Below are 57671 nucleotides of genomic sequence, written 5' to 3'. Positions count from 1 at the left end.
TGTCCGGCAGTGTAAAAGTCCCTTATCAACTTATTGTCAAAGTCAATGGCAAAGACGTATTATCCAGGCCAATAATGACTGACTTAAATCAACCGTTGTTGAATTTAGCAGGAACAGTTTTTAGTGATCCCTGGAAGTAAATAGGACCCTGTTAATGATGGGCTTGTACGGACTTTATTGTAGCTCCTTAACTTAATCGCTTTACATAAAGTTAGTGGCTGTTGCAAAAGTCGGGGGACTTTTACTGGCAACCATAACCTGTTGTTTGTGAATGGATGTAGCATAAACTTGGCGCATCTGCCACACGCTATAACGCACTGTTCAAGTTTTGCAACAGCCACCACACTTATATAACACGTCGCAATACGTAAAAGCCAGGGTAGACATGGGACTAAAAGTGACTATTTTGCTGTTATTGGTCAGCTTCGTTCCCCAGCGAGCGGATGCTCAACTCGACTGGCTGTTAAAGCAAGTCGAATTTAAGCCAATCCTAAAGGCGCACTTGAAGGAAGTCAAACGAAAAGGTGGCCCTCCACTCGTTTCGACCCTTACTTTCAGCTATAAAAACGATACGCTAGCCGTTAATCTTTCGTCTATCTCGCTCTTATCAGAACTCGAAAAAGACCTGCCAGTTAGTTTCACCAGGATCAAAAATCAGCCATTCCTGATTTTTGATGGATCCGAAAAACTGATTCACGATAAACCAGAGCGGTTTGAAACGGCGAAAGCGTTTGTAGGAGGAAATCTATGCGATGACCTGACATATCGAAAGTTGTTAGCACAACCTGGGTCCAAGGAAGTTCCTGTACCTTGTGGCTGGCTCTATCATCCCTCAATTGATCGGTCCTTATTCTGGAAAGGTCGTTTAGTCAAGCATAAATATATACCCAGTAGTTAACAATCGCTCTTTGGTTTATCCATTGACGTTTTACAATCTGCTGATCAACTTGTGTTATCTTTAGAAATACTAACAATTACTCCTCCGACCTGACCTCAGGAGATTTCCGTAACGTAATCATCGCATACAACCAGATTTTAAGTCGTTTGAAAGTATATTCTTCACGCTTACATAGTCAACAGTATGGAGCAAATCTTCAATTGGTTACGGCGTTGCTGGGTCAAGTTCATTCATTTACGTTCTACTGACCGCGCACAGGAACAACCAACAGACAATCAGTCCGGCAACTTCTTCGAAGGTGTGGTAGAACCACCTGTACAGAAGGTTTATTACAGCACTCCTCTCAGGACCTACTCGGGCTATATCGTAAAAGGCTCTATCGTAAAAGCTAAGGATAGACGGTCCTGATTAGGACCGTCTATCCTTGGTTACCTTTTTTTGAAATGTATCAGCTATAGAACTGGTCTTTGAAAAATACAAATTCATTATAGAACCGTGAATACAATAAATCAAGCAGAATTAAGCTGAAGAGCATTTTGTCATTCCGAGGAACGAGGAATCTTCGGATAAGTGTGGTTTTACAGGCCATCTCCGAAGATTCCTCGTTCCTCGGAATGACAAATCACCAATCGAAACATAATTAAGGTTAATACTGCGCGATTGCTTAACATTAGGCGATTTTTTAAATTTATGCTCTTCAAGGCCTGATCTACTGTACGAGTAAGCGTTATGCAAAGCTGTATGCCTATTACGATACTATTTTTGGATGAAATCAATAGTGAAGGCAACCGCTAATCATCGTCCTTAGCCATAACGCGGACAAAGGCACTACGCCGGGGGGCGGGTAGTTGGGCATCTTCGCCCTTTAGCCCTTTCCAGAGGATGTCGTTAAATAATTTATCATCAATTCGGTCGACGTCGCTGAAGTCGAGTCCTTCGGAACGCTTCGCTGACGGGGTAGCGGCTGTGTTGATCGCATTCAGATCGATGTTAGCTGGAACGGACTGGTAAGGGGTTACCGAAGGCGTAGCCGTAAAACTCCTGAACATGGGGGTAGCCCCCGCATCGTACTGGCTCATAGGCGGAAGGCCAAGTATCAACTCGATCGTACGCAACATGCCCGAGGTTGAATACATGGTATGATCGACAGCATTTCGTCTGATGTAAGGACTAACTACCAGCGCATTCGAGCGATGGGCATCTACGTGATCAGGGCCATTTTGGGCATCGTCTTCCAGAATAAAAATAGCGGATTGGCTCCAGATCGGGCTTTTCGATATGTGCTCTACCAACATGCCAACAGCCAGATCGTTGTCGGCTACGCAGGCATAGGGCGTAGGCCGGTTCACCGCCAGCCCCTGCGTATGGTCGGCACCCAGCCGGATCGAACTGAAAGCGGGTACAGCTTTGGCAACGACGAGCGAATCGAAATCGCGCTTCCACTGGTTCACGCGGGTTGTGTCTTTCACTCGCTGCTGGTAGTAGGTCGCAAAATACGAGCATACATGGTCCTTGTCCAGGGCGGGAATGTTGCCTTTGTCCGTATCCACGAACACGCCATAACTGCGATAACTGACACCCTTCCGTTTGCAGAAGTCCCAAAGGTATCCGTCTTTGTTATTCGCGATTTCTTTCCGCCCCATGCCTTCCGTTGCCCCTCCGCGACGACCGTAACCCGTTGGCCACGTTTTCTCCAGGTAATCGTTGGCATGAGCGCCCATGCTCCAGTTATGCCCATCGGCGCTTACTTCGGCGTCTACATAAAAATTGTCCAGCAAGACGAACTCGCGGGCTAACTTGTGCTGGTTGGGGGTGTATTTTTCGCCGAACAGGCACAGGGTCGAGTCGCCGTTTCCTTCCTTAATGTCGCCAAATACCTGATCGTAGGTGCGGTTCTCTTTAAGAATGTAGAAGACGTATTTGATCGGTGAGGGGTCGCCCACTTTCATGGGGATTGGGTTATTCACTTCGCCCTCCACCACCAGCTCCCGCTCTTTTTTGTACGGCGTGTTGGCATACACATTCTTCGAGTATACCACCAGCGTGCCCTCGTTGGGTTCGTCGATGATACTCATTGTACCCTGCATCAAACTACCAATGTACTGAAGCCGGCTGTTGACCTGCTTGACTTCGCCTAGATGCGACTCCGAACGCACCGCGCGGCTGACGGGCTGCGGCCCCTGCGGGTTGGCAAATGAGGTAAATCCTTTGCCGTTGGCTACGAAAATGCGCTTGCCAACCAGCCGGACGTTGGTCGGGTACCAACCCACCGGAATGAATCCCTTCGACGTGCTTTTGCCTGGGGTACTCACATCGAATACGGCCAGCGAATTGTTATCTGCGTTAGCGATATACAGGGTTTTCTCTTCCTTCGACAAGGCCAGGCCATTCGTAACTGACCCTGCGGGCGAATTTGGGTATAAGGCGGCATCCAGTACCTCAACTACCTTCCTGGTTTTGGTATCGATGACCGACACGCTGTTGTCGCCCGCGTTGGCTACGTAGAGAATCGTTCCTTTCCGGTTCAGGATCAGCTCGTTGGGATTGTAGGTGACGGCGATGGTATGCGTCAGCGTGCGCCTGTCCGTGTCGAATACGGCTACTTTTTTGCCACCCCACAAGGAGATATACAACTCGTTATGGTTGGGAGAAAGCACGCAGGTGTATGCTTCGTAGCCTAACTTCTCCTGGTGGATAATAGCTTTGCTCTTGAGATCGACGACGTAAAGGGAGTTGTCTTCTTTGGTTACTACGTAAAGCAAGTTGCGCGCGTCGTCGATCTCGATGCCGACCGGCGAAATCTTCTCCGTCATCTTCTTGCCGAGCTTCAGGCTGTCGTTCAGGACGAGCTTATTGCCGGCAATCGCGTATTTCAGTATCCAGTTGTCGTTACCACCGGAGGCATACAGGAACTGGCCGTTTTTGCTGAACTTAAGCCCGTAAAACGATTTGGGTATCTCGATGCTGTGCAGTACTTTTTCCTGCTGCGCGTCAATCAACTGGATAGTCTGGATACCCTGCCCATTATTCGTTACCGCCAGGTGGCTTCCGTCGGCCGAAACGGCAATATTCAGGGGTAGGTCACCCAGTTCAAGGGAGCGGCCTGCCGGGGTCAGGCTCCACCCATTGGGTAGCATCACCCGCCGGGCTTCGAGGTCGGCGTTCAGACGTGTAAGGTCAGTTTTTTTTTGTGCCCACGCACTAACGATACACAGCAGATAAAGGCAAAGGGTCAGCAATAGCTTCATAAATTCGATGAGTTAGGCGTTCAGGCCCGGCATATGGGCAGTAGTAGTACGAATGGTTGCGTTAAAACACGGGCCGGACCGGCTTAACACCGAGCTTCTTCGCCTGGGGTATAAATTGTTCCAGATTATTGACCAAGACGAAATCGACACCCGCGTCGAACAGGGCGGGTAGTTCGTTGGGGTCTTTGGCATAAAAGTAGTTTACCCGAACCTGATTTTTCGCCAATCTCGCCATAACCTCCTGACGGTCTTCGCCTTCATTGCGCAACAGTTGGATAAAATTGGCCTTCATAGCAATGGTGGCCTCAACATACTGACGCGTATCTTTTCGATACCGATTTTCGGCATTGCATATCAGGATTGTAGCATTCACCTGCCGGGCACCAGCCGCAGCGGCTTCTTCACAGGCCAGGAAAGCCTGATGCATCCTCCCGGACTTAACAACCGCCATGGCTGCGGCTTTGCCAACCTCCGCGCCCCCTTTCAAATGACAGTTGAGCCACACATTCTGGGGCATGATGGCGAGTACTTCGTCAAAGGTCGGGATGGCAGTACCCGCAAATACCTGCCCTTTCTTGATACCCGCATCCAGTTGGCGGATCTGGGCGAGGGTCAGGTCAGCGACCTTGCCTGTGCCGTTCGTTGTGCGGTCGACGGTTTCGTCGTGCATAATGACCAGGGCATTGTCTTTGGTCAGCTGGATATCAAATTCAATCATTTGAGCCCCCAATCGAATGGCTTCTTTAAACGCAGGCAGGGTATTTTCCGGATGCGTATCCAGACAACCCCGATGGGCGCATAACCCGCGTTTAGGGAGGGCCACCTGAGCCAATGTAACGCTGATACTCAGGGCCGTTACCAGCAGTAGTGCGATGATTTTTTTCATGTTGTTTTCGTCCAGTTACCGATCACTTATCCCACCAAACGTTAATGTTGCTGTTATCGCCACCCATCGACGCCACGGCTGCGGCCAGTCCTTCGGGGTTGAGTGATTGCAAATACGTTGGATAAGGTACACGAACGGGAAATTTGTTTTCAGCAGGAATGCCCGCCCCCCGTGGCAAAACCGGGTAGCCGGTCCGGCGCTTTTCAAACCAGGCCTGATAGTCCACGAAAAAGTAAGCATAATACTTCTGTACCATGATCTGTTCCAGTTGCTTTTCCGGTGTTACCGTTGCGTCGTAGGCTACGCCCGCCTGTTGCAGGTAACCAGCGGGCATAGCGGCTCCCCACTGGGCCATCGATGCAGTGATGCCGGCTTCGTAATGCGCTTTGGGTGTTTTGCCCGTTGCCAACCCTTTCAGCGCCAGCTCGGCTTTGATAAACTCAACTTCGGCATAGGTCATCATAACACCTAATTGCGGCAGCGTTTTCAAGGCATCGGTATAGCTTGAGTTCCGCCCAACGGCATACTCGACGGTTGTGGGGTAGCCACTGTCTATGCCCTGGTAAACCGACGCTCCACTAACCGCAACCGGCGTAATCCACACGGCCCGGCGGGGGTCGTTGTCGGCGTTCATCTTGTTGAGGAAAAACTTGGTGAAGTAGTTGCCATCCCGCCAGTCGACCTGACGAGCGTTGTAGAAAGGATTATAGTAGGGAAACGTGCCGGGGTATCTGAAAATAGCATCGTCAGCCGTACTGGTAAATACCGGATTATTGATCGGATCGGCCAGCATGGCGGCTAGCTGCTGGTTAACATTTACCTCCCCTTCGCGCTTCGAGATGCGTAGCAGCAGCCGCATCCGCAGTGAGTTGGCAAACTTTCTCCACTTCTGAACACCCACATTTTTACCGCCGGTCAGCGCGTTGGCGTTGTACAGCATATCGCCCGCGTAGGTCAGCGCCTTCGTATCGTCGAAGAGGCTGTTGGCCGTTTCGAGGTCTTTCAGAAGCTGAATGTAAATATCTTTCTGCTTGTCGAAACCGGGCTTAACCACACCCTGCGTTGCTTTAGTAGCCTGTGAGTACGGCACGTCGCCGTAGAGATCGGTCAGGATTGAGTACGCCCAACTTTTGTAGACGAGCGCAATGGCTTTGTAATTGTTCTCCTTCAACCGATCGGCAATGGTGTAGATGTCCTGAATATCGGCCAGGTTCGTATAAAAGTTGCTCCACACGCCAGCACCCGGTGTAACGTCGTAGCGATGTAAACCACCCCCGCCCGCACTGGACCGGGGCGCATCGACCTGCATCAGTTCATGGGTGAAGGAGCGGGCTGCGTTGATGGAACTGTTGACAATCCGGTACTGAACCTGCCCCAGCATTACCCCCGGCGTAATTTCTTTCGGGCGGTTGGGGTCGGTGTTGAGTTCTTCGAATCCTTCCGAACAGGAGAACAGAAGGCCCACCAGTAACAGCAGTGGCGTATATATTTTTTTGAACATGGTCATGCGTGTTTAGTCGGTAGTCCGGTTCCCGGCTGCATGGCTGGCGCAGAAGGAACCGAAAAAACGGAAAAGCTTAGAACTTGACTGTAAGGTTGGCACCCATGCTACGGGTAGACGGGAACTGCGCCAGCTCAACGCCCGGCGTCAGTGTACCACTGTTGAGGTTACCGCCCTCCGGATCGAAGCCGGGAAAGCGGGTAAAGTTGACCAGATCCCGACCGAACAGAGCGATGCTGGTTTGGCGTACACCCATTCGGCTCAGCAGGCCCTGAGGCAGGTTGAACTCGATCCTAGCTTCCCGGATTTTGAGGTACGACGCGTCGAAAACATTGGTTTCGGCGTTCGTAATCTGGTAGTAGTTATCATAGTAGGCGCTGGCCGCTACATTGACCGTATTCGGCCGGAACGTACCATCAGGTTGTTTCACGACACCAACGCCCACAATGCCTTCGTCACGGCCCGGCAGAGTGACCCTGGTTTTACCGAGGGTATTGTTTTTGTGGTTAGTCTGCGAGAACATGCTGCCGCCTTTCTGCCCGTCGAGCAACACGCTGATGCGGACATTTCGAACGGTAAACTCATTGGACAAACTGGCTTTCCAGTCGGCAAAGGCATTCCCCCATTTCTTCACCGTGGGATCGAGCGGAGCGGGCAGGCCCACAGACGAGTAGATGATCTGCCCGTCGGGCGAACGCTGGAATCCCCGCCCGTACATATCGCCCATCAGCCCACCCACGCGCGCTTCAATGGATATGTTGGTGTTGTGTGCATAGATGACCTGGTTGGTAATCCCATCGGCCAGCTCCCGGACGTAGCTGCGATTGCGTGACCACAGGACGGTCGTATTCCAGCTGAAATTCGATTTAACAACGGGTTTGCCCGTTATCTTCACCTCGACACCCCGGCTGTTGATCAGCCCTGCGTTGATAACCGCGTTCGAGAAACCCGAAACCGGATCGAGCGGAATGGCCAGAATCTGGTTGCGGCTATTGTTGTTGTAATAAGCCACATCAAAGCCCAGGCGATTGCCGAATAGCCGCCAGTCCAGCCCGAACTCGTAACTAGACGTAATTTCCGGTTTCAGATCCGCATTGAACAGGGTCGAAGAATTGGTGAAGCTGTTGCCGTAAATCTTGTCGTAGTATTTGGCGGTCTGATAAGGGCGGGTGTCGTTACCCACCTGAGCCCACGATGCCCGCAGTTTGGCGAACGAAACGGCTTGCGGCAGTGTGAAGAGTTCATTCAGCAAAAAGCTGCCGCTGACCGACGGATAAAAGAACGAATTGTTGCGGTAAGGCAGCGTACTCGACCAGTCATTGCGGCCAGTTACGTCCAGAAATATCTTCTCGTCGTACGAAAACTGCGTAGCTGCATACAGGCTGTTAATGGCTTTCCTGGTTTTTTGGGGATCGGCAACGGCCTGATCCAGACTGTTGGAGATCTGATAAATACCCGGCTGCGCCAACTGGTCGGCGTATAAACCCGCGAAGTCGTATGTCTGCCGCATGGCATTACCTCCCACCGACGCACTCATATTGATCAACGAACTCAGGTTACGTTTATACGTCAACAGAAAGTCCGTGTTCGATTCGTAGCTGAATACATTCTGCTCCCGAAACATCCCGCGCGGGTAGCGGGTCATGCTGAAAGGCCGCTGCTGCGAACGGTATTCAAAAGACATATCCAGGCCCGTACGAACCAGTAAAGCCAGGTCGTTGCTGATGTCGTAGGTTGCCGACAGGTTGCCAATTACCCCATGCTTGTTCATCTTGTTCAGCATCTCGTACATGTCCAGATACGGATTGTCGGGCGTCGGGTTGAAAGGATTCCGCTGCTGAACATTTTCCAGACCCGGTTGCCAGTACGGTTTGAACCACTCAGGCCGGATGTTGGGCGCTGTACCGAGGATGGCAAAATACATCAGCGACTGGTTGTTGTAGCCCGCTGCGGGGAGGTTATCGCTCTTCTTGTTGCTGTAGTTCACCTTACCGGTAATGCGGAGCCGGTCGGCTACCTTCTGATTGACGGATAAGGCCGCGTTGATCCGTTCAAAACCCGTATTGGGAATGATCCATTCGTTTTTCAGGTGCGTCAGGGACAAGCGCGCAGAGCCGTTTTCACCCCCGCCTTCTATCGATACGCTGTTCGAATAGGTAATGCCCGTCCGGAAAAAACCAGAGATATAGTCCTTGTACGGCACCCAGGGTGTGCGCTCGGTGGGCTTACCGTCTGGCGCATTGGGATTATACTGATAATACGATTGGCCGTTGAACTTTGGCCCCCACGCCCGTCCGGCCGCAACCGTTGTGGCCGTATTGGCCCCATCGGGACTGTCGAGGTACGAGAAGTAGGCACTGGTTCGACCTTCGCCGTATTCAAACTGATAATCGGGCCAGCGGTTGACCTGATCGACGCTAAAAGTTGAGTTGACCGTTATTCCGATGCCTCTGTCCTTACGAACGCCCGATTTGGTTGTAATAATCAGGGCACCACCAGCCGCCCGGCTTCCGTAGAGCGCCGTTGCTCCCGGCCCTTTGAGCACCGTCACTTTTTCAATATCGTCCGGATTTAAATCCGACACACTCGATCCATAGTCGACAGGACTATCGGCAGAGAGGTGTGAGTTATACCCCGTACCCGTAATCCGGCTGCTGACCGGAACGCCATCGACAACAATTAACGCCTGATTATTGTCCAGGTTGAGCGACGATTCTCCGCGCAGCGTAATGCGCGACGAACCCATAGGGCCGGCACCCGTTCCCTGAATGTTCAGGCCCGCTACCTTACCCGATAGTGTGTTTACCCAGTTGTTGGACTTGGCATCTTTCACCGCATTCTCATTGATCGTCTGGGCCGCAAAGCCCAGTGACTTTTCTTCACGCTTGATACCCAGCGCCGTCACAACGACCTCGCTCAACACCTGGTTGTTCGCTTTTAACTGAATAGCTATGGTCTTTTGGCCGGTGAACGGCACTTCCTCATTGATGTAGCCGATAAAGCTGAATACCAGCACATCAACGGCCGTAAATGCCCTGGCAGGCGTCAGGCTAAAGGTGCCGTCGGCATTGGTGAGCGTGCCCGTTGTGGTTCCTTTAACGACCACATTAACCCCTGGCAGCGGCTGATTCTGGTCGTCGCGGACAGTTCCTTTAATCGTAAGCGATTGGCCCAAAATAGTCTGGGTGGTTATCGCCAGTATGAACACTAATTGGGTAAAAAAACGGAAGCTTACTGTAGATGTCCAATATTTCATAGCCATTGGGTTCGTGAAAGACAACCCAAAAGTAAGCTGGCATCATGCACCGCGTTGGCAAACCAATATTGTTAAATAGTTAATTATCTGCCAGTTAAGCGGATCTGTGTATTGGTAATAGTACATTAACATATACTTTACTTTCACATAAAACGTAAACCGATTTTCGTCTTAGGAAACACAAACCTCGCTGGGAACGCTGGAGCTGCCGAGAGGCCAACGAGTAAACGTACTTCCACTCGGTCAGTCGCCATCCGAAACCCGGGATCAACTATTCACTCGACTATCCGTCACCTACGTTTCCCGGCAAGCAACTTTAGGGTCACAGAATCTAACCTTACCCTTGCAGCATTCGTTAGCTGATATAGTCTACAGATAAACTATAGACTGTGTCAATTACCCTACTCAACGATAGAATACAACAGCATGAACGACAATCAATTGAGCAGACGCCAGGTCATTGGCGGTATCGGAAGTGGTTTAGCCGCTTCTATGATAGCCACCCCCGTCCTAGCTACTCCTACCTCCGACAATACCCCGTCAGCGGCTCCGCCTGCACTGGTAGATCCCACCACTAAGTACCCCAAACCGCCCTTTAACTCACCCATGCAACCCTGGCCGGGGCTGGCAAGTAAAATGAACCCCCGCCCCGATCATGGTGAGACCAGCTATAAAGGGTCAGGCCGTCTGGCAGGTCGGAAAGCGTTAATCACGGGGGGCGATTCGGGAATGGGTCGGGCGGCAGCCATTGCCTATGCCCGTGAAGGAGCCGACGTAGCGATTAATTACCTGCCGGCCGAGGAACCCGACGCCAAAGAGGTAATTGAGCTTATCAAAAAAGAAGGCAGAAAAGCGATTGCCATTCCCGGTGATATCCGAAATGAAGCCTTCTGCAAGCGGCTGGTCGAGGAAGCCGTCAAAGGCCTGGGTGGTCTGGACATTCTGGTCAGCAACGCAGCCCGTCAGCAAGCGCGGGAGTCTATTCTGGATATCACGTCGGAAGATTTTGACGCCACCATAAAAACCAATATTTACGCGCCGTTCTGGATTATCAAGGCGGCCCTGCCCCATATGCCAGCCGGATCAGCCATCATTGGTACAACATCCGAACAAGCGTATGATCCCTCGGCTAACCTGTACGATTACGCGCAGACCAAGGCGGCTACGATGAATTTCGTCAAGTCGCTGGCCAAGCAGCTGGGCCCCAAAGGCATTCGGGTAAACGGCGTCGCGCCGGGTCCCATCTGGACGCCTTTACAACCCAGCGGTGGAGCTACCCCGGAAAAGCTAAAAACCTTTGGCGGTGATACCCCGCTGGGCCGTCCTGGACAACCCGCCGAACTAGCCTCGATTTACGTACAACTAGCGGCTAGCGACGCCAGTTACGCGACGGGGCAAGTATACGGAGCTGCCGGTGGCAAAGGCCAGCCTTAAGCCTGGATCAGGTGGTGTCATTGGATTGTCATTATTGCTGAAGAGACGACGGCTTCATAGTTGATCAACTCACCCAGGAGCCACTATCAGTATGGGCTGAAGTGGCTCTTGGATTGGCAATCATAGCTTGCTACGCCAGTCCATGTTCAATGGCAAATTTTACCAAATCGGCGGGTTTATTGATGCCCAATTTGAGGTTGATGTTGTTACGGTGCGTTTTTACCGTTGCCACGCTCAAAAACAGTTTCTCCGCTATTTCTTCGCTGGTGAGACTCTGCCCCACCAAGCCAATAATCTCGATTTCGCGTTTGGTCAGTTGAAACTGCTTCATGAAAAAATCGTCGGCGTGCAGGTTCACCTTGTGGGTTTGGGTGAGTTTAGGGTCATAGTATTTTTTATCGGCCCGCACCGTTTCGATGGCGTTAATGACCTCGTCCACGCCGGAGTTTTTCAGGATGTAGCCGTGTACGCCCATCTTTTTGCAGTCGTCCACAAACTTGCGGTCGTTGTACATCGTTAGCACAATTATTTTCAGGCCAGGTACCTGTTTCAGCAGGTGCGCGGCAACATCCAGGCCGTTGGTATGGGGCATATTGATGTCTAGCAACAGCACATCGGGCATTAGCCGGTTTACGGCATCCGGTACGTCTTTACCGCTGAATACCTGCCCCACTACCTGTAGGTTGTCCTCGGGCGAAAGCATCATCTTCATGCCGTCATTGAACAGTTGATGGTCGTCGGCAATCAGGATTTTTGTTAGCGTTTTCATAGTCAAAGAATGAGCGAGCACTGTAATGGACAGTGAAGGGGTGTATTCGAGAGTCGTTAAGCTATCCGCGAATCAGAATTATTGGTACGGGATTTCGATAATGGTCGTTACACCGGTAGGCGAGGCATCCACATCGAGGGTTCCCTGAATGAAATTAACTTTGGATGTCAGGTTGTTATAAATCGGGGTGCGGGGGCCGTTGTCTTCGGCAATCAGATTCAGGGTCTGGTGATTAAAAATAAGTTGCAGCGTAGCCTGCGTAGCCGTCGAATTTTTCACAATGTCGTTGATAAGTTCGGACGCAATCCGAAATAATTGCACTTCGGTGGCGGCATCGAATCGACGTTCCTGACCCACTACCACGTAATCGAACTGTACGGTGCTATTTTGACTTACTTTATCGACCGTTTCGGCCAGCGATTTGGTCAGTCCCAACTGCGCGAAGTTTTTGGGCATCAGATTGTGCGAAACCGTGCGCAGGTTCTCCACAGCCCGGTCCAGCAGGCTGCGAGCCTCACCCAGCATCGGAAATCGCTCCCGAATTTCGGGCTTTCGTAGCGTACTCGACACGTAGCCGATGGCGGTGGAGAGCATGGCCCCCACGTCGTCATACAGGTCTTCGGCAATACGGTTACGTTCCATTTCAAGGGCGTCGATGATTCGCTGCGATTGTTCCTGCTCACTCCGATGCAAGGCAGTCAGGAGCGTTTCGTTTTGTCGGCGGTAGTTGGCAAAGCCGAAATAAAGAACCCCCAGCGACAGTACCAGCAAATCCACCAGAAAGCTGATGACAACCAGTGCTTCGTTGGTGAACGTAAGCAGCGGATGCCCGGCCCGCGTGAAGACGATGTTGGTAAAGAATACGGTCAGTGTCAAAAAATGCACCGCTGTAATGGCTCCGTAGAACCGGATAATCGGCTCGGCCCGGTGCCTGCGCTCGTAGAGACTCACGATGGCCAACGGAATAACCAGTAGCGAGAATAATAGCGTTAGTCCAACCAGCCAGCGAAAATAAAACGACGGTACGGCACGAAAGACCAGTAGCAACACCGTGAACAAAGTTGCCCCGATGATGAGATACTTGAAGCCGTTGACCCACCGAAACACCCGGCTGTTTTGGCCCGTTTGGCCAATAAACCGCTGCATAAACTGCACCTGCGCCAGCACGATGAACCAGGCCGAGAGCGTTTGCGGATACCAGTCATTAATGATGGGGTGGGTGGGCCACAGGTACTGAAAGCTCAGGCCCGATGCCGCCCCAAGGTGAAACGTGTGGAGCGCGATGACGGCCATGAACCAGCCATAGAGCGGGTCGGCAGTGGCAGCCCAGACCACACCGTTCAGCAACAGGATAATGAGCGTAATACCGGCCAGAACACCCCAGCGTAAGTACCGCTGATGGCTGTACTGCTCAAACGCATCGGGCAACCACACGCGCACCGGCGCATTCAGAATTTCGCCGTGCTTGGCCAGTTGGACAAACACATCGCTGGGCAACTGCGCATCGGGCAGGAGCGGAAATACCCAGTTGTAATGAGAAAACCGGCGCGACCCAAACGGCAGCGAGTCGCCAGTGCTGACCTGACGAACAATCTCTGTACCAACAAGCTGGAAGAAGTTCACCTGATTGATGCGTGGGTTGTCGATTTCCAGATACAGCCCTCGGCCTCGGGTTGCCGGTAGGCTCAGGTGCAGCCAATAGCTGGCCGTCGTGTAATTGGCGAGCAGCCGACCACCAGGCAGCGGACGAAAGCGGTGCCGGTTATAGAGCACCTTAATTTGGCTCACGGTCAACTGCCGCGTGGAATCGGTAAATATTTCAAGCTGAACTATATTTTCTGGCAAAGCATCCACGCTCAGCCGGGCTACCGACTGAGCACTGGCCGCTGACGACAGCATCAGACTGAGGTACAGCAGCAGCAGTATGTAAACATTTCGTTTCAAAGGCGTTGCAAATTGGGCAAAGCTAACCGAACCCGCCCCGCTAAAACATACTAACTTGTTTGTATTTTTCATTATCCGGCTACGTGCACTACCGTACCGTTTTTGTCGGATGTCAGGGTAAGGGTTGCGCCCAGGGTTTGAGCACGGGCCTGTAGATTTTTCAAACCGATCCCTCCCTGATTTGGCGCAGAATTGGTGTCGAACCCCTGTCCATTGTCCGATATGGTCAGTTGCCAGTGGCCGGAGTCCTGCCGAAAAACTACCCGGCACTCGGTGGCGTAGGCATGTTTGAGTGCGTTATTGATCAGCTCATTGGCAATCCGATAAAGCTGTTGGGTTTGGGTAATGGTCAACTCCGGGGCGTGGCTGTCGTTTTCGTAGGCGAAGGACAGCTGCACCGTACCGACCTGACTGCGTTGCCGGACCAGTTCGGCGAGGGCCATCGGAAGGCCCTGCTGCCTAAGGTCAGCGGGCAGGCTGTCGCGGAGAATCTGCTCCAGGCAGGCATCAGTTTTGTCAATCAGGCCAAGCGCTTCGGTGAGCAGGGGCGCGGGGGCGAGCGTGCTCAGCAGCGAGCGGGTTTGGGTCAGCCGCCCCCCCACATCGGTCAGGATAAGGGCACCTACCTGTTGTCGTTCCGATTCCAGCACATCGATAATTGCTTCGTTCGTGTGTTGACGGGTTTGGGCCAGACCAATCTGCAACCGTCGCTGTTCGTCCAGCGATTTGCGATAGCGATAGGCCAGCAGGTATAAAAACACAACGAGATCGATAAAAAAGACGACCATCGAAATTAGGTAAGGCTCCACCAGAAATACACTTCCGCGCTGATGGCTCATCATGTTCTGGCCCAGTACAACCAGTTGTCCGGCAATTTGAATACCAAACCCAATGCCGTAGAGCCGCTTTACCGTGTCGACACTTCTTAGCCCGACTACGGTATTACCAATAATCACAAAAAGGCAGCCGATGGCCATAACGGTGTGTATCTGCCGGATAAGTTGGTTCGCGCCGGCGTACGATTCGGCAACACCCGTTAGCTGGCCGATCACCAGCCCGATGAAGAGGGTAAAGAAGGCGTATTTAAATACCTGAGTGGCCCAGAATGCCCGCTTGGATTCGGTACGGAGTTCCAGAAAATGTTGTTGAAACAAGAGCGTAGCGGGCAGGTATAACCAGAGTGCCTCAATAACGGGGTCGGGCTGATTAATGGCTGGAACGCCGGGCCACAAAAACTGAAAACCGAGCCCGCTATCGGCAAACTGCCGCAGGGCCAGCCCAAGAATGTACAGGCCAAAATACCCATACAGCGGGTCTTTCGTGGTGAGGTAAAACAGAAACGACAACCCGACGACTAAACCGATTACGCCACAAAAAAGACCCCATAAAAAATACGCCCGCTGTTCCCGGTCCTCAAAATCGCTGGTGCGCCACAGGGTCAGTTCAGTGGCCAGGTTCTCGTAGCGTTTATCGAGCCGGAGAAAGTAGTCTGCCTGCTGGCCAGTCTCTACGTTCAGCAGGTAGGCAAACGTTTTAGTGGGCGAAGGCCGCTGCGCGAAGGGCAGGCGGCTGCCAGTTTTTCCCAGCGAGGTAATTTGTCCGTTTCTCAGCTCGAACAATTCGAGCCGGTCGATGGTGTGGTCCCGGATTTCAAAGGTCAGCTCTTCGGTCGCCCGGTCGGCCACCAGGCGAAACCGAAACCAGTGAATCGACTCTGTATAACCAAAATTGATCCGGCGTTCTCGAATCGGCATAAATGCAGCCGGTGTGGTGGATTCGCTGATTCGCACCACATCCTGTACCGTAGCATGACCGCCCGTGTCTTCCCAATGGCTATATATCGTAGCCTGTTCCGGCAGGGCGCTTATGGAACGCAGATGGTACGTTGCCAACCCCAGAAAGGCGGCTACTACCCCCACAAACAGCAGGCTGAGGTTTCTAATCATACCCGAACCGGATTAGCGATGAGTACGCTTACCATTACCGAATTCCCCTCGTCGTTGGTATCGATGAGCAGTTCGGCGCGGAGCAACTCCGCCTTGGCCCGCAGGTGCGCTACGTCGGCATCGGGCGCGTGGACTGGCTGGCCGTCGTCCTCCACGGAGAGGGTCAGGTGATGCTCGTGGTAAAGTAACTGAACGGTTACTTCGGTAGCCTGTGGGTGCTGCCGACCGTTGCGAATCAGTTGGGTGGCTAAGCTGAACAGCAGTTGCCCGCGCTGTTCGCCCAGGGGCCGGGCCTCGCCCAGCGTCACGAACTGTACCGGCACCCCCCGGCTACCCAGTTTGTGGCTTACTTCGGCAATGGCATCGGCTACGGATTGCTCCGCCAGTTGCCGGGGCATCAATTGATGCGCCAGGGTCCGCAGTTCGTCGGCAGCTTCGTCGATCAGCATTTGTGCCTGTTGCAGCGGGTCTGACGGCTTCGTTCGAAACAAACGGGAGAGGAATCCTTTAGCCGTAGAGAGCAGCGGTCCAATGTCGTCGTGCAGGTCCTGGGCCAGTCGTTGCCGTTCGGTTTCGAGTGATGTAATAACTTGCCGCTGGGCCATCTGCTGATTGTGCAGTAAATCCAGTTCCAGCTGTTGATTCTGTGCGCTGGACTGCGAATAGCGATAGGTTAGTCCATACGTAAAAAACACGATATCAATCAACACGCTCAGGCCCATAATGGCGTAACTCTCCACATCGAAGGGCAGGGACCAGCCCCGCACCTGGCAAAAATTCATGAACGCGACCAGGGCGTAGCCGCTGAACTGAACGGTAAGGGCGTAGCTATAATACCGTACTACCCGATCGTCGGGGTGTTTTTTGCGGCTTTTCTCGTACAGGCTCAGAATCATTAGTAAGGCCATCATGGGCACAAAGCAGGTGGTAGCCAGCGACTCCAGTTTGTACATATACGTTTCGCGGCCCGGCACTTTGATCCAGTGTACAGCGATGGACACAGCCAGGGCTGCGGTTACGCTGATTTTAAAGGCACTGACCCACCCAAATAACCGGCTGTTCTGGCGGTTCTGACGGATGAAATACTGCATGAAGGCAAGCTGCGTCACCATCGTTGCCCAGACGTAGAGGTACACCGGCGAAAACTCGTTCAGGTACGGAACCGTTGGCCACAGGTATTGAAAGCCCAGCCCCGAATCGGAGAAAATATGCATCGTTACGAAGTGCAGATACAGGCTGTACCACGCGTAAATCCAGTCACGCAGGGCCAGCAGCATGACTAAGTTCAGCACCAGTAGTATGAGGATGATACCCACGTAGATGCCCCACAGGAAGTATTCGCCCCGGTCGGCGGCCACAAATGCCGGACGGTGCCAGAGCTGCATGGTAAACGACAGGATGGCGTGGGGTTGTTTCATGCGCAGATAATACCCGGCCTGCTGCCCCGCCCGCAAGCTGATGGGAAACACATAATTATTGTTCTGATAGGGTCGCTGCGCGTACCGAAACCGGTCGCCGGTTGGTCCGGCGGTGTGAATACCGGTCTCGTCTACGGCATACAGTTGCAGTTCGTCCAGGTTGGCGTACTCAATTTCGAGCATCAGCCGGATTGACTGCGGGGCATTAGCGGGATTTTTCAGGGCAAAATACAGCCAGTGGGTGGCCGTGGTGCTGTACCCGAAATCCTGCCGGCTGGTCAGGCTCGCCGAAGTCTGAAACTGCCCCGTTCGCTGGCGTTCCATAACCTGTTGAATGCTCAGTTGACCCGTCGAATCAATCAAATACGCCAGATGCCCCCGGAGCGACACCTCACCGCCGATATCGAACCGGACAGGCACCACCCCCGCCGGCTGCCGGATTGACTGTGCATTACCGAAACCGGTCAAAAGCAGAAAGATCCACAGGAAATAGGCGCGTTCCATGCTGATACTCAAGAGGAAGTGTCAAAAGAACGCCTTTTGGAATGAAAATACAAACATGTTGGTATGGATTCGCCCCTGGCTCATCCGCCACCTTTGTATCACCCAAACGGGACAAAATCTTTCTCTTTTTTAGCCAGATCAATTAAAACCATGAAAAAAGTAAACTTAGTAATCGCCCTCGTTTTCGGCTTCGCTGCCACATCATTCGCCCAGCTCGGCGCGGCAAAATGCGCCTGGGGTCAGGAACAGTCTCACGGGGACTATCCGGTAGTGTTATTCAATAACATTGTTACACACGGGATTTTGGACAGCGAGGGAGAGCCTGCCTATTCCGTTTCGTTGAGGGCAGATTACACCACCAATACAGCAAATAATGTGTACCTGATCGAAAACAAAACCGGCAAAAAATGGTGGATGAACCAGGTTACTCCCGTTGGTAATACTCTGCCAGGAATTTGTAGCGGCAATAAGGGGGCAGACCTGAGCAATGCAAGGGCGTACCGCTCACCCATGACTAAGGTTGTGGTGTATGTTTCCGTACGGGCTGAAGACAACAAGTTTGTGTTTGTGTTCGTCCACAAATCAACGGACGTCGTATTCAAACTATAGGTGGTCTGACTGCGACAATCAAGAAAAAGGCTGGCCTTACAGGTCAGCCTTTTTTGCTGGTGTACATCCTGTAAAATACAAACAAGTTGGTATGGATTCACCCCTGGCTCAACCACCACCTTTGTACTACAAACCAAACAACCAAAATCGGCATGAAAACGCTAAACCTCAACCAGTTAATCGGCACACAAACGGCTTCGACAGGAGCCACCAAAACAATCGGTATCATCGGGGCCGGAGTCAGTGGCTTAGTCACGGCCAAAACCATGCGCGAACACGGTTTTGAAGTGGTTTTATTCGAGAAAGAAGCCGAACTGGGCGGGGTCTGGACCAGCACCCGCCGGTACCCGAACGTAACGACGCAGAACACCCGGGACACGTATACCTTTTCGGACTTCCCAATGCCCAAACATTATCCCGAATGGCCCACCGGCGAGCACGTGCAGGAATACCTGACCAACTACGCCCGCCATTTCGACCTGCTGCCCTACATTCAGTTCAGCACCACCGTGAACCATGCCGAACCCATCAACGACGGACATGGCGGCTGGCTACTGCACACGGCGCAAAACGGGGTTACGGGCCAAATTGACGTTGATTTTCTGGTGGTTTGCAACGGCGTGTTCAGCGAACCCAACATGCCCACGGTTCAAGGGCGGGAATTGTTCGAGGGGCAGGTTATGCACAGCACCGCCTTCCGGCAGGAACATCTCGACGCGGCTAAAACGCGGAAAGTAGCCGTAGTAGGCTTTGCCAAATCGGCCCACGATATTCTGTCGCAGGTGAGTTCAGTTTCCCATAAGCCGGTGTGTATCTACCGGGAAGCGAAATGGAAAATGCCGCGTATTTTCTGGGGTCTCAACTTCAAATACCTGCTGCTGCACCGCTTCGGCGAGTCGCTGTTTCCCTACCGGGTTCTGTATGGTATTCATAAGTTCCTGCACGGACCGATGGGTAAACCCGTTACCACGTTCCTGGTCAAAAGCATTGGCAATCTGGTAGCAGCCCAGCTCAAACTAAAACAAAGCGGTCTGCTTCCCGATAAGCCTTTCGACAGCATTGCCAACTGCTCTATTGGCCTGACTTCCGACAACTTCTACGAGCGGGCTGCTACGGGCGACATCCAACTCGAAAAGGGCGAAATAAGCCGGTTTGAAACCGACGGCGTTCGGCTGACTAATGGCAAAAAAATAGAGGCCGATGTGGTTGTGTTTGCTACCGGCTTCCGACAAACGGTACCGTTTTTCGATGCCCGTATCAGTCAACGGCTGCGCAACGCCAAAGGCTGGTTTCAACTGTACCGAAACGTACTCCCCGCCGATGTGCCAAACCTGTCCTTCGTAGGTTATAACCCCTCGCTGTTTACACCCTTTACGTCCGAACTGGCCGCACACTATTCGGCGCAGTACGTGAAAGGGCAACTCGACTTACCGGATGCCGAGGGGATGAAAGCCGAGATTGCCCGGCATCAGGCATGGCTTACGCAGCGGGTGCCCCACGGGCATTCGTCAGGTACGTGCATCATCCCCTTCTCGTTCCATCACGCCGACGAACTCATGCGCGACATGGGTCTGAAAACGCGCCGGACCGGCAACCCGGTGAAGGAGTTTATGGCCCCATTTAATCCGGGTATGTACAAGGGATTGACGCAGGAATTGCAGGCACTGAGTTTAGCAAGAAAGCCAGCGAAAACGACTGATTATCTGGTCGAAGTTTAAAAAAGCAAACTGGTTGGTATGGCTCCATTGTCCACCATTTTTGCGTACCCAACAAGCTGGACTGTCCGCTTCGCTCCCGGTTACTACGCACAAAATCCCGTCTCAATGCAGCTACTCCCGATTGATATTGACGACACAAAAAACAACCGTTTTCGTGGCAATCCAGCTTGTATGAACGTGCTGGATGTGTACCCGGACTATTACCTGCCGCGTCACCATCCAGGATGACGAAGATAGTGAGGTATTGGAATGGACCTTGACAGCTATAACCCACTTTCCGGCACAGTGAGCGCCCAAAGCGGGTCAATGGAAGACGCTACCGAATCAATTGTCTGCACGGCTTTTTAGATAAGCACCTAACCATGAGTCCCTTTACCAACTTCCTCGACCGAATAACCAACTGGAAAACCTTGCTGTTCCTGTTGGTACTTTACGTGAGTTTTCCGGCCTACTGGCTTAAAAACGCCGAAGCCACCATGAATCAGTTAGCGGGTAAAGCCATTGGCCCCATCGACCTGACGGTTGGGTTTGATCCCACCCGGACGCTGACGATGGTCGCCGATTACGGCCCGGCAGCCCGTGCGTATTATACCAGAGTGGAACTGACAACTGACCTTATTTACCCGATTGTGTACAGTATGCTGTTCGGGGTAATCCTGACCATGCTGCTTCGTCACCTCCCTGGCAGGTGGGTTACGCTGCTACCGTTCGTCTGTCTGCTGTTCGACTACCTCGAAAATGCAATCATCGTAACGATGCTTACCAGCTACCCTTCCCAATCAATACCTGTGGCGGTGATAGGTGAGGTAGTCAAGTTAGTGAAGTGGCTTTTGGTTAGCACAAGTATCGGGCTAATTCTTTATGGTCTGATGTTGAACGTGTCAGGCCGGATTACACCAATAAAATCCTGAATCTGAAACCAGATAAATCTGATAACGCCGGTCAATTACCGGTCAGTCTCTCGTCCGTCCCCACTAGTTAGGGACGGACTTTTTTATGAACAATCTGCTCATTACCAGAAAAATACAAACAAGTTGGTATGGATTCACCCCTCCTGCATGTACCACCTTTGTATCACCCAAACGGGACAAACAATACTCATTTTAACCAACGGCCAATTGCCACAACAAACCAATATCATGAAAAAAGTACTCAGTATCCTCGCCCTTTTCCTGATTGCCTTATCCGGTTTCGCCCAGCCCGCCAAATACTCCTTCGAGGAAGTATCGTACAGCCCCGGTGAGCAGGAGAAATACGTAACCGTTTATTCGTCCGATATTGTGGATGTGAATGGTACACCGAAATACACATTGAAAGTTATCATCGACGTTAAGAATAACAAACTCAAGGAACATTCGGGCTTATACCTAGAGGAGACGGGGAAGACTGGTTCGAAGTGTATGAGCACTGTCAAGCACATCAGCCATCTTTACTTAGGTTCGCCCAACACCGGTGGCGTAGAGGCTTACGCCCACAGCAGCTTCGGCACCAACGTTGTTGTTTATTTTCTGGCTGGTGCTACCACGTCCGATACGTTCAAGTTCCTAATTTACGCGCCATCGGGTCCGACAAATATCAAGCTGTAATCAGGTTCGGAATTATGGACCGAGCCCGGCACAAACTATCCTCTTTTTAACCCCCTCAAACGCCAGCGAATGACCCCGGTCTGCTCGCTGGCGTTTACGTTTTCATACCAGTCCATAGTCGCCACAATACAGGCTTTTGTGTTGATAATGAGTAAAATACAAACTTGTTTGTATGGATTGACGGACGGTAAAGAGGCCACCTTTGTCAGGTAACTCAGGCACGACAAATACGGTGAAAACGCTCTTCCTTTTTCTCATTTTCTCAATCTTGCCAAGCGCTTTGCTAATGGCCAGGAAGGGGATAGTTTATCTGGATACAAATTCGCTGTCGCAGCCCGACTCCACCCGCCCGGCCCAACCCGCCCTGCTACTCACCGGCGATATTGAGTTGACAAAAAGCTTCTCTGTAATGCGGGTTCAGGAAGGGACTTTTGTGCAGAGTACCCCCTGGTATTTAACCGGCAACTTGGTTCTGGCAACGCGTGGTGGCTGGACCATTCCCATTCAGGGCATGTGGAGTTCGCCCATCAACGGCTACGGGCAGGCGTATAATGCCATTGGCGTCAGCCCGCGCTACAGGAACTGGCTGACACTGCACGGCGGCTACCGTAACCTGGAGTTCTCGCCGTTTACGCTGGCGGGCTACACTGTGCGGGGCGCGGGCTTCGAGCTGAATCCGGGCCTGTTACGGGTTGGCCTGATGGTGGGGCGGTTTAGCAAAGCCGTTGAGCCAAGCGCAACCGACCCCGACCGGCCGGCCACCTTTCGGCGAATGGGTTACTGCGCCAGAATTGGTGTTGGTACTGATCGTACCTACCTCGACGTGATTTTGCTCAACGCTGCCGACGACGCCAGTTCTATCCTGCCCGACAGTACGGGCTACCTCACTCCCGCCCAAAACGTAGTGCTGGGACTAAGTGGCCGGATTCGGGCCAATAAAAAATTAACAGTCGAGTTAGACGCAGCTGGCAGTTCCTACACCAGCGACACCCACGCGGAGCCGCAGCCTACAGCACCGGTCGATCGTCGGTCTAAGTACGTAAATTACCTGAATGGCTACAGGCACTTAATGCCTGTTAATTCGTCAACCAGCATCCGTACGGCCTTGCAGGCATCGCTGAACTACCGCCTGAAGTGGGCCGACCTACGCCTGCGCTATACACGTGTTGAACCCGGCTATCAATCGATGGGTGTCAATTATTTGCAGACCGATATTGAACGGGTTACGGTAGCCCCCACTGTTCGATTGTTTAAGAACCGGCTCCAGTTCCGGAGTAGCGTGGGCTGGCAACACGATAACCTGACCGCTCAGAAGCGCACCCGTACAGACCGGCTAATTGGCTCGGTAAGTACCTCATACACATCGGACGACAACCTGACGCTCGACTTGTCGGTGTCAAACTATGGCCTGACGCAGCAGGCGGGCTACCGACCTCTCAATGATACGACCCGCATCGCGCAGAACAACCGAACCCTGTCGGGCAGTGTGTTCAAATCCTGGACCGGGCAAGGTCAACTGCACACCCTGAATGGCTCGGTAATGTACCAGGCATTACAGGACCTCAATCCGTTTACCGCCGACAACAACCACCGTCAGAACTGGACTTATACGGTCAGCTACACCAGGCAAAATCCGGCGACCGGGCTGGACCTGAACTTCGGCTATACCTACACGCTCAGCCAGGCTACAGCGATGAGTTTTCTCTTTCATGGCCCTACCGTGAGCATAGAGAAAAAACTATTTACCAATAAGTTAAGAGCTTTCATACTAGGCAGTTACCTTAAAAATAATCAAATCCTTGCTGGTGAAAGGCAGCAGGGGTTTACCATAGACTATACGCTCACCTTCGATTACCAGTTAACGCCGGTGCATCGGTTATCGATAAGCGGTACAACCGGTATCAATCGGGGGGCGCAGTCCTATCGTCAGCAGCAGGGTATCGTTCAGTATACCGTTTCGTTCTGAAAACGATAACTGGGGTAATAAGCAGGCAAGGGATATAGGATGTTGGCCGTACTTATAAATTGTAGTGAGCTTCCGGGGACATAAATCAGTAGCTTGTCTCAAGATTAAACATCAGTCGAAGTCGTCCACGAAATCATCCGAATAATTGCAAGACAAAACAGTCAATACGTTTAATATCTGTCAAATACGATCAGCGAGCAGAGCACACACATAAGTTACCGCAGCCTAAATGATTTGAGATTGAGACTATAACGTTTTGTTTATTACTGCAAAACAACAAATAAGCTCAGCGGCCAAACCCTGAAACCTCCATTTCTTCTCCAATTAAGGTTCGGGTCACCGTCACACAGCTAAAACGAAAATAGAATAGCCGTCACCTGATAAATTCTTGATGTATGAGCAACGCTACTAGTACAAGGCGAAAGTTTCTTGGACAACTTTCACTGTTTACCACCATGCCCTCAATTTTATATAGCAATAGCCCTCTAAAGAAGAATAAGCTTCACCGTATCGGTTTTTTGAGCGGGGCAGGTGTGCTGGAACTGGAGAAATATTTCACGGAGGAGCTCCAAAAACTCGGGTTTACAGAAGGAAAAAACATCCATATTGAAAAAAGATTGGCACAGCCTAATAGTACCGATGGAAGTATTATGGCGGCCGAACTGGCACAAATGGATCTGTCTTTAATTGTGGTCGGTTCACTTCCTTTTGCGCTTGAAGTTCGAAAGAACAATCCACAAATGCCCATGGTTCTTGCCACCTGTCCCGGTATGGTCAGCAACGGATTTGCTAAAAGTTTGCCCCATCCGGGCAGTATATACACCGGCATAGACGAATTGCCCGATGGCATTACCGCAAAGCGCCTTCAACTCTTGACAGCCGCTGCTCCCTCGATAACCCGTATTGCCTTGATTTCCGCAACGCCCGGAATCGGTGGTCATGAAATCCAGCTTTTAGAAGCCGAAAAGAGAGCCGCAACATTGGGTGTAGCCGTTAAGTCTTATCGGGTCGCTTCCTTACCCCAGCTTGAAAAAGCATTGGACGATTTACTCCGTGATGGCATGAATGGAATGCTCACCTTTCAGGGCGCCCTCACCTTGGCCAACCGTAAGCGAATGGTAGAGTTCGCGGCCCAAAACCGTATTCCGGCTATTTATCAACAGGCCGTTTTTGCCGAAGATGGCGGATTAATGGCCTGGGCACCGGACCTTGCCCAACAATTTCGGCAAGCCGCCCATTATGTTGACAAGATATTGAATGGGGCAAAGCCAGGCGATCTGCCTGTAAAGCACCCAGAAAAATACTATCTCACGTTGAATAATACCGCAGCTAGCAAAATAGGCGTACGATTTTCTCAGCAACTGCTGGCAGAGGCAACAAAGGTCGTTGAATAAACTTCCTCCTATAGTTATTCAAACTGATCAATAGCGACAATACCTTTCTCCTGCTCAGCTACCGTCCAGAAAAATCTCACACGCTATCCTACCAGAACGCGTTAAGACTGGCTTTTTAACGCATGAGGCAAATAGCCAAACCGCTTTGCCCTAACTGGTTTCATACAAGATCGATTCTTCGGTTTGTCCCGCAAGCTTAATGATCGCTTTATAGCGCAAACCTAATCTCTCGAGCAGGCTGATGGAGCGCTGGTTACCAGGAGCCGTGATCGCCACAATACGCTTCAGGTCTAGTGTCGCTCGCGCGTAGGTCAGCACTGCCGATGCGGCTTCATAGGCATACCCCTGCCGGGTGTACTCAGGCATGAAGGCAAAGCCAATATCGACGTCGGCTAAGGATTCCCGCTTCAGAAGTCCGCACAAGCCAATCGGCAGACGACTCTCGGTCAATGTCACCAAATACAGGCCAAAACCACGCTGGTTATAACTAGCCACCGGGCCGTTGAGGATGTAATTACGGGCATCGGCGAGATTCCTCACTCCGCGATCACCGATAAACTCTAACCAGCCAGGCGTATTCAGCAACGCAAGTATGAACGGGGCATCTTTCGTTGAAAGCTGGTGCAGGCATAGCCGATCCGTTTGGAGAACACACATGCAAAAGTTGATAACGTATTGAGTTGTAACTAGTATAGCGAGTCTGATCCGGTTTTGGTACCAGCTCATTTATAATCTGCGACAAAAGGACTTTTTCTCCCGACCATAACCTGTCTGGCGGTTACGGCTTGAGCCTGGAACGGTACCGGGCTAAGGTAGCCGAACGCGGCCCGGCCCAACGGTAGCGCTCTCGGTTGTTTCCCCCCGACTCAGACAGGTAGCGACAACCAGGAGTAGCGTAACGACACAGGTTATGGTTCGAATGGCGTGCAGCCGGTTCCAGGGTTGCTCAAAGGCCAGGCGGCAGGCCTTTAGTTCGTCCGGCGAGGCCTTCCCAAGAGACACCGCATCCAGCCCTTCGTTCAGGGGAACGTTACCGGCGACCGTTACGCCAACGACCCCAATGGCGTAGAGAACCGAAGCCAGCAATAACAACCAGAAGCGAACCGAAATCGGTTGACTGTAGTGCATCCAGGTACAGATCGGCAGCAGCACGAGCGTACCTATAAAGCTGAGGAAAAAAGTCGGATTCAGGATCGCCCGGTTGATCGACTGCATGGCGGCCAGGTAAGCCCAATCAGGCAGTTGGTGAAGCCCCGGATTCACGGAGCACGAATAGGCGTAGAATAACCCGGTGATTAACGCGGTCGTCATCGCCGTAGCTGTCAAAACCAGGATTTGCATGAGATACGGTTGTGTTTATGCCGATGCGTTCAGGGCTTGACCGGACACCATTCCAATCTACAAAAAAAACCACGCTTTGCAGTAAACACCCGGATATGGGCCGCGCTCTTCCGCCTGGCTCACCAACATGACGTTAAACCACAGCCTGGCGAATTGGCCCATGTTACAGATGGCTCCAGCTACTACTTTAGCTGCGCTGGCATCAGCCAAACAAGCAGTTAACTATCTCAGCCAAGCCGCTTGCTCAGTCCATAGAGGGTAAAGAGCACCACCAGCATCAGGAAGGGCGGGGCCAGCGTACCTGGTTGCGGGTTTACAAATGCCCACGAGGCAAAGGCCCCGACGAAGTTAATAGTAAAGCCAGCGTAGGCCCACTCAGTCAGGGTCCGAAAACGGGGTTGCCATAGAGCAGCCACACCCAGGAGTTTGGCCGTACCAACGATGACCAGCACGTAAACGGGATATCCCAGTTGCCGCATCACCTCCTGACCAGTCGCTTCGCGTAGAACACCGGCTACACCGTCCATAAGCATGGCTAACGAGAACACAATAAATAATGACCAGTACGTCATCCGGCGTAACCGGCCAGGTCGGGATGGGGTTGGGTTAGAAACGGGTTGGGTAATGGCTTCCATAGTCTGATTTGATTTAGAGTGAACATTTTCCATAGATACTACGCAAAAGTACGGCTGTCTAACCCCGCGCCGGGGGGAGAATTCCGACCAATAACGGGTTGAATGCGACAGCGCATTGGTGTATCTTCACCGTATGAAACACATCTCTATTTTAGTACCGGAGGGCGCGATTCTGGGTAGCATCGAGGGGCCGCGGCAGGTACTGACCGAAGCCAACAAGTACGGGCTGGCTCAGGGCGGACCTGCTCTGTTCGAGGTGCAGCTGGTGGGTCTGAGCGAAACGGTCCGAGTGGCAGGAGGTAAATACACCGTGCGTACGGATGCCCACCCAAACGATATTGACCGCACTGATCTGATTCTCATCCCGGCCCTGGACGGTGATCTACGCCAGACGGTAGCAGCCAATCAGGGTTTTGTCCCCTGGATCGTGGACCAGCACCGGCGGGGGGCCGAAGTGGGCAGTCTGTGCGTAGGTGCCTTTCTACTGGCTTCAACCGGACTGCTGGACGGACGACCATGTGCCACCCACTGGATGGCCGCCCGTGAGTTCCGGCAGTCGTTTCCGCAAGTGAAACTGATTGAAGATCGTATCATCACGGACGAAGCCGGTCTTTATTCGAGCGGGGGAGCCTTCTCCTACCTGAACCTGATTCTATACCTGATCGAGAAATACGCAGGCCGGCCCACGGCGGTGTTTATGGCCAAGGCGTTTCAGATCGAGATAGACCGCCACAGTCAGTCGCCATTCATCATCTTTCAGGGCCAGAAGGAGCACGCCGACGAAACGATCAGGGCGGTGCAGCAGCATATTGAGTCCAACGTCATGGAACGGCATACGGTGGATGAACTGGCTTTGCAATTCGGTATCGGGCGACGTAACCTGGAACGGCGCTTCAAACGGGCCACGGCCAATTCGGTGGTCGAGTATATTCAGCGGGTGAAGATCGAAGCGGCTAAGCTGCAACTGGAATCCTCGCGCGACAATATCAACGAAGTGATGTATGGGGTGGGCTACGCGGATCCCAAAGCGTTCCGTCAGACGTTCAGAAAGATTACCGGTCTCTCCCCCACTGACTACCGCCAGAAGTTTAACCGCGCCACGGTCGTTTCAGGGTAACGGAAAACAAGGTATCCACGGTAATCGCGCCGACCAGTACTCCTCCAGCGGTATAGGATCGTAGGCTATACTGGAAACGAGGGGGTTATGTCGAGTTTAACCGTCAGTTAAATCGTTCACAAAAACCTCCGCGTTGAACTGAACTGGCGGCCACGATTTTTATAATCGCTGTCAACTACGACCCATGGCATACTATGCCTATGTGAGTGGTAATAATTGACAGAAACAAGGTAGATTGTCCTTGTATTGACATCCGGCATGGAGTCAGTATTCATCCCCTAAACCAAGACCAATCATGACAAAATCATTTCTTATCCTATTACCTGCTCTATGGCTGAGCTCAACTTCGTTCAGCCAGGCCCAAAACGTTAATTTAAAACCTGTATGGGAAAGCGATACGACACTTCGTACGCCCGAAAGCGTTTTGTTTGAACCGGGTCAAAAAATCCTGTACGTAGCCTGTATCAATGGTAGCCCTACGCTGGAAAACAAAAGCAGCTACATTGCCAAATTAGGGCTGGATGGCAAAGTGATTCAGTTGAAATTCACGGACAACCTCAATTCGACCAAAGGCATGGGTATCTTGGGAGACAAGCTGTATGTGACCGAAATGACACAGGTCGCCGAAATAGCGCTGGCCACCGGAAAGATCCTGAACCGGTACCCGATCGAAGGCGCTAAATTCCTCAATGACATTGCCATTGATACCAAAAAAGGCGTGGTGTATGTCACGGACTCGAACGACAGTAAAGTGTGGGCCATAACCAACGGAAAAGCCAGCCTTGTTTTAGCCGGCGAGCCGCTTAAAGGCACCAATGGGCTTTTGTTTGAAACCGATCAATTACTGATTGGCAACGGGGAAGGCTCCCTGCTAAGTCTGAATCCGGTAACCAAACAACTCCGTACAATTGCCAAGGTAACCGGCGGTATCGATGGCATTGTGGCCTTAGGCAATAAGACATACATGGTCACCGAGTGGGCCGGAAAAGTTTGGCACATTCAGGCCGATGGGACGACTGAGCTAAAAATGGACACTTCTACGCAGAAGATCAGCTCGGCTGACATTGGCTACAATCCAGCGGCAAAAATGCTGTTCGTACCTACTTTTTTCCATAATACGGTAAAAGCCTTTTCTCTCAACTAAGCCCGCTGAAGTCTGTATGGAATTTCAAATTCCATACAGACTTCCACTTTCTTCTATTTCTTTCCCGCCCACGAGCTACAAATTCAAGGTCACCATTCAGCGATGTTCGTAAGACTGGCGACTTACCTTCCCGGAGCCTGTTATTCCGTCCCTGCCGGCAAGCATATGGTGAAGGTGGTCCCTTTATTCTCTTCGCTCGCCACGCCCAAGTGGCCCCGGTGCAGCTCGACAAACTGACGGGCAATGACCAGACCTAAGCCTGTACCCTGAATGCCCGCTGTATTGCTGGCCCGAAAGAAAGGCTGAAACAGGGCCGCTACTTCCCCCGCCGGTATACCAATACCCGTATCGGTTACGGTCAGCACTATACGCGTCTCCTCAAAGCCGATATGCAGGCAGGGCGAAGCACCGTTGGAAAACTTAAACGCATTCGAGAGCAGGTTGACCAGCACATGACTCATCAGCTTCCCATCGACATAAACGGGACGGGGCGTCCCCTCGATGCGCAACGCAACGCTGCGCTCATCGAAGAGTCGTCCCTTAAAATGAAGGTCGATCAGCTCGTCAATCAGCGCGACCAGGTCTACCCACTGGGGAGTAAACGCTATTTTCCCCGCGTCAATTTTACCGATCGTCAGCAAGTCCGAGAGCAGCGTACTAAACTTTTTGATCTCTTTTTGAATAACCCCCAGATGATGCCGAACGGGGGAACCGGCCTTGACCGGGGGTAAATCCAGGTACATACTGATGAGGTCGACACTGGACTGAATGGTAGTCAGGGGGGTTCTGAATTCGTGGGAAGCCGTGGAAACGAACTGGGACTTGAGCTGATTGAGTTCCTGCTCCCGGTATAGGGATTGCTGGAGGACAAACTCTTTTTCTTTCTGGCTGGTCACGTCACTGGCCAGGCCAATGTGACGCAGCACTTTCCCCCCTTCATCGCGGATGCTAAAGCTGCGAACCATCAGCCAGCGTAGTGGCTCGTCTTTTTGCTGTAGTCGATAGGTTAATTCCCCTGCTACCCCGGCCCGGTACTGCTCCATAAATAATAGAACATCAGGACGGTCTTCGGCCAGAACGGTCTCCATAAAGAAGAGGGGCTCGGCCTGTAATTGCTCGAACGTTGTGTGCCATACCCGCTGGCAGGCGGGATTGATATAAATTAACCGAAAGGGTTCGGCCGAATGAATCCAGAACACCTCGTCGACATTGTCGGCAATTTCCCGAAAGCGCTGCTCACTCTCCTGAAGTTGCTGCTGAGCCGCCTGCTGCTCCACTTTGGCCTGTAGTAACTGCATATCCAGCGCCTGATCCCGTAGTTCCTGTCTCTGTTGGAGTACTTCCTGGGTGCGCACCCGCACCTGGTGCTGTAAGGCTATCTGCTGCGCCTGGATGCGCCTAACCCGCAGGCGATAGGCCCCGTAAAGGCTACCGGCCAGCAACAGCACAACCAGACACCTGAACCACCAGATCTGCCAGAAGGGTGGTTGAATGATTATCCGAAAAGCCGCTCCCTGTTCATTCCAGATCCCATCATTATTAGACGCTTTTACCCGAAAGGTATAGGTGCCGGGCTCCAGATTGGTGTAGGTTGCCACCCTTCTGTGGCTTTTCAAATGCCAATCCCGATCAAAACCCTCCAGTTTATGGATGTACTGATTCTTCTGGGGTACGGAGTAATTTAAAGCCGCAAACTCGAAGGTCAGCGTTGATTGGTCATAGGCGAGGGTAACCTGATTGGATCGAAGCCAAACCGGTTGGTTGAAAATACGAAGCTGCGTGATGACCATAGGCGGGACAAACGAGTTATCGCGCAAACGATCAGGATAAAAGCTTGTCAGACCGTTGATACCCCCGAAAAACAAGTTACCCCGCTGTCCTTTAAAAACCGATATCCGGTTGAATGCCCCTTTCTGTAAACCATCCTCGGCCCCATAATTCCGGAATGTTCTGGTTTTAGGGTTGAATACCGATAGGCCTTTATTGGTGCTCATCCAAAGGTTTCCTCGGTCGTCGCTGCACATCCCCTGAATCACCTTATTGGCCAAACCCTGTTTTTCGGTATACGAGACAAACGACTGAGTCCGGGGCTCAAACCGGTTCAGCCCACCGTAGGTACCAACCCAAACCTGGTGCCGAACATCTTCGTAGAGGCTGATCACTAAGTTATGATTCAGACTACCTGGAACTGCCCGGTCGTGACGATAAGAGCGGAAAGTGCCGCTGCGGGTATTGAGTACATTCAGGCCGTCTCCTTCTGTACCAATCCACAAGTTATGATTATGATCATACCACAACGTACTGATATAACCTTGTGTAAGGTGGCCAGGATGAGTTGGGTCGGGCCGGTAATGGGCAAAAGTGCCGGTTTTTTTAGTGTAACAACTGATACCACCCCCCATGGAGCCTACCCAAATCGTCCCTTTTTTTCCCTCTACAATGGCTGTAACCGTTTCATGAATGAGCCCTTTTGCGTCATCACGCTGGGTGAAGTTGAGGAAGTCACCGGACTCCTTTCGCCATAGGCTCAGTCCCCCTTTATAACTGCCAATCCAGATATCCCCATCGCTATCCTGGTAGAGGCTCATAATAAAGTTACTGCCAACACTGCCCGGATCGGCGGGGGTATGCTGGTAGTAGACATAGCGATTGGTAGATTTCATCAGGACATTCACCCCACCCCCATCCGTTCCGATCCATAGGTTGCCCTGCTGGTCTTCCAGAACTGCCATCACATTAGGATTATTGAGGCTGTTAGGGTTGTTGATATCCTTCTGATAGCGGGTAAATTTGGCTGGCTGGTGATCAAAAAAATTAATTCCTCCGCTGTAGGTTCCAATCCACATGTTACCGCTTCGATCCCGGCAAAGGGCATAAATAGAACCATTATTGAGCCCGTCGGGATCATTCTCCCGGTGGAGATAATGGGTAAAAGCAGTCCGGCTTTTATTGAGTACGCTGATGCCTTCGTTTTCGGTCCCTATCCACAAATTCCCCTGCCTGTCTTCCCCTACGGTATTGATATCATCATCGACGACCGAGTTGGCCACCGCCGGATCGTGCCGAAAATGGGTGAACGACTTTTGATCCCGATTCAACAGATTCAATCCCCCGCCTTCCGTAGCCACCCAAAGCCTCCCCTGCGAATCTTCAAACAGCTTTTTTACCAGATTATGGCTTAAGGAGGTTTTATCTCCTGTTCGATTTTTATACTGATGAAACGTGCCGGTTACGGGATCAAGCCGGTTTAAACCACCCCCGTAGGTGGCTACCCAAATCTGCCCCTGATGGTCTACCAGTACATCCCGAAGCACATTTTCACTCAGGCTTCCTGGGTCACCGGCCTGATGTTGGTAACGGATGAACGTACCACGGGTCGGATCAAACTGATTGAGTCCGCCTTCGGTAGCGATCCAGAGATTACCCTGCTGATCTTCGGCGATGGCCACGACGTGATTGCTGCTGAGGCTTCGGGTATCGGTTTCAGAACTGACAAACCGGGTAAATCGCCCGGTTTGCTTATCAAACCGGCATAGTCCCCCGTCATCAGTTCCGACCCACAATTGTCCTTTTCGGTCTTCGTAGAGAGACAAGACAAAATTATCGCTCAGGCTATTCGGTTGAAGGAGATCGTTCTGGTATACCGTAAAGGAGTACCCATCGTATTTATTGAGGCCATCCTGCGTCCCATACCACATAAACCCCTGCTGATCCTGGAGAATGCAGGTTACGTTACTTTGCGACAAGCCTTCGTCGGTGGTTATATGTTTAAACGGTACTTTGCCGGTTTGGCCTTGGACTGATTGGGAAAGGAGAAACGAGGCCAGTAAGACAGCCGCAAGAATTTTCATATAGGGCTCGAAATTGGCCTGCTCCCTCAAATTAACGCTGAACCAGTTTAGTCCGAAATACATATCCACAACCGCCCCAAGCACAATTGACGGACATACGGGAGCGCTGATTCAATTCGAGGGTATTCAATCGTTTTTCTTTTGCTGATTTCAGGTAGGTCGTAAATACTCGTATGATTCCGCCGGTTTGAGCTATGATTTAGTTCTCCCATTCTTAATCGACTCGTTCCAGGAGCCTTCCGTTCCGCTTATTTTAAGTAAGCATAAACGGGTAAACGTCAGTTTAGGTGCGCTTCTGGGTTAACTTCTTTAAAGTTAGTGGATTTATCTTGTTTATCTATTTTTAAATTAAATAACAAAACCTGCACTTTGTTTACATCGTTCGTACACGCTAGCTTCGGCGGAAAACATCTGTATGAGATCATCAGGGCTTACGCACCTGTACGCACGTGAATCCGGGCGGGCACGTCCATCCGGCGGAACGTCAAGGCATTGCTGAGCAAATTTTTAAAGAGTTGCTCCAATTGCATGGAATCACCCAACACCGTTGGCAGGGACGGTCGCCTTTTTGTAATTGATAGCCCGGATCTTCCATGTTGACTTTTGTATCGGTGCCGTTGGAATACGGGCAATGTCGCCCAACACCTCTCCGCCTTCCAACGCCAGGGAGATAGCGGAGGGCTCGATGATACGTTGATTCGTATGAGTATGCCGGACGATTATTTCTCTAAAAGCCGAACAGGGCCTTCCAAACCGGCCGACATAATTTGATCTGCTTTAGTCTTGAACTGTCTATACCGGGTATCTCCCGTTTTGGCCTTCCCGATATACCCGTTTAACTCCGTTGGCGTGACCCGAACCTCGATCTGATTGGTTCCTGCCTGAATGAGTGGGGTGATGTCCAACCGGTAGGGCGCGTAAATCCGTCGTCCGGCCGCTTTGCCGTTGATGGTTACCTCCGCCGTGAAATAGACCTTTCCTAAATCCAGAAAATAGTGGGCAGATGATTTTTTGGTCGTCAACTGAAACGAGGCCGTGTAGACACCCTCGGCAGATGTAAACCGAAAGTCAGCGCGCGTTTTCCAGTCAAACAACGGGCTCTCCTTTACCATCAGACTATCGGCCTGAATAGCCCAAGTGGTAAGTTGGGCGATCACGGTACCACCATCGGCTAAACCGGGCGTAGTCGTGAGCCTATTGACCGGAACGGTCTTTTTAGTCGAAGCATACAGAATGACGGAGTTGTAGGGAGCAATACGATAGGTAATGGCAGCCCCATTGGCTTGCGTTATGGCTCCGGTTTCGGCATTTAGCCAGTAGCTGCTGGCATATTTTTTAGCCAGCGTTAACGAAATCGTCTGCCACTGATCGCTCTTGTTCCACAGAAACTGGATACGGCTGCCATCGCTCATTTCCCGCTGCATCTGGCGGGTGAACCCAAACGTACCGGCAAATTTGACGGGCTGCGATAGCGATTGAAACCAGTCTGCCGCGTCTTTCCCCTGGCGGATATGATGGCTATTTTTCTGTTTAGCCGCTGTTGCCATTAGCTGAGCTGTCTTTTCATCGTTGACCTGCCAGTTCAGATACGACGGTTGTTTGATGGGTAAAGCGCCAACGGTCAACAGGTTCATACCCCCGGCGGCCAGCGTGTTGATCCGCTGGGCCGTCTGGAGGTGAATAGTCGACGAATCCGCTATAATCAATGCCTGGTAGCGATTCCCCCGGATGGTGAGTTGTTTATCGGGGGTAAGTTGGGCCTCCTGAATTGAGGCATCATTGACCCAGCCCCAACTAATGCCGTTTGCTTCCAATTGGTTGATGAGTGGATAGACATGATCGGCCCAGGTCGATTTTGCTACATCAAGGGCTTCTTTGCTGGCCGGCAAAGGGGCTTCAACGCCCGGAAGGTAGCCTTTCGTCAGAATTTCTTCCGGGTTGTCCGGCATAGCGTCCACAGTGGTGAAGGGGAAGTAAATCAGCACATCGGTATGCGGTTTGCCGGCCCGTAACGCGTACTGGGTTCGGCTGATGTACTGATTAATCTCTTTCTGGTATTTCCAGTACGTGCTGCCTTCGCCCAGGTGGGACGAAAAGTTGACCGTCCCAAGGTAGGGGGACGAAAACGGATACTAGCCCTGTGGCCCTAATTCCCTGGGGGTATAGCGATAGGGTACTCCATGATAAATGATCTGATTGACCCCAGCGGCAAACAATTTATCGACGGCAAGCCTGATTTTCTGGGGTGTTGTAGTATAAGCCCGGTTAATGAATACGACGGATTCGGCCGACAAAATAGGCCGGTTATACAACTGAGCACCCGACGCCATAACCTTCAGAATAGCTTCCGGGCCAAGCATGCTTTCGGTTTCCGGGATGGAGGCCAACCCCGCGTTAGCCATCATATCCATGGGCATGCCATATGCCTGGGTGCGGTGCAACATACCCCGCTTCTCCAGGTATCGACTACTGGTTTTAATAAAATGCTCGCCCAATAACTCCCCTATCGTCTGATCATAATCATAGCGCAGCCGCCAGTCTTCGGACCCAAACGAATAGTCGAGCGCGGCATTGGGCCGTTTGTACGACGCATAATTATACCCTTTTTGCAGATTGGCAGGTAGCCAGGGAGTTATGTCATAGCCGCGTTTCTTTTTAAAATAGGCAATGAAGTCCAGCGAGTAGTGCCGGTCTACTTCAAATTCGTAGCTGTCGTTAAAAATAGCGCGCAGCGGATTGCCGTAGTAGGGCTCCAGGCCCGTTCGGGAACCGACCACGTGCTGATAGTTCTTGATGACTTTGAGCGAATCAAAATGGTCAACAACGGGCCCCTGATTGGGAGTAGCCGCCATCGTTTTTTGACCACTGGGCCGACTCCACAAAGCGATCAGTTTCCAGTTTCCAGCCGGTAGCTGGCACCGAAGCGTGTCGTTACGAACCTGAGGGGTCAGCACCAGCGGGGCGGCTGAATCTAAGGCCGTTGTTTTGGGATCTTCGCCAGAACGGGGAGAGACGACTTTAGCCGCCAGAACAGCCACCACCTGGGCAGGCACCCCTGTCCGGTTCGGAATGGTGGGCAGCGCTACTGTAATCCGTTGCCCGCCAACTAAATCCAGGGAAGCCGATTGCAGGGTTAAAAAGCCATCCTACGGATCAAGAAACGAGCCACCCGGAGGCCAGCCGCTTCCATCCGTCAGATCGACGGTCATCCCCCGTTTACGCGCTTCTTCCAACGCCGTTTTCAGGTTTTCGTAATACGTCGGCGTGTCCCAGCTCCTGACGCGGGCCGCTACGTCGGTAGTTGAAAGGGGCAATCCTAAGGCCAGCGTCTGCACTTCAACACCCCCAAAGGCATTATCGGCAAAGAGATTGATCTCCCGTTGCAGCTCGGCTTTAGTGACGTCGTTTCCCGGCCACCACCAGCGGGCGTAAGGCCCAAAGGCGAGGGGCGGGTTTTGAAACGTTGCCGGATCAACATCGTATTGGGGAAACCAGGTCGGTTTTTTCGGTAGGCGGGTCGGAGGATCGCTCACCCAATCGCTTCTAAAGGCGACCAGACTCAGCAAACCAATAATGCCTATACAAGCGGTCAGGCACCGGGTCAGGTTGTTCATGCGGAATGATACGTTATACCTTCAGTTTCCCTACATTCTGAAAACTGACCGCAATGGCTTCCAGCGGGGTTCCCTTCGTTACGACGTCCTGTTCCACAAAATAATGCTCGATACCGGCCAGCTTGCGTGCATCCAGAATGCGCTGGAAGTCAATCGAACCGGTACCGACTTCGGCAAACTCCCGCTTCTCGGTCTTTGCCATGTCTTTCAGGTGCACCAGCGGGAAACGGCCCGGATTCTTCCTGAACAGCTCCAGAGGGTCTACACCCGCATGGATTGCCCAATATAAATCCAGCTCCATCTTCACCAGCTTAGGGTCCGTTTGAGTAAGCAGCAGATCGTAGGGAAGCTGACCGTCCAGCATCTGAAACTCAAAGTCGTGGTTGTGATAGCCAAACTGAATACCTGCTTTTTTGCATACCTCCCCCGACTGATTGAATAGCTCACCCAGCTTTTTATAATCGTCGATGGTCTTGCGATCCTGCGGAAACAGGAAGGCGCACATCATAAACTTCTGACCTGCCTCGGCTGCATGGTCAACGACCTGGTTCCAGTCTTTCTTGAGGTTGTTCGGCATGTAATGACCACTGGGCGTCGATAGGCCCAGGCCACTCAGCAATGTCTTGAATTCTCCGGGCGTCTTGCCGAAGAATTTACCGTTCGAATACCCGAAGGTCTCGACTTCTTTGTAGCCGATCTCGGCCGCTTTTTTCAGCGTTCCCTCGGGGTCCTTACTCAGCTCGCTGCGGAGTGTATAAAGTTGAAGCCCCACATTCTTCATGGGTTTGGCAAAAACGTCGACCTTGCTCAGGAGCGGCAGGGAAAGCGCCAGGGCACTGGTTCGAAGAAATTCGTTGCGGGATATGTTTCGGGAAAAGCTCATGCGTTTGTTCTGGTTTGATTAAGGTTGAAATTGAATGCGACTAAGATGCAGCAGGGGCTGTTCGGCTTTAGCCCCGGTGTTGCGGCCCACGATGTAAAGCGTGTGCAAACCGGTTGTCGGCTGGACCGTTATTTTGGCAGCCGTGTACTTGGTGGTCTTAGCCCCGACAATGGGCGGGGAGGTTCCAGCCAGCGGGCCGTTCGGCGAATCCAGGTGCAGTTCGAGCGTCCCACCCGGCGCGCCCGGATCGACCACTATGGTGAAATTAACCGTGGCGATACCGTTCAGGTCAACGCCCTTCATGGCCAGGTATGCGCCGTCGCCCGTCAGCAGCGCCCGGTTGGTCTGGGCAGCGGTGAAGGTGACGCCCTGTGAGGCATCAAACTGGGTGGGCACCGGCTGAACAACGGGGTTCCGTAAAATAATAGCCCGTTCGGTTTCTAACCCGGCTGCGCCTTTGCTGCCCCGGTCGCGGTAGGCGGCCCGGATCACGTACCCGCCTTTTCCGTTTTCACCTTTCGCCACTTCAGGGGCCAACTCGCCCGCTAACGGCAGCGTTGCCGCCTTTGTCTCAGACGTCTTCTCACCGGTGAAGCTGAGGATGTACTTCACCATTTCGGCTGCGTTACCCTCCGACAGCGTGGGGTGTGCACTCATCGAGTGATCGCCCCAGACGCCATTCCCACCTTTGATGACCTTCTGAGCCAGCAGCGTAACCGCCCCGGCCTGACTTTTGTATTTTTGGGCAATCTCGGTAAAGCCCGGTCCGAGCGAACGCTTATCTGGCTGATGACAGGCCAGGCAATCGCTGTTTTTAATCAGGCGCTGCGCCGTGGCGAACTGCGCCGATGCGTCCGCATCGCGATGACTTTGCGCCACTTCAATGGGATCATAGCCTTCGGGCAGGTAATCGGCCGTAATGGCCACCTGCTGCGGGGCAATCGTACCGTTGGCTACGCTACCGTCTTCCTTGTCGAGAACCGATGTCTTGTAGGTCAATGGTTTACCGGGAAAGAAAAAGGATTGGTTGCCTTTGGTGATGGCCAGATCGACGACGGGCGGCTCATTGCCGACCCGAATGTCTACCGACTGACTATTGGTAGCCCCTTTGGCGTCCGTGACGGTGAGTGTAGCCCGGTAGGTGCCTGGCTGGTCGAAGGTGATGCCCGGGTTGGCCTGCGTGAAGGTTCGGGTGGGTTCCCCTTTGGTGGCCGTCGAGCGTCGAACCGTCGAGCGTCGAACCGTCCATACATACTTAAGCGCATCGTGGTCATCATCTTTGGTACCTGTCGACAACAGTTGCGTTTTCAAAGGCAGCGCGCCCGCCAATTTGCTGGCCGATGCCTGAACGATGGGTTTACGATTGCCGGCGTTGTATTCAAAGCGGACAATCCGGGCGTTATCGTTACCCCGAAACCAGGCACTGCCGTATTCGAGCAGGTACAGATCGCCGTTGGGCGCAAATTTCAAATCGATCGCACTGCCCACGGTTTCATTAGGCAGAAAACGCTCCATGGATTGGTAGTTGCTCTGCTCGTCCATCGACACGACCATGATCCAGCCACGCATAAAATCGGTGATGAACCATTTGCCTTCGTAATAGGCCGGGAACGAACGTTTTGCTCCCACGAAATCCGCCTGACGGAAAACTGGCCCACCCGTAGCGCTCCGCCCCGAACTACCCAGTAACGGAAACTCGCTGGACAATCCGTAGGGATACCACATAAAGGCTTTCTGGGCCGGGGGCAGCTCATTCAGGCCCGTGTTGCTGGGCGAGTTGTTAATGGGTTTAGCCGGGTCAATCTGAAATCGAACTTTGTTGGTGGCGAAGTCGACTGATCCATAAGGCTTATTATCGGCAATCACCAACGGCCAGCCGAAGTTCCCCGCCCTGCGGGCCTGGTTAAACTCATCATAACCGCGTGGTCCCCAGCCCGTCGAGTCGACACTGGCATCAGGCCCCACCTCACCCCAGTAGAGATAGTCCGTTTTGGAGTCGATGGATAACCGCCAGGGGTTACGGTGGCCCATGGTGTAAATTTCGGGCCGGGTTTTGGGTGTGCCTTTGGCGAATAAATTTCCTTCAGGAATGGTATAGGTCCCGTCGGCCTGGGGATGGATACGAATGATTTTCCCCCGCAGGTCATTGGTGTTGCCCGACGATTTCTGGGCGTCCCAGGGGCCGTGGTCGGCTCGTTCATCGATGGGTGCGTACATCGTAGCGCGGGGCGAGGTGTTGTCGCCGGTCGACAGATACAGATTACCCGCCCGATCCCAGGTCATGCCCCCACCCGTGTGGCAACACTGCTCCCGCTGGGTCCCAATTTCTAGCAGGACCTTTTTGGACGCATCGACCAACTTATCATTCGTTAGTTCATAGCGGGCAATGATGTTCTTAGCCTCCGCCCCTTCGGGTGAATAGTAGAGGTAGAGCCAGTGGTTTTTGGTAAAGTTGGGATCGACGGTTAGGCCCAGTAGGCCATCTTCCGCTTCCGATTTGGAGCCGTTCTTTGAGGTGTATTTAGTACTAACCGGGATGCTGCCCACCTCGGTAATGGCCCGGGTATCGGGGTTCATGAGTTTGATGAGCCCTTTACGCTCGATCCACAGGATACGGCCATCGGGCAGAAAGGCCATTTCCATAGGCTCGTTGAGCTTTTCGGCCAGTACCACTTTCGTAAAGCGATTCGCTTCCGGCGGGGCCGGATCAGCGGCTCGGTAAGCAATAAGTCCCAGGCTCAGCAGGAGGGCCAGTGGTCCGGCAACGCTAAGTGGCTGGATTTTTCGTAACAGATTAAATGTAAGCATTGATTAAAGCAATGATCGATACATGAATTGATTCGGTTTTTGCGGGAAGTCCGTTACTTCAGGGTGATTTGCACCTGGCCCGCCTTCATCCCACTAGCGGTAGCGGTCAACGTAACCGCTCCTTTCTGGCGGTTGGATCTAATAATCGCCAGCCCTCTTCCCTGGTACACCTTCTTGTGCGGTTGCTGAAAGCTTGTCATGTCGGCCTGATTTCCATTGCCTACGCCAGCCAGGGTGGCGTTACCGCTGAGTTCGTAGCTGATCTCCAGATCATCAGACACAGGAACAACCTGCCCTTTTTCGTCAACAATCTCGACCTGTACATAAGCCAAATCCTGGGCGTCTGCATTAATCGTCGTTCGATCCGCTATCAACCGGATTGCAACTGGTTTACCGACGGTTGATAAGCTGCTTGAGCCCATTTCCGTTTCGCCATCAAATCCCCGGGCTGTGAGCGTTCCGGGCTGGTAAGGAACACTAAAGCTGGCGGTGATCGAGCCCGCTGGTACGACTTGCTCGGCGATGGGCCTACCATTCAGTTCCAGACTGACCCGCTTACTCCGGGTGTAGACATTCACCTGCATGGGCTTCCCTTCCTGGCTAGGCCATGTCCAGCTTTTCAGTTCATCCGGAAAACCCCAGGGCGACCGGGCTTCCTTCATGCCATCCGGTAGAGGACGGTGCACCAGCAGTTCAATCGGACTGTTGCGCCAAACCACGTTCTGGTAGTACGATGCAGCTTTCCGATTGCCAATCAGGTCTAAATCGCCACAGTTGGCATTGTAGACCGGCCAGGATTCGGGTTTAAAGAACAACATCAGGCTCATCAGACCCTGCGGCACTTTGGTGGTTTCAGTAATCAAGGTCGGCCCTCCGATGTTGGCTTCTCCGATGTAATCCATCGCCGTCCAGCTAAATCCCCCGATAACAAATGGATACGTCTCCGCAGCTTCCCAGTTTTCCAGCGCTGCCGACGGGTATGATTCGGTAGCCATATACAGTTTTTTGGGGTGTTTGGCATGTTCCGATTCGTACCGATGGATCGTCGCACTATCCCGCTGCATCGGGTCGTATTTGCCCCCAATGAAATAATTGTAGCCATCCACATCCAGGTTATCCAGATGCGGGGCGAACGCTTCCCACTTGAATTTGATTTGCTGAGGCAAGTATAACATGGCTTCCGTTACCGCACGAGTGGGATCTAACCGGCGTACTTCATCGGCTAATTGCTTGGCGATCCGGTGGCCAGAGGTGTCGGCCGCTTCCCAGATTTCATTGCCAATGCCCCACATAATGATGGCCGGGTGATTGCGGTCGCGCAGCATGATGGCGTCTACATCTTTCTTCCACCAGGTCTTAAAATACTGGTGATAGCCGTTTTTCACCCCAAGTTTCTCCTTCTCCCACATGTCAAAGGCATCGGTCACCACAAGCATGCCCAGGCGGTCACAAGCATTGAGTATCGCGGATGAAGAGGGGTTATGGCTCAGACGGACGGCGTTATACCCTGCCTTTTTGAGCAATTCTATTTTCCGCTCTTCCGCCCGATCAATGGCCACAGCGCCCAGCGGTCCGTTGTCATGGTGAATACAGCCACCTTTTAATTTCACCACGTTTCCGTTGAGCAAAAACCCTTTCTGCCCATCGAATTGCAGACTCCGAATGCCGAAGGGCGTGGTGGTTTGATCCAGGGTCTTCCCCCCGGCGAGCAGGGTTACCCGGGCTGAATAAAGAACCGGCTTTTCCAGCGTCCACAACGTGGGGGAATTAACCGGTACTTGCAACATGGACAACTTAGTACTCCGGGCCGCAATCGATATGGATTGTTTCTGACTGGCGACCACCTGTCCCGATGGGCTTACCACCTCGACCTGTATATCCAGTACTTTGGTTTGGGCCGCTTCGTTCTCAATCGTGTTTTCGATCCTGACCTGAGCCGTACCCGGTGCTATGGAGGGTGTCGTCACGTAGTTGCCGTCGATGGCCGTGTGCACAGAGTTTAGGGCCATCAGCCATACATGGCGGTAGATGCCCGATCCAGCATACCAGCGACTATTTTTGCCCAAATTTTTTGCCCGGACCACCAGGACATTCGGTTTACCAACCGGATTTAACCGGTCGGTGAGGTTAAACGAAAACGGCGTATAGCCGTAGGGATGATTACCCAGATGGTGGCCGTTCAACCAGATATCGGCATCCATAGACACGCCGTCGAAGGTGATGTAGGTTTGTTTACCCTGATAGCCCTTGTCCAGGATGAACGTTTTCCGGTACCAGCCCACGCCCCCTCGGTGTAACCCGTAGCTGCTTTTCCAATGGAGGTTTTGATAAAAGGTCCTTGTACTTTTCCCTCCTGTTGAGCAGGAAGATCTTCGATGCTCCAGTCATGAGGAAGCTGCACCAAACGCCAACGCTCATCTCTATACGTTGGATTTTCGGGGCCGTTGAGCGAATCCTTCTTAAATCGCCAGTCGGCATCAAATGAAACCGCCCGGGAATCTTGGCCGTGCGTACTGAGGGCGATGAACGAACTCCAAAATGACAGGAACAATACGACCCACTTTTTCATAGATAAGGTCAAGTTAAGGCTTGAGAAGCGACTTCATTTTCTGTTGAATGAACTGGGTCGCGTAGCGGGGATTAAAGCGATAAAGAATATCCAGGAATTTGGCATCGGGGCCCACTACTACCCGGAAACGATTACGTTCGATGGCTGTCAGTATCTGTCCAGCCGCTTTATCGGCCGCCAACGGTTTCATTTTAGCATCACCACTCGCTTTAGGTTTGCCTAAGCCGGAGTTCTCGGTGATGTTGGTCGCAATCGCACCGGGGAACACAACCGTCACACCTACGTTGGTCTCCATAAGTTCAGCATATAAACCTTCGGTGAAAATCTTCACCGCTGCTTTGGAGGCCCCGTACAGCGTTTGACCCGGCACGGCTAAAAAACCGCCCATACTGGAGATATTGGTAATGTGCGCTTCGGGGCGTTGCAAGAACAGAGGTAGAAACGCTTTGGTCAAGTAGAGGGTACCGAAGAAATTGACATTCATTACCCGGTTGATGTCTTCGATGGATAAGTCATAAACGGGTTTAAAGGGCTGAATAATACCGGCATTGTTGATGATGCCATCCACGGTACCGAAGTGCTTGGTCACGGTGCCTGGTAAGCGATTTACCGCTTCCTGACTGGTGATGTCCAGGTCGAACGCTTTGAAACGATCTTCACCCAAACCAGCTACTCGCCCCGTTTCGAGTAGCGAGCTTGAGTTAATGTCAACACCAGCTACATTGGCTCCTTTTTGCAGGAGTTGTAAAGTCAGTTCCCGGCCAATGCCGCTACCGGCACCCGTTACCACAAACGTTTTCGTTGCCAGTTTCATGATTTAATAGACTAAAAGCTGAATTTCAGGTAAGTGGAGTGGGGACGGCTAGGTTGAACTATGTGCAGCCATAACCATACTATGTACCCTGAGGATGATGTAAATGAACCATCCTCAGGGGTTTTCGATGCTATAGGCTAACGCGTAGAGAAAATACAGCGTTAGACTCAATCCCTACTTTTTAATCCGTAGCGCAGTGGATTCAAACATGTTCATCAGCGACCCCTTCAGATGATCATCGTCCACTTTGGTCAGCTCTACCGGAATTTCGCCAGCCTGAGCCGTATCGAAGTAGATCGTAATTTTTTTACCGGGCTCTTCCTCGACTTTGGTGATCGGAGTAACCTCCGTTCGTTTACCGGTCGGGTCTTTTAGCTCGCCGGTCAGTTTGCCGTCCTTTCGAACCAGATCCGTTACCATTTTAGAGTCGCCATCGGGCGTACCCATTATGGTTATTTCCCATTTCCCGGCAAAAAAATCGGTTGGGGCTGTGGCGGTGGTTTGGGAAAAGCCTTTGACGCAAATGCCAAGGAGAAAAATGAACAGGAATAGGCTTACTTTTTTCATTTTTGGTACTCGTTTAATTGTGAAACTAAATTAATTAATGTACTGAATGCTAGGCTATTATAACGCTAATTCTTTATTCTGTAATTTTTACAGGATAAAAGTAGTGAAAATTCTCTATTCTGTAAAAATTACAGAATAAATTTTATCTTTGATTTATGGATTCATTAGAAGAAGTCAATGACTTCGTCAAGAACGGTCATCAGCAGTATCTCCCTCATATCAGCCTCGACTCGGTCATTTTTGGGTACCACGATCAGCACCTGAAGATTTTACTCCTTAAGTGGAAAGGTATGAATGGGTGGGGATTACCCGGCGGTTTTATCCAGCGGAGGGAACCCATGAGTCAGGCCGCCAATCGCATCTTACAGGAGCGTACAGGTTTAGACCAGGTATTTCTTCAACAATTCCACATTTTTGGCGATTCGCCCTACCGGCTTCAGGAGCAAAGTCCCCAGGAGTTCACCAAAAAATATGGCCATGTTGTTGAGGACAGTTGGTTATTCGAAAGGACCCTGGGGATTGGCTACTTTGCCCTAGTCGATTATTCGAAGGTGAGCGTTCAGACGGACTTTTTCACTGACGATCACCAGTGGTGGGACGTCCTAGAAATTCCTACCCTTTTATTCGACCATAATGAGGTCGTCCAAAAAGCCTTAGCCACCCTTCGGCTCCAGATCTATCATCAGCCGATTGGCTACAACCTGCTACCCGAAAAATTCACGCTTAACGAAATCCACTCCCTCTACGAGACGATTCTGGGCAAAGAGCTGGACATACGAAATTTCGCTAAAAAGCTGGTGAGTCTGGGCATAGTCAAAAAACTGGACGAGCGTCGGGCTATTGGTCCTCATCGGTCTCCGTATCTGTATCAGTTTATGAAAGAAGCCTACGAAAATGCCTTGAAGCAGGGGCTTGTACATACCTACTAATGGCAACCAGCCCCGGCAGGCATTACACCGCCAGGTATACTAACGAGTAGAATGTGCTATGATGTGATGCGCCACCTTCCTGGCGCAATAACACCATGACTATTCCTGAACGATAAAACTCGCATTCGGATTTTCCTGCACCACAAACGTCCTGTCAAGGGTTTGGCTACCCGCCACCAGGGTTAACCGGTAGGTACCTGTACTCAAGCCAGCGAAGTCGAACTGCTGATTCAGCCCTTTTTGCAGGTTCACGGTTTCGGTGTAGAGAGCCCGCCCGGTAGCATCCTGAATCAAAAGCTGACCTTTCGTCTGTAGGGGTTGCACGAACAGTTTGATCTTGTGTTCAGGTGTCATGACAAGACGGGTCTGAGCGGCTTCGGGTTTGCCGGACTCAGTAGTAGTGGCGAACGATGCGGTACTGGCTACCAGACCCAACATCAGAAATAGTGCGTTTTTCATGGCTTTATGTAGTTGTTTATTTTCCTCATTTGACCGGTTCTTCGGTCTGCGACAGGACTCTTTTGCGGTCCGGTGAAACAAAGTTGCCAGGTTATTGACGGGGCAGAAAACAAAAGGCGATGAGCAACTACATTAGGTAGATGAGTGTGGACTATTAGGCGATGAATAACAGATTTCACTTAACGAAACCTCGCCTATGTCACTGGGTAAGAATAGTTTCCAGGAGCAAACCAAACCCCGAACTACTTTGTACACTATGGCCCATGGTGGGCAGCACCGTCACGCTCACCAGCGAAGGCAAATGCTCAACCGCTCTGTTTTGGGTGGTTTGATAAGGATACAGCTTGTCCTGAGCCCCAAGCACAACGTAAATAGGCGTTTGGATGCTTACCAACTCGTCGGTAGAGAGGGCCTGATGCCACCATTGAGCCGGAGCAAAAGCCCGTAAGTTATACACCTGAAAGTCCACCAGCAGCTGCTCCTGAGCCGGAGCAAGAGGTGGATCCAGTGAGCTGAAAACGGTCTCCCGAAGAAAAGACCGGACGGCGCGCTCCGAGGGCGATTGTATCGCCAGCCGGTAATATCGCAGTAAGGCCAGCGACAGCGAGAGGGACTGCAGGCCGGCGGGGTTGACCAGAATGGCTTTCTTAATTAATTCGGGAGCCATCCGGCAGGCCTTCAAACTAATCAAAGCACCCAATGCATGACCGATCAACGTAGCACGGGCGGTACCCAGCTGCTCGAGCACCTGCCTGGCCCAACAGCCGTATTCATCGGTTTGTAAGAGGGGGCTTAACCCGGCACTCAGTCCCGGCTGTCCGTTAATATCGACCAGACACAGTCGGTACTTTTTACTCAGTCGATTCAGATTCTGCCCCGTCAGCCAAACCAGTGAGCTGGCGTTGAAGCCGGGCAAAAAGATCAGGGTCTCGTATATACGACGCCGGGGGGTATGGACCCATACGCGGGTAGGACCCCAGTCGGTAGCCAGGGTGCGGGCTTGCAGGCTAAGGCCATTGAGCTGCTGGACCGCCTGGGCCCATTGGGTATTGAAACGGTCTGCTTCGGAAGAATCTTTATAACGCGAGTACATGGTAGCCTGGAGTATACATGTCGTCAGGGCTGGGCTAAAGATGAACAAAAAATGATTCCGGACTTGTTGGCCACCCGGGAAAAGGAGCACCTGAACAGATTGAAAACCCACCTGCGATGGCTTGCTCCCGAATCTTCTTCCCGTTGCCGCCCCTGCCCGGCGCGAGCGGGGTACATTACCCTGCTTTCATTATAAGATCATGGTAATCTTAGAATTATGCTAAATAACAGGTAAAATGAATTATCCATTTATACTTGCCGTTTTCCGCCAAACCTATTTAGTCTAGCAAGTAACTTATGGATGTAGACAAGTCGCGGACTTGGCGGAAGAAGTCTGTCCCCATTTTAGTGATCGAAGACAATCCCGATCACCAGTTGTTGATTGGGTACAGCATACGGGCTACGATGCCCCAGGCTGAACCCGTTTTTGTTTATACACCTACCGAAGCGCTGGCTCATCTGCACACGAGTTCGCCGAAAGCCTTCCCCAGTCTGGTGCTGCTGGACCTTTCACTGCCCGCCCTGGCGGATACGTCACCATGCCTGGATCAGGGCTGGCAACTGCTGAGTGAGTTGCGGACGTCTTATCCGAGGCTACCCATCATTGTTCTGAGTCACCATAATGAAAAAGCAGTATATGAAAAAGCCTATGAACTAGGGGTTCACTCGTATATAAACAAACCGATGGGGCTCGATGCCTGGGAAGCTTGTTTTGAAGTCCTCAATGCCTACTGGTTTGGCACCGTTCGATTACCCTCGACCCGGTAGCGCAAACAAATCATTATCCGGCACCTGGACAACTGGTGATCTTACGGGCAGACGTTTGCCTCATCCAGCCGTCCACGACCTGCTCGGGCGGACAGATGATAGAGCGGATAAGCAACTACAGGTTAATTGAATTTAGTAACTTTACCCGATGCAACCGACTGAAAGTCTCGAAGCGTTTTACCGGCATAAATTTAATACGCTGCCCGACACGCCACCGGCCAATACCGGACAGGTTAATGTATTTCGCCTGGAAGATTGTCTGGCCCCCACTACCGCACCAGTCCCCTACAGCCGACGGGATTTTTATAAGATCACGCTCATTCGGGGGCGTAATCTGTACCATTACGCCGATAAAAGCATTGAGATTGACGGGCCAACGCTGGTGTTTTTCAACCCGCAGGTACCCTATACCTGGCAAGCGGTATCGGGTGATACAACGGGTTTTTTCTGCATTTTCCGCGAAGCATTCTTCAGGGGGGCGTTCGACGTTGGCCTTACCGACCTGCCTTTGTTCCAGCCCGGGGGTAAACCAGCCTATACCCTAAATACCGACGAAGATGCCCAGGTTAGCGCACTTTTTGAAAAAATGCTGGCCGAGATTAATTCGGACTATGCGCTTAAATATGACCTGCTCCGAAACTACGTATCCGAACTGATTCATTATGCCCTCAAACGGCGCCCCTCTGATGTTTTGCATCAGCACCCCGATGCCCGATCGCGGCTGACGGCGATTTTTCTCGAACTGCTCGAACGGCAGTTTCCCATCGAGTCACCGGCCCGGCGATTTACCCTTCGCTCAGCGAGTGACTTTGCCCGCCAGCTCGCCGTACACGTCAATCACCTGAACCGTTGCGTGCGCGACACAACCGGCAAAACGACAACGGACCATATCGCAGACCGACTGGCCGGCGAGGCCAGGGCCTTGCTCAGGCACAGCGACTGGAACGTTGCCGAGGTTGGTTATAGTTTGGGCTTCGACGAACCGACCCACTTCAATTACTTCTTCAGAAAGCATACCGGCTTAACCCCTTCGGCTTTCCGGCGTGTTTGAATTTGGTAAGTATCGGCTTGAATTTGGTAACCTCACCCCTGACGGTCAGTCTACCTTTGTGCTTCTAAAACAAGCAACAGTATGGACAATCAACGCGTGTGGTTTATTACCGGTGCCTCTAAAGGTCTGGGACTTGAATTAGCTGGTCAATTGCTACGGCTGGGTCATCGGGTGGCGGCAACGTCCCGCCAGGTTGCCGAGCTACGTCGGAGCGTCGGCGTTGAATCAGCCGACTTTTTACCACTGGCGGTCGATCTGACAACGGAGACCAGTGTTAGTGAGGCCATCCAGGCCACCATTCGCCGGTTTGGACGGATTGATGTAGTGGTCAATAACGCGGGTTATGGTCAACTGGGTAGTCTGGAAGAACTCACCGACCGCGAATCCCGCGCCAATTTCGAGGTCAATGTGTTTGGGATGCTGAACGTGATCCGGCAGGTTATGCCCCAGTTGCGCAAGCAGCAGTCCGGGCATATTATCAACCTCTCTTCGGTGGGTGGTTTAACAGGCAATTTCCCCGGCTGGGGTGTTTACTGCGCCACCAAATTTGCGGTTGAAGGGTTATCCGAATCGCTGGCGGCCGAAGCGGCTCCGTTTGGCATTAAGGTAACCGTCGTGGCACCGGGCTATTTCCGAACGGAGTTTTTGTCGTCCGGTTCGTTGCTGGTTCCCCAAGGTCAACTGGATGCGTATACACTGGTCCGGCAGTCCGAGGCCGTTCACCAGGAACAAATCAGAGGAAACCAGCCCGGTGACCCCGTGAAGGCAGCAGCGGCCCTGATTCAAATTGCCGCTGCGCCCAACCCGCCCCTTCACCTGCTGCTGGGTCAGGATGCCTACGATATGGCTACCGGGAAAATCAAGGCGTTGCAGGCTGATATGGCGCAATGGAAGGCGCTGACAGTAGGTACCGGTTTTGCCGAGCCAGCTACCGCCTAACAGGGTAAAGCGTGTATGGCTGCACCGAAGACGATTTGCCATGCACGCTTGTAGCCGGGTAAAAGGCTGATGGAGCAACTCCTGAGTAACAACAATCCGGCGCTGAAATGCCGCAGTCGAAGCATTCATGGCCCGGCCCAGCCACCTGCTGAGCCATGATTTGGCAGAGCCGGTTTAAGAGGGGAATTTTACTTACTTTGCGGGTAGCCACTAACAACCGAAAAAAGTAATTCCCAACGCCTGTTTCCCGACCCATATGGCCGAATCAGCCCCTACCCAACCAACACTTTCAACCGATCAACAGGAAAAATTGCGGGAGCTGACGGCTCAAAGCTGGAACCTCGAACTGGTTATTTCGGGCGCGGCTTTATTTGCTGTTTTGCAGTTACCCGACCTGCTCGATCAGGCATTCGATTACTTCCGGTATAATTTCATGACCAGTATGGCCGGCGCACAGGGGATGTTGCCGTTGCTGGCCTATAGCCTGATGAAGGCCATGTGTTATGTGCTTTTTTTAGCCTTCCTGACCAATTTTGTGATGCGGGCGTTTTGGGTAGGGCTCGTCGGTTTGCTCGCCGTTTATCCAACAGGTATTCATTACGACCGGATTCCCTTCTCAACGCCCTACGCCCAGAAGCGGATGGCTACCGACCTGGGGCCACTCGACCGGTATATTCTGCGGCTCGACCAGCGGTGCAACATTATTTTTGCCGTTGCTTTTCTGTTTGTCATATTCCTGATCGTTGTTGCCCTTTCTTATGTCATTATTCTGCTGATTTCGGCTATTGTCCGGCCAATGATCCCGCCTGACATCCGGCATATTATTGAACTTTCCGCCTACGCACTCTTTATACTCTACTTCATTACCAGTATTGTACTGAGTTTGCCAACCGTTAAAGCGCACCCGACCGGCGAGCGGCTCCATTATCAACTTACGTCTGTCGGAAAGTTGGTATACTGGGGTATGTACCCCCCTTTTGGATTCCTTGTCAACACCTTCTTCAGCCACCTTCCCTTTAAAAAAATCGTACGGGCTATGGGGCTATTCATGGTCCTTTTTATTGTGGTGATTGTGGTTGAGCTTCTGGCCAATATGTCGCGGGTTGATCGGCGAATATCGTTTAACCAACGGCATTTGTACTCAGCCCGGCTCGATAGCCTGTTCAGCAACCCAAACACCTACGACGACCAACTGCCGGATGGTGAGTACGTTTCGGCGGCAGCCATTCAGTCCGACGTAATCCGTGAACCATTTATCCGGCTCTTCGTCGCCTATCCCAAAGCCCTGGATACGCTCCTGACGCAACTAGCCAAAGAGCCCGTCTGGAACGACACACTGCCCAGAAAGGAAATACGCCGTCGGTTTGCCGAATGGAGCCATGGGCAGATGAGTAACCTGATGCACATCACCGTCAACGACTCGGTCTATCGTCGCCCGGATTTGTTGTTCACGCAACGGGGTAGCCAGCAGCAGCGCGGCTGGAAAACGGTACTGATCCCGGCTAATCTCAAAACCGGCAAAAACACGATTCGCATTAGCCTCAAACCCGACTCCCTGGCCAAACCTCAGGAAATAACAACGATTCCATTCTGGTATGTACCGGATAAATAGAAACGAGAAAAAAACGTCTCCTATCTGGTGCAGAAAGAGCGCGCCAACGCCTGGCAATACGGCGGTCGAAGCCTGCATGGCCCCGTCATCTACTAACCCACGCAACTGTCCGACCAGGTACCTTCCTGCTTAGGTTAGGCAGGAACGGGTGCAGTATGTCGTCCTGAAACTAAGTGATTGCTGCCCGCGATACAGGCTAGCTTCCTTTAGATACGGTGGCGCTTTTTGAACTGGATCGGGTTTTCGCCGGTAATACGCCGGAAGATCTTGTTGAAGTAGGATAAGCTCTCGAAGCCACAGGCCATACTCGCTTCGGTGACCGTATGATTCGACAGCAACAGGTTCTGGGCCTGGTTGACACGATATTGGTTGACAAACTGAGTGAAGGTCAGTTGGGTCATTCGCTTGAAATAACGACAGAAAGCGGCCTCCGTCAGATTCGCCAGAGCGGCTACTTCGGGAATATCGATTTTCCGGGTATAGTTCTCTGCAATAAACTGGTTCACCCGTTTAAGTCGCAGTTGCTCGCTGAGGTTGTAGGCATTGGTGACCGCCTTACCCTGCAACGAACTGGACTCGGTACTGACGGCCAGTGTTTTGAAAATGAATAGCAGTTGCAGTAATCGCTCGAAGGGAGGCAGTTGAGCTAATTGCTTGAGTTGCTGGCCAACGGTTTGTTTGGTCTGCCCGTAAAAGGATACGCCCGAACGGGCCCGCTCAAAAAGTCCCGCAATAGCCTGACATTCCGGAGCCTGCCAGAAGGCCGTACCCAAAAAATCGGCCTTAAGCTGGACGACCACTTTCTGGTGTTCGGTTTTTACGCCATAATCGAAATTCAGGTGTGGAATATTGGGGCCAATAAACACCAGATCGCTGCCCTCATAGCGCGAGATATGCTCACCAACGTGGCGCGTACCGTTGGCTCCCTCGATGTAGACAATTTCGTATTCAGGATGGTAATGCCACAGAAAAACATCGCTCAGCTGGGGGGTCAGCAGCAAGTGAAAGGAGCTGTCGCTATCCGGGTGAATTTCTTCGAACTGGATCTTCATCGGTCCTGGTTTTTGCTTATATCTAGCATAAATGGCTGGCAAACGCCCAGGCAAGAGCAATATAGTGCAAATAACGGCAAGTATTGTACTAACAGCTCAGGGTAGTCCACACCTAACTTTGTTGCAACAAAAACTTCTTTAAATACTACCAACAACATGGAAGCAACAAAGACAATGGCCCCGACAATGATTCCCGATAACGCCCACAAAGACATTCCGGGCAACCCATCGACAGCTACCAGTAGCTCGATCAAGCTGAGCGATCGAAGCAACCCCGACGGCGGGCCTCAGAAGCCTTTGCGGGTGCTATCGGAAGAAGACTGGCAATTTTGGATCAACAATGGCTACATCGTTATCAAAAATGCGGTACCGAAAGAAAACGCCGAGCGGCTGGCTAAATTCGTTTGGGAATTTGAAGAGAAAGACCCCAACGATCCCTCCACCTGGTATGCGCCACCCCGCGCTGAGATGAAAATGAAAGAACTGGCCGGCAATGGCATGGTCGAACTCTACAACCATCAGCTTGAATGGGATAACCGGCAGTATCCCCGCGTTTATGACGCGTTTGTCGATATCTGGGGCACCGAAAAACTCTGGGTAACCATTGACCGGGCCAATCTGAACCTACCCCTTCGCCCCGAAGACACGTTTAAAGGATTTATTCACTGGGATTACGACCCCGAAACCAAACCGCAAAACGTACAGGGTGTACTGGCGTTAGCCGATCAGACTGACGAGAACATGGGGGGATTTCAATGTATCCCTGAACTCTTCCGTACGTATGACACCTGGAAATTAACCCAGCCCGCCGACCGGGATCACTTCAAGCCAGACACTACTGGTTTTGACCTGGTGAAAGTGAAGATGGAAGCCGGTGATTTACTGATCTTCAATAGCGCCCAGCCGCACGGGATTCGCCCCAACCGCTCGGCCGATAAAGTCAGGATTGCCCAGTACATTTCCATGATGCCCGCCCAGGAAGATAATCAGGCATTACGCGAGTGGCGCGTTTCCTCCTGGAGAGAACGGCAGGCTCCGGAAGGGTATGCGTTTCCGGGTGATCCCCGCAACTGGGAAAAAGAGCGATACCAAACGGCTGAGCTAAGTCCATTGGGCCGTAAACTGCTGGGCCTCGACTCGTGGGAGAATTGATAGGCTGCCTGCCCCCATAACCACAACCCTCAACAACGGCGTAGTCATGCCCTTGCCGGGATTAGGCGTATACGATATCTATGGCAAGGATGCTGAACAAACCGTTGAGTGAGCGTTGGTAATTGGCTATCAGTTATTCATGACTTACCGGCTGGGCTACCATGACACGCTGGCCCATCAACACGAACGTACCTGAATCGTTTGCGCGTTTGGAGCGCAGGTGGCCCAACTAGTGTCCACGTCAAAACTGCTGATACCAGTCAAAACTCGCTTGAACGATCATCTCTTTGTTGGCCCGTAGGTAGCTCAAATAGGCCTGAGCTACCGGTGAGAATTGTTTGTCTTTGTGCCAGATGAGCATCCAGGACGTTTGAAGGGGTAAACCCTTGATCGGGATGATCTGTAATTCGTTCGTCAATAGTTCGTTCTTGATTCCGATCAGGGGCATAACGGAATAACCCAGCCCTGCCAGCAAAGCCTGTTTGACCGCTTCGTTTGAGGTGAGTTCCAATCGCTTACGCACCACCAGTTGATGATCAGTAATAAACGTTTCCATTATAGATCGGGTGCCGGAACCGTTCTCCCGGTAGATGAGCGGGAGCTTCTCCAGTTGCCCGGGATCATCGCTCAGCAGGGATGAATCGTCGAGTCGACGCCCCACCAGATACAGCTTGTTTGGCATAAGGTCTAGTTGTTGCACATTCAGTTGCTGGGGCAGAATGGACACCAACGCGAAATCAACTTCATTTTTAGCCAGACTGGCAATTACCTTTTGCCGGTTCGTCACGTCCATGACCAGTTCGAGACCTTCATGCTGGCGCATAAAGCCCGACAGAAAGTAAGGCATCACATACTTGCCCGTCGATACGACCGACACCGTTAGCCTGCCATACAATAGCCCTTTGTGGGCCAGAATCCGATTATTGATGGCATGCGTTTCTGTCAGAATCTTTTCGGCAGCCCGGGCAATCTCCCACCCAAAATCAGTCAGGTAAATTCGTCGGCTAATGACCTCTGTCAGAGGAATCTCGAATTGATCCTGAAAGTTTTTCAACTGGATAGAGACCGCAGGCTGCGTTAGATGTAACTCTTCAGCGGCCCGTGTAATGCTTTGGGTTTGCGAGATTTTGAAAAAGACATGCAGTTGGTGTAGCGTGTAGTTCATAAATAATCTTTATGCTAATCATCAAATATATAAATTATTACTTATAACAAGCCGCCTGCACCTTTGCAACGAATTCATACACAAAAAACGTAAATGACACGAATTACCGTAGCAAAGGGTGATGGGATCGGCCCTGAGATCATGAATGCCACGCTCGCCATTCTACAGGCGGCTGGTGCCCAACTGGAAGTGGATGAAATCCAGGTTGGCGAACAGGTTTATCTGGCCGGCAATATGTCTGGTATCTCCAGCGAATCATGGGATATTATTCGGCGCAACAAGGTCTTTCTGAAAGCGCCCATCACTACCCCGCAGGGAGGAGGCTACAAAAGCCTTAATGTTACCATCCGGAAAATGCTGGGACTTTATGCCAATATCCGGCCCTGCATGAGTTTGCATCCGTTTGTAAAAACCAAACACCCGGGCATGGATCTGGTCATCGTTCGTGAAAACGAAGAAGACCTGTATGCCGGGATCGAGCATCAGCAAACCGATGAAGTCATGCAATGCCTGAAGCTGATCAGCCGGCCGGGTTGCGAAAAAATCGTACACTATGCCTTTGCTTACGCCCGTCAGTATAAGCGTCAAAAGATCACGTGCTTTACCAAGGATAACATCATGAAACAGACCGATGGCCTGTTCCATCGGGTATTCGATGAGATAGCCCCGGCTTATCCTGACCTGCAAAACGAACATTGGATTGTGGACATCGGGGCCGCTAAACTAGCCGACACGCCCGAAGCCTTCGATGTAATTGTGATGCCAAACTTATACGGCGATATACTGTCGGATGTGGCGGCTCAGATTGCGGGGTCGGTTGGGTTGGCTGGCTCGGCAAATATTGGGGAGGAATGTGCCATGTTTGAAGCCATTCACGGCTCAGCACCCCGGCGGGCGGGCCAGAACCTGGCAAACCCATCGGGCTTGTTGCAAGGGGCCATTATGATGCTCAATCACCTTGGCCAGACCGAGGTGGCCCAGCGCGTACAGAATGCCTGGCTCAAAACCATTGAAGATGGCGTGCATACCTATGACATCTATAAAGAAGGAATCAGCCAGCAGAAAGTAGGCACAAGCGAATTTGCCCAGGCGGTCATTGCGCGGCTTGGCCGGCAACCTGTTACGCTTAAGGCTGTATCCTATGCCGGCTCAAAGGCGCTCGAACTGCCTGCCTATCAGCGCAAACCAGCGGCTTCAAAAGACCTGCTTGGCGTCGATGTGTTTGTCCACTGGCCTGGTAGCGACCCCAATGAACTGGCCAGCCTGGTCAGCCAGATTTCTACGCCGGAATTACCGCTGAGCATGATTACCAACCGGGGCATAAAAGTGTGGCCCAATGGGTTCAGAGAAACATTTTGCACCGATCACTGGCGCTGTCGTTTCCTGACTGAAGCTAACGAACCCATTGATAAACAAGGCATTGTCCAGATTCTGTCAAAAGCGGCCGAGCTCACGATAGACACCGTCAAAACCGAAAACCTCTACGCCTTTGACGGAAAGCGGGCCTTCTCCATGGGGCAGGGACAATGATGTCGATCTGGTACCGACAATGGGCGGCTCCCCGTCAATTATTTATTCATTCGATACTCATCACCGCTATGCAACTCCAATTAATTAACGGGCATTTCAGCCCACAGGAAGCTGTCGACATTCTAACCAAGATGACGAATGTCAAAGTTAGCTACCATGAACAGCAGATTAGTGCCTCTGATGCGGAAGAGGACGTGAAATACCGGGAGAAGCGCATCAAGGATTTGCAGCGAAATCTACAGGAAGCCCGCCAGGCTATCGCTCAAAGCAGTCAGCCAAGGGTGAGCTTAAAGGCAGACATCATCGTGACCATCAACCCGACTCCATCATGATCAATGGACAAAGGAACCACCCGTAAGCTACAGCATCAGGCAGTTTAGGGGGTTCACCGGTTCGCTCCTCCCATTTTCACGAACCGTTATTGTCCAGCAAAGGGTCAAATCCTGCTCTCATTGAACTCGTAGCAGGCTACAAATCGAAGGCTCGTTTCAGAACAAACCGGCAGGCAATTTCGTCCACGAAAACGCCCCGTTTTGCCTGAAACGGCCTTTATTTTCTTACCAGTGGGTCCCTACAATCCGTTGCATACCCTATGATTGTAGGGTATTGACTGATACTACCCCATCCCCCGGCGATTTTGCCCATAGAGTAGCATTAATTGCCTGAACCGCCTGTAATTTGTTGGCGTACCAGGCATTAACGACCAACGCTACTTAAGCCAGTTTCTTTTATCACTCTTTTTTTCATTTGCTACGGCAGTTGCATCTGCCCAGCCTCTGTACACAGTAGAGGATGGTCAGACAGCGTCAACCAGCGCATACGCCCTGCTGCCCGATTATGGCTGTACACTGGATAATGTAAGGACCGATACGGGCCTGCGGTTGGTAGCCGGTGATTCGCTCCACCCTGCCACTAATTGCTTTTTGAAGACAGACTAACTGAACAATCGACTCTCCTATTCTACCTCTCTTGTAAGCGCGTTACGCTGTTCCTGACAACGTCAGGAATGGGCAACTGACTGATTACTAAAACGCACCTGAAAAGTAACTCTATCAAACTATTGTATTAATAGTAAATTCAACAGAACTTGTGGGCGAGAACGGTATACCGCACGAGCCGTTTTGCATCCTTCCTCTTAAAATGAAAAGGTTGATGTTATTCATCGTTGGATGTCTCTGTGGAGTACTTTCCCGCCCTACATACGCGCAGACCACTCTCCTCCCGGATTCGCTGGCTCAGGCACCCGACACAGTACGATCCTGGACCCTGCGTCAGCTGGGCGATTCGCTGATCCGTGTTGGTCAGCTGAACACGGCCAAGCAGGCATTCGAAGAGGCTTTTGCTCTGTCGAAACGCATCAACAAACCGAATGATCTGGGTACCTCTTACCGGGGACTAGTACTTGTCCAATTTAATTATTAGAATAATCTGATTTATTCATAGGATTGACCTGCTCATACCATCGTTTGAGTTTATCTTCAGCCGTAGCCACCGTGAAACTC

At 51.9% G+C, this 57671-nt stretch carries 44 protein-coding genes (1 of these 44 running past the window's edge); 20 read left to right on the top strand and 24 right to left on the bottom strand.

Annotation, left to right across the window (positions count from 1 at the left end; all coding sequences use genetic code 11):
* A protein-coding gene (locus FH603_RS21980) for a hypothetical protein (RefSeq protein WP_186740031.1) crosses the window boundary here: on the top strand, nucleotides 1-140 show its 3' portion. The gene continues 481 nt to the left of window position 1, outside the view; the window shows 140 of its 621 coding nt (coding positions 482-621); the start codon falls outside the window, past its left edge; it ends in the stop codon at nucleotides 138-140.
* Between the two features lie 245 nt (nucleotides 141-385).
* A complete protein-coding gene (locus tag FH603_RS21975) occupies nucleotides 386-898 on the top strand; it encodes a hypothetical protein (protein WP_186740029.1) in 513 nt (170 codons plus the stop codon).
* Nucleotides 899-1689: 791 nt separating this feature from the next.
* Here the strand turns inward: FH603_RS21975 and FH603_RS21970 are convergent.
* From FH603_RS21970 to FH603_RS21955, 4 genes are all read right to left on the bottom strand, one after another.
* A complete protein-coding gene (locus FH603_RS21970; protein WP_186740027.1) occupies nucleotides 1690-4146 on the bottom strand; it encodes a bifunctional YncE family protein/alkaline phosphatase family protein in 2457 nt (818 codons plus the stop codon).
* Nucleotides 4147-4207: 61 nt separating this feature from the next.
* Nucleotides 4208-5032 (bottom strand): glycerophosphodiester phosphodiesterase, encoded by an 825-nt coding sequence (locus tag FH603_RS21965; protein WP_186740025.1) that lies wholly within the window; start codon nucleotides 5030-5032, stop codon nucleotides 4208-4210.
* A 22-nt stretch (nucleotides 5033-5054) separates the two neighbouring features.
* Nucleotides 5055-6533: a SusD/RagB family nutrient-binding outer membrane lipoprotein gene (locus FH603_RS21960; protein WP_186740023.1), complete on the bottom strand. Its 1479-nt coding sequence runs from the start codon at nucleotides 6531-6533 to the stop codon at nucleotides 5055-5057.
* Between the two features lie 76 nt (nucleotides 6534-6609).
* Nucleotides 6610-9708, bottom strand: a complete 3099-nt coding sequence (locus FH603_RS21955; RefSeq protein WP_244968022.1) for a SusC/RagA family TonB-linked outer membrane protein — start codon at nucleotides 9706-9708, stop codon at nucleotides 6610-6612.
* 507 nt (nucleotides 9709-10215) lie between these two features.
* Between FH603_RS21955 and FH603_RS21950 the strand changes: the two genes are divergently transcribed.
* The gene (locus tag FH603_RS21950) at nucleotides 10216-11223 is read left to right on the top strand and encodes an SDR family oxidoreductase (RefSeq protein ID WP_280529224.1); all 1008 of its coding nucleotides are present in this window, start codon (nucleotides 10216-10218) and stop codon (nucleotides 11221-11223) included.
* 130 nt (nucleotides 11224-11353) lie between these two features.
* Here FH603_RS21950 and FH603_RS21945 read toward each other — a convergent pair whose 3' ends face one another.
* The 4 genes from FH603_RS21945 to FH603_RS21930 all read right to left on the bottom strand — a co-directional run bounded on the left by FH603_RS21945 (nucleotide 11354) and on the right by FH603_RS21930 (nucleotide 17816).
* Entirely contained in the window at nucleotides 11354-11992 is a 639-nt protein-coding gene (locus FH603_RS21945; RefSeq protein WP_186740019.1) for a response regulator, read from the bottom strand.
* A gap of 78 nt (nucleotides 11993-12070) precedes the next feature.
* Complete coding sequence (locus tag FH603_RS21940; protein WP_186740017.1) at nucleotides 12071-13936, bottom strand: sensor histidine kinase; 1866 nt, start codon at nucleotides 13934-13936, stop codon at nucleotides 12071-12073.
* Nucleotides 13937-14007: 71 nt separating this feature from the next.
* Nucleotides 14008-15882, bottom strand: coding sequence for a sensor histidine kinase (locus tag FH603_RS21935; protein WP_186740015.1), 1875 nt, complete (start codon nucleotides 15880-15882; stop codon nucleotides 14008-14010).
* On the bottom strand, nucleotides 15879-17816 hold the full coding sequence (locus FH603_RS21930; protein WP_186740013.1) for a sensor histidine kinase: 1938 nt from the start codon (nucleotides 17814-17816) through the stop codon (nucleotides 15879-15881). Before FH603_RS21930 ends, FH603_RS21935 begins: the two co-directional genes overlap by 4 nt.
* Nucleotides 17817-17867: 51 nt before the next feature.
* Between FH603_RS21930 and FH603_RS21925 the strand changes: the two genes are divergently transcribed.
* The 6 genes from FH603_RS21925 to FH603_RS21900 all read left to right on the top strand — a co-directional run bounded on the left by FH603_RS21925 (nucleotide 17868) and on the right by FH603_RS21900 (nucleotide 25077).
* A complete protein-coding gene (locus FH603_RS21925; protein WP_235985272.1) occupies nucleotides 17868-18413 on the top strand; it encodes a hypothetical protein in 546 nt (181 codons plus the stop codon).
* A gap of 152 nt (nucleotides 18414-18565) precedes the next feature.
* Nucleotides 18566-20131, top strand: coding sequence for a flavin-containing monooxygenase (locus FH603_RS21920; RefSeq protein ID WP_235985273.1), 1566 nt, complete (start codon nucleotides 18566-18568; stop codon nucleotides 20129-20131).
* A gap of 362 nt (nucleotides 20132-20493) precedes the next feature.
* Nucleotides 20494-21042, top strand: coding sequence for a hypothetical protein (locus tag FH603_RS21915; RefSeq protein ID WP_186740011.1), 549 nt, complete (start codon nucleotides 20494-20496; stop codon nucleotides 21040-21042).
* 228 nt (nucleotides 21043-21270) lie between these two features.
* Nucleotides 21271-21717, top strand: coding sequence for a hypothetical protein (locus tag FH603_RS21910; RefSeq protein WP_186740009.1), 447 nt, complete (start codon nucleotides 21271-21273; stop codon nucleotides 21715-21717).
* 286 nt (nucleotides 21718-22003) lie between these two features.
* Nucleotides 22004-23683 (top strand): hypothetical protein, encoded by a 1680-nt coding sequence (locus FH603_RS21905; protein ID WP_186740007.1) that lies wholly within the window; start codon nucleotides 22004-22006, stop codon nucleotides 23681-23683.
* Between the two features lie 455 nt (nucleotides 23684-24138).
* Nucleotides 24139-25077 carry an ABC transporter substrate-binding protein gene (locus tag FH603_RS21900; protein ID WP_186740005.1) on the top strand — a complete coding sequence of 313 codons (939 nt, stop codon included), beginning with the start codon at nucleotides 24139-24141 and terminating at the stop codon, nucleotides 25075-25077.
* 150 nt (nucleotides 25078-25227) lie between these two features.
* On the opposite strand, the gene FH603_RS21895 is transcribed toward FH603_RS21900, so the two are convergent.
* The 3 genes from FH603_RS21895 to FH603_RS21885 all read right to left on the bottom strand — a co-directional run bounded on the left by FH603_RS21895 (nucleotide 25228) and on the right by FH603_RS21885 (nucleotide 27053).
* Entirely contained in the window at nucleotides 25228-25734 is a 507-nt protein-coding gene (locus FH603_RS21895) for a GNAT family N-acetyltransferase (RefSeq protein ID WP_186740003.1), read from the bottom strand.
* 150 nt (nucleotides 25735-25884) lie between these two features.
* Nucleotides 25885-26418 carry an anthrone oxygenase family protein gene (locus FH603_RS21890; protein ID WP_186740001.1) on the bottom strand — a complete coding sequence of 178 codons (534 nt, stop codon included), beginning with the start codon at nucleotides 26416-26418 and terminating at the stop codon, nucleotides 25885-25887.
* Between the two features lie 227 nt (nucleotides 26419-26645).
* On the bottom strand, nucleotides 26646-27053 hold the full coding sequence (locus FH603_RS21885; protein WP_186739999.1) for a DoxX family protein: 408 nt from the start codon (nucleotides 27051-27053) through the stop codon (nucleotides 26646-26648).
* A 133-nt stretch (nucleotides 27054-27186) separates the two neighbouring features.
* Between FH603_RS21885 and FH603_RS21880 the strand changes: the two genes are divergently transcribed.
* Both FH603_RS21880 and FH603_RS21875 read left to right on the top strand, forming a co-directional pair.
* Nucleotides 27187-28170, top strand: a complete 984-nt coding sequence (locus tag FH603_RS21880; protein WP_186739997.1) for a GlxA family transcriptional regulator — start codon at nucleotides 27187-27189, stop codon at nucleotides 28168-28170.
* Nucleotides 28171-28465: 295 nt separating this feature from the next.
* Nucleotides 28466-29314, top strand: coding sequence for a hypothetical protein (locus tag FH603_RS21875; RefSeq protein ID WP_186739995.1), 849 nt, complete (start codon nucleotides 28466-28468; stop codon nucleotides 29312-29314).
* A gap of 140 nt (nucleotides 29315-29454) precedes the next feature.
* Here the strand turns inward: FH603_RS21875 and FH603_RS21870 are convergent, their stop codons facing one another.
* The 9 genes from FH603_RS21870 to FH603_RS21830 form a co-directional block, all read right to left on the bottom strand.
* Nucleotides 29455-33165, bottom strand: coding sequence for a two-component regulator propeller domain-containing protein (locus FH603_RS21870; RefSeq protein ID WP_186739993.1), 3711 nt, complete (start codon nucleotides 33163-33165; stop codon nucleotides 29455-29457).
* Nucleotides 33166-33884: 719 nt separating this feature from the next.
* Nucleotides 33885-35150, bottom strand: coding sequence for a glycosylhydrolase-like jelly roll fold domain-containing protein (locus FH603_RS21865; RefSeq protein WP_186739991.1), 1266 nt, complete (start codon nucleotides 35148-35150; stop codon nucleotides 33885-33887).
* 147 nt (nucleotides 35151-35297) lie between these two features.
* On the bottom strand, nucleotides 35298-36218 hold the full coding sequence (locus tag FH603_RS21860; RefSeq protein WP_186739989.1) for a glycosyl hydrolase: 921 nt from the start codon (nucleotides 36216-36218) through the stop codon (nucleotides 35298-35300).
* A 93-nt stretch (nucleotides 36219-36311) separates the two neighbouring features.
* Nucleotides 36312-36779: a hypothetical protein gene (locus tag FH603_RS21855; protein WP_186739987.1), complete on the bottom strand. Its 468-nt coding sequence runs from the start codon at nucleotides 36777-36779 to the stop codon at nucleotides 36312-36314.
* Between the two features lie 13 nt (nucleotides 36780-36792).
* Entirely contained in the window at nucleotides 36793-37662 is an 870-nt protein-coding gene (locus FH603_RS21850) for a sugar phosphate isomerase/epimerase family protein (RefSeq protein WP_186739985.1), read from the bottom strand.
* Between the two features lie 18 nt (nucleotides 37663-37680).
* Nucleotides 37681-40470: a PQQ-dependent sugar dehydrogenase gene (locus FH603_RS21845; protein WP_186739983.1), complete on the bottom strand. Its 2790-nt coding sequence runs from the start codon at nucleotides 40468-40470 to the stop codon at nucleotides 37681-37683.
* A gap of 53 nt (nucleotides 40471-40523) precedes the next feature.
* Nucleotides 40524-42854, bottom strand: a complete 2331-nt coding sequence (locus FH603_RS21840; protein WP_235985289.1) for a glycoside hydrolase family 2 TIM barrel-domain containing protein — start codon at nucleotides 42852-42854, stop codon at nucleotides 40524-40526.
* A gap of 198 nt (nucleotides 42855-43052) precedes the next feature.
* Nucleotides 43053-43853, bottom strand: coding sequence for an SDR family NAD(P)-dependent oxidoreductase (locus tag FH603_RS21835; protein WP_186739979.1), 801 nt, complete (start codon nucleotides 43851-43853; stop codon nucleotides 43053-43055).
* Between the two features lie 174 nt (nucleotides 43854-44027).
* A complete protein-coding gene (locus FH603_RS21830; RefSeq protein ID WP_186739976.1) occupies nucleotides 44028-44420 on the bottom strand; it encodes a hypothetical protein in 393 nt (130 codons plus the stop codon).
* 155 nt (nucleotides 44421-44575) lie between these two features.
* On the opposite strand from FH603_RS21830, the gene FH603_RS21825 reads away from it, so the two are divergent.
* Complete coding sequence (locus tag FH603_RS21825; RefSeq protein WP_186739974.1) at nucleotides 44576-45349, top strand: NUDIX hydrolase; 774 nt, start codon at nucleotides 44576-44578, stop codon at nucleotides 45347-45349.
* 99 nt (nucleotides 45350-45448) lie between these two features.
* On the opposite strand, the gene FH603_RS21820 is transcribed toward FH603_RS21825, so the two are convergent.
* Together FH603_RS21820 and FH603_RS21815 are read right to left on the bottom strand one after the other, a co-directional pair.
* Entirely contained in the window at nucleotides 45449-45808 is a 360-nt protein-coding gene (locus tag FH603_RS21820) for a T9SS C-terminal target domain-containing protein (protein WP_186739972.1), read from the bottom strand.
* 199 nt (nucleotides 45809-46007) lie between these two features.
* Complete coding sequence (locus tag FH603_RS21815) at nucleotides 46008-46901, bottom strand: alpha/beta fold hydrolase (protein ID WP_186739969.1); 894 nt, start codon at nucleotides 46899-46901, stop codon at nucleotides 46008-46010.
* Between the two features lie 296 nt (nucleotides 46902-47197).
* Between FH603_RS21815 and FH603_RS21810 the strand changes: the two genes are divergently transcribed.
* The 4 genes from FH603_RS21810 (at nucleotide 47198) to FH603_RS21795 (ending at nucleotide 51270) form a co-directional block, all read left to right on the top strand.
* Nucleotides 47198-47668 (top strand): response regulator, encoded by a 471-nt coding sequence (locus FH603_RS21810; protein ID WP_186739967.1) that lies wholly within the window; start codon nucleotides 47198-47200, stop codon nucleotides 47666-47668.
* Nucleotides 47669-47816: 148 nt separating this feature from the next.
* On the top strand, nucleotides 47817-48719 hold the full coding sequence (locus FH603_RS21805) for a helix-turn-helix domain-containing protein (protein ID WP_186739965.1): 903 nt from the start codon (nucleotides 47817-47819) through the stop codon (nucleotides 48717-48719).
* A gap of 81 nt (nucleotides 48720-48800) precedes the next feature.
* Nucleotides 48801-49658 carry an oxidoreductase gene (locus tag FH603_RS21800; RefSeq protein WP_186739963.1) on the top strand — a complete coding sequence of 286 codons (858 nt, stop codon included), beginning with the start codon at nucleotides 48801-48803 and terminating at the stop codon, nucleotides 49656-49658.
* Nucleotides 49659-49914: 256 nt separating this feature from the next.
* Nucleotides 49915-51270, top strand: coding sequence for a hypothetical protein (locus FH603_RS21795; protein ID WP_186739961.1), 1356 nt, complete (start codon nucleotides 49915-49917; stop codon nucleotides 51268-51270).
* Between the two features lie 206 nt (nucleotides 51271-51476).
* Here FH603_RS21795 and FH603_RS21790 read toward each other — a convergent pair whose 3' ends face one another.
* Nucleotides 51477-52322, bottom strand: a complete 846-nt coding sequence (locus FH603_RS21790) for a helix-turn-helix domain-containing protein (RefSeq protein ID WP_186739959.1) — start codon at nucleotides 52320-52322, stop codon at nucleotides 51477-51479.
* A gap of 156 nt (nucleotides 52323-52478) precedes the next feature.
* Between FH603_RS21790 and FH603_RS21785 the strand changes: the two genes are divergently transcribed.
* Complete coding sequence (locus FH603_RS21785; protein ID WP_186739957.1) at nucleotides 52479-53474, top strand: phytanoyl-CoA dioxygenase family protein; 996 nt, start codon at nucleotides 52479-52481, stop codon at nucleotides 53472-53474.
* Between the two features lie 241 nt (nucleotides 53475-53715).
* Here FH603_RS21785 and FH603_RS21780 read toward each other — a convergent pair whose 3' ends face one another.
* Nucleotides 53716-54639 carry a LysR family transcriptional regulator gene (locus FH603_RS21780; protein WP_186739955.1) on the bottom strand — a complete coding sequence of 308 codons (924 nt, stop codon included), beginning with the start codon at nucleotides 54637-54639 and terminating at the stop codon, nucleotides 53716-53718.
* A gap of 93 nt (nucleotides 54640-54732) precedes the next feature.
* Between FH603_RS21780 and FH603_RS21775 the strand changes: the two genes are divergently transcribed.
* The 3 genes from FH603_RS21775 to FH603_RS21765 all read left to right on the top strand — a co-directional run bounded on the left by FH603_RS21775 (nucleotide 54733) and on the right by FH603_RS21765 (nucleotide 57591).
* Nucleotides 54733-56169: an NADP-dependent isocitrate dehydrogenase gene (locus FH603_RS21775; protein ID WP_186739953.1), complete on the top strand. Its 1437-nt coding sequence runs from the start codon at nucleotides 54733-54735 to the stop codon at nucleotides 56167-56169.
* Between the two features lie 68 nt (nucleotides 56170-56237).
* Entirely contained in the window at nucleotides 56238-56501 is a 264-nt protein-coding gene (locus FH603_RS21770) for a hypothetical protein (protein ID WP_186739951.1), read from the top strand.
* 808 nt (nucleotides 56502-57309) lie between these two features.
* Nucleotides 57310-57591 (top strand): tetratricopeptide repeat protein, encoded by a 282-nt coding sequence (locus FH603_RS21765; protein WP_186739949.1) that lies wholly within the window; start codon nucleotides 57310-57312, stop codon nucleotides 57589-57591.
* The last annotated feature ends 80 nt before the right edge of the window (nucleotides 57592-57671 follow it).

Origin of the sequence: Spirosoma utsteinense (assembly GCF_014282275.1) — a bacterium.
Classification (GTDB): domain Bacteria; phylum Bacteroidota; class Bacteroidia; order Cytophagales; family Spirosomataceae; genus Spirosoma; species Spirosoma utsteinense.
The sequence above is the reverse complement of the archived record's forward strand: the minus strand, read 5'-3'. Positions and strand labels throughout refer to the sequence as shown.

Coding starts and splice junctions, on each gene's coding strand:
- FH603_RS21975 (WP_186740029.1), top strand. CDS start 386: ATGGGACTAAAAGTGACTATTTTGCTGTTATTGGTCAGCTTCGTTCCC.
- FH603_RS21970 (WP_186740027.1), bottom strand. CDS start 4,146: ATGAAGCTATTGCTGACCCTTTGCCTTTATCTGCTGTGTATCGTTAGT.
- FH603_RS21965 (WP_186740025.1), bottom strand. CDS start 5,032: ATGAAAAAAATCATCGCACTACTGCTGGTAACGGCCCTGAGTATCAGC.
- FH603_RS21960 (WP_186740023.1), bottom strand. CDS start 6,533: ATGTTCAAAAAAATATATACGCCACTGCTGTTACTGGTGGGCCTTCTG.
- FH603_RS21950 (WP_280529224.1), top strand. CDS start 10,216: ATGAACGACAATCAATTGAGCAGACGCCAGGTCATTGGCGGTATCGGA.
- FH603_RS21945 (WP_186740019.1), bottom strand. CDS start 11,992: ATGAAAACGCTAACAAAAATCCTGATTGCCGACGACCATCAACTGTTC.
- FH603_RS21935 (WP_186740015.1), bottom strand. CDS start 15,882: ATGATTAGAAACCTCAGCCTGCTGTTTGTGGGGGTAGTAGCCGCCTTT.
- FH603_RS21925 (WP_235985272.1), top strand. CDS start 17,868: ATGGATTCGCCCCTGGCTCATCCGCCACCTTTGTATCACCCAAACGGG.
- FH603_RS21920 (WP_235985273.1), top strand. CDS start 18,566: ATGAAAACGCTAAACCTCAACCAGTTAATCGGCACACAAACGGCTTCG.
- FH603_RS21915 (WP_186740011.1), top strand. CDS start 20,494: ATGAGTCCCTTTACCAACTTCCTCGACCGAATAACCAACTGGAAAACC.
- FH603_RS21910 (WP_186740009.1), top strand. CDS start 21,271: ATGAAAAAAGTACTCAGTATCCTCGCCCTTTTCCTGATTGCCTTATCC.
- FH603_RS21905 (WP_186740007.1), top strand. CDS start 22,004: ATGGCCAGGAAGGGGATAGTTTATCTGGATACAAATTCGCTGTCGCAG.
- FH603_RS21900 (WP_186740005.1), top strand. CDS start 24,139: ATGCCCTCAATTTTATATAGCAATAGCCCTCTAAAGAAGAATAAGCTT.
- FH603_RS21895 (WP_186740003.1), bottom strand. CDS start 25,734: ATGTGTGTTCTCCAAACGGATCGGCTATGCCTGCACCAGCTTTCAACG.
- FH603_RS21890 (WP_186740001.1), bottom strand. CDS start 26,418: ATGCAAATCCTGGTTTTGACAGCTACGGCGATGACGACCGCGTTAATC.
- FH603_RS21885 (WP_186739999.1), bottom strand. CDS start 27,053: ATGGAAGCCATTACCCAACCCGTTTCTAACCCAACCCCATCCCGACCT.
- FH603_RS21880 (WP_186739997.1), top strand. CDS start 27,187: ATGAAACACATCTCTATTTTAGTACCGGAGGGCGCGATTCTGGGTAGC.
- FH603_RS21875 (WP_186739995.1), top strand. CDS start 28,466: ATGACAAAATCATTTCTTATCCTATTACCTGCTCTATGGCTGAGCTCA.
- FH603_RS21870 (WP_186739993.1), bottom strand. CDS start 33,165: ATGAAAATTCTTGCGGCTGTCTTACTGGCCTCGTTTCTCCTTTCCCAA.
- FH603_RS21855 (WP_186739987.1), bottom strand. CDS start 36,779: ATGAACAACCTGACCCGGTGCCTGACCGCTTGTATAGGCATTATTGGT.
- FH603_RS21850 (WP_186739985.1), bottom strand. CDS start 37,662: ATGAGCTTTTCCCGAAACATATCCCGCAACGAATTTCTTCGAACCAGT.
- FH603_RS21845 (WP_186739983.1), bottom strand. CDS start 40,470: ATGCTTACATTTAATCTGTTACGAAAAATCCAGCCACTTAGCGTTGCC.
- FH603_RS21835 (WP_186739979.1), bottom strand. CDS start 43,853: ATGAAACTGGCAACGAAAACGTTTGTGGTAACGGGTGCCGGTAGCGGC.
- FH603_RS21830 (WP_186739976.1), bottom strand. CDS start 44,420: ATGAAAAAAGTAAGCCTATTCCTGTTCATTTTTCTCCTTGGCATTTGC.
- FH603_RS21825 (WP_186739974.1), top strand. CDS start 44,576: ATGGATTCATTAGAAGAAGTCAATGACTTCGTCAAGAACGGTCATCAG.
- FH603_RS21820 (WP_186739972.1), bottom strand. CDS start 45,808: ATGAAAAACGCACTATTTCTGATGTTGGGTCTGGTAGCCAGTACCGCA.
- FH603_RS21815 (WP_186739969.1), bottom strand. CDS start 46,901: ATGTACTCGCGTTATAAAGATTCTTCCGAAGCAGACCGTTTCAATACC.
- FH603_RS21810 (WP_186739967.1), top strand. CDS start 47,198: ATGGATGTAGACAAGTCGCGGACTTGGCGGAAGAAGTCTGTCCCCATT.
- FH603_RS21805 (WP_186739965.1), top strand. CDS start 47,817: ATGCAACCGACTGAAAGTCTCGAAGCGTTTTACCGGCATAAATTTAAT.
- FH603_RS21800 (WP_186739963.1), top strand. CDS start 48,801: ATGGACAATCAACGCGTGTGGTTTATTACCGGTGCCTCTAAAGGTCTG.
- FH603_RS21795 (WP_186739961.1), top strand. CDS start 49,915: ATGGCCGAATCAGCCCCTACCCAACCAACACTTTCAACCGATCAACAG.
- FH603_RS21790 (WP_186739959.1), bottom strand. CDS start 52,322: ATGAAGATCCAGTTCGAAGAAATTCACCCGGATAGCGACAGCTCCTTT.
- FH603_RS21785 (WP_186739957.1), top strand. CDS start 52,479: ATGGAAGCAACAAAGACAATGGCCCCGACAATGATTCCCGATAACGCC.
- FH603_RS21780 (WP_186739955.1), bottom strand. CDS start 54,639: ATGAACTACACGCTACACCAACTGCATGTCTTTTTCAAAATCTCGCAA.
- FH603_RS21775 (WP_186739953.1), top strand. CDS start 54,733: ATGACACGAATTACCGTAGCAAAGGGTGATGGGATCGGCCCTGAGATC.
- FH603_RS21770 (WP_186739951.1), top strand. CDS start 56,238: ATGCAACTCCAATTAATTAACGGGCATTTCAGCCCACAGGAAGCTGTC.
- FH603_RS21765 (WP_186739949.1), top strand. CDS start 57,310: ATGAAAAGGTTGATGTTATTCATCGTTGGATGTCTCTGTGGAGTACTT.